The sequence below is a fragment of the Aliiroseovarius marinus genome, assembly GCF_050881025.1.
Classification (GTDB): domain Bacteria; phylum Pseudomonadota; class Alphaproteobacteria; order Rhodobacterales; family Rhodobacteraceae; genus Aliiroseovarius; species Aliiroseovarius marinus_A.
On record NZ_JBNNXQ010000005.1, the window covers coordinates 1 to 57671 of the forward strand.

Below are 57671 nucleotides of genomic sequence, written 5' to 3' on the forward strand. Positions count from 1 at the left end.
ACCAGAGAAAAACGGGAGAAGAGCGCGTGTTCCCAAGCCTCAAGTTAGGAGAAAAAGGGTACTACTCTGAGCAACCATCAAAGGATTTCAGAAGTTACATCACAAGGCTTGAGGTGAAAACGCCTAATACTTCTTTCCATTCTTTCCGTCATAATTTCAAAGATGCTTGCAGACATGCAGGGGTAAGTCGCGACATTAACGATACCCTATTGGGTCACGCATTGCCGGGAATGGCTGGACGGTAAGGGGACGGTAAGATGCCGCTACCAGCGTTGTATGATGCTGTTTGCCAGATCGAGTATCCGGGTTTGGGCTTAGTGGGCATCAACAGATTTACAGAGTAATGCGGCTAGCGCTTTCGGGATTCACGTTTTGTCCCTGATCCGCTATAGGGTCGGCGATGCCCAAGAACCTCGATATCACCCCGGATGACCCGGAAGAACTGCGGGCTGTGAACCGGTTGCTGGCTGATGAAGTTAAATCGCAAGCCCTGATGATCGAGAAGCTGAAGCACCAACTGGCGGGCCAGAGCCGTCATCGGTTTGGTGTGCGGGCCGAAAGCCTTGATCAGCTCAACCTGACCTTCGAGGAAGACGAGCAGATCGCCGAAGCGGCGGACGCGCAGGCCAAACCCGCGCAACCAGCTACTGAAGACAAGGCACCGCGCCAGCATAGCCGCAAGCCGCTGCCGGACCATCTGGACCGGCATGAAGAAGTGCTTTCGCCTGGCGAGGACTGCACCCGCTGCGGCGGCAAGCTGAAGACCCTCGGCGAGGATGTGACTGAAGAGCTTGAGTATGTGCCGGGACGCTTCATCGCGAACCGCGTCGTCCGCCCGCGCAAAGCCTGTGCAGGCTGTGAAGCGGTTGTCCAATCGCCCCTGCCGTCACGCCCCATCGAGCGCGGCAGGCCCGGCCCCGGCCTTTTGGCGCATGTCTTGGTCAGCAAATACGCCGATCATCTTCCACTGTATCGCCAGAGCCAAATCTATGCGCGCGAGGGGATTGATCTGGATCGTTCGACCATGGCCGACTGGGTTGGCCGGTCAACGGCGCTCCTGGAACCACTCGCCGATGAGATCGGGCGAATGGTCCGGCGTGGCGAAGCCCTCTCTGCCGACGACACACCCGTCAAGATGCAGGCGCCGGGGTAGAAGAAGACCAAAACGGCGCGGGTCTGGACCTATGTGCGTGATGAACGGCCGTGGTCCGGATCATCGCCGCCTTGCGCCTGGTACCAGTTCACCATTGATCGGAAAGGCGAGCATCCCGTCAGCCACCTCGCAGGCTACAAGGGCTGGGTGCATGCCGACGGCTATTCGGGCTTCAACGGGGTGTTCGGTGAGAGCAAAGCCGATGAGATGGTCTGCATGGCGCATGTCAGGCGCAAGTTCGTGGATGTCTTTGCCTCCCAGGGCAACGCCATTGCTGAGGAAGCCATCCGCCGGATTGCGGAACTCTACGCCGCGGAGAAAGGCGCGCGTGGCAAATCACCGGACGAACGGGTCGTGTTGCGGCAAGCGCAGGCCAAATTCGTCTTCGATGATCTGGAAGCATGGTTACACGCGCAACTGCCAAAGATCTCCGGCAAATCACCACTGGCCCAGGCCATTCGCTACGCCCTTGGCCGGATGCCAAAGGCGCGACCATACCTTGAGAACGGCCATCTGGAACTGGATAACAACACAGCCGGGCGCGCCGTCAAACCCGTCGCCATCGGCCGGAAAAACTGGTTGTTCGCAGGCTCCGAGGGCGGCGGTAAAGCCATGGCCATCGCCTTCACCCTCATCGAGACGGCCAAGCTCAACAACGTCGACCCACAAGCCTGGCTGACATGGGTCCTTGGCCAAATCGCCGACCACAAGACCACACGCCTCGATGAGCTCTTCCCCTGCCGTGTGGCGGCGGGGGGCGCGGGAAGGCCAAAACAACAAACCAAAACAGAGCGTTAATCGGACGGGCACCTCACAGATCCAAAATCGTGATGCTATCCGATGTGCCGTAGTCGATCTGGATGCCGCCAGAAACGTTGGTCAGCGTGTATCCCGCAGGCAAATTGTTGAGATCGATGGTATTCCCGTCGATGATCAATGTGTCCTCCACGGCATTGAAATCCGTGATGGTTGCGGTCGCGGCTTTGTTGCTATTGTCATACTTAAACTCGAACGTATCAGCGCCTTCACCACCAGTGAGCGTGTGACCCCCTGTATTTCCCATATGAGCGTAGAGATGATCATCCCCGGCACCACCATCTAGAAGAGAGCCATGTTTGCCGGAGTACAATTCATCATTTCCGGCTTCCCCGTAGAGGACGTCGCTTTGACTGTTGCCGTAGATAATGTCGTTACCTTCACCACCATAAATCGTATCAGCCCCTTTGCCGCCAGAGATCTTATCATCCCCACCATAGCCATAGATCACATCTTCGACGCTGGTGACGTCGGTGATCTCGTCACCTTCAGCATCTTCATATCCGATGTTCATGGTCTCACCGGCTTCAGTGCCATCAACGACACCAGGCGTGCCTCCGGGGGAGCCGACAGACACCCCTTCCAGCAAAATCGTGTTGCCGTCCCCGTAGGAGATTTGCGTCCCCCCATTGGCGGCTGAGACGATATACCCGCTCGCGGGGTTCGTCAGATCTATGAGCGTCTCATCGATGTACAACTTATCTTCTGCTGCGTCATAGTCGGTGATGGTTGCCGTTGCCAGTTTCGTGCCGTCATTCCGAAACTCGAACCTATCAGCGCCTTCACCACCAGTGAGCGTGTGACCCCCTGTATTTCCCATATGAGCATAGAGATGATCATCCCCGGCACCACCATCTAGAAGAGAGCCATGTTTGCCGGAGTACAATTCATCATTTCCGGCTTCCCCGTAGAGGGCGTCGCTTTGACTGTTGCCGTAGATAATGTCGTCACCTTCACCACCATAAATCGTATCAGCCCCTTTGCCGCCAGAGATCTTATCATCCCCACCATAGCCATAGATCACATCTTCGACGCTGGTGACGTCGGTGATCTTGTCACCTTCAGCATCTTCATATCCGATGTTCATGGTCTCACCGGCTTCAGTGCCATCAACAACATTGCTGGCGGGAGTAAGGTCTAAACCTTCCAGCAGAACCACATCGCTGTTCCCATAATGGATTTCCACCCCCTCAGAGGTTGAGATTGCAGAAACGCCATTGGGAAGCGCATCAAAACTTTGAATTTGGACATCATCAATGACCAGAATGTCTTCAGAGGGGTTGAAATCAGTTATTCGATCAAGCCCGTCACCTGAGGAGAACTTAAAGGTATCTGCGCCAGAACCGCCGGTCAGGATATCGTTGCCTGTGCCGCCATCAAGGCTGTCATTCCCTCCATTTGCCTCAAGCGTATCATTCCAATCTGACCCATCAAGCAAGTCATTCTTGTCATGGCCTGTAATTTCGACGCCTTCCGAAGCGCTCGTTGAAATAACGATTTGCATGATCTCATGGGCACCAAGCGAAAACCCCAGTTTCCAGTCGCCGTCTTGAAGGTCGCTCTTGGTCAGAAGGTCAACTTCACCGGTTGTTTTATATTGATCCGTCCCTCCCGTAGCGCCAAGCTTGCTTCCCCAGATATGCAGGTTCGCCAGGCCTTCGCCGAGCGTGTAGCCGGCCAACTGAATACCGTGATCGCCCAGCAAGCGGTTCAGCCCCTGCAACTCGATATCGCTGGAGCTGTCAGTGCGATTGGCGACATAGAGGATGACCTGCCCGTCTTTCTCGAAAATCCTTGTGATAGTCTCGGAATCGTCGAGCGAGCTTGTTTGAAGTTCAACGGCCTGCGCACCAACAAGGTTGTCACGCATCATGCGAAACAGCTCTCCACCAGGATTGACGAAGATCTCCCCGTCTTCTTCATAGCTCAACGAAGCTTCAACACTGTTTGTGGATGTCGCCAGCCAACTCATTGCTGCGGTGACATTCGATTTTGCCATTTCATGCATCTGCACGAACCCAATGGCAGCATTTTCAAGAGAGGCACCTGTCGCGGACGTTCCATCACCGTCATATGGATACTGCCACGCCAAGGACTGAATCTCGAGGCTAGATGCATCCCAATCAAGGCTTATACCGTCAAGACGTTCGTAGTCTTCGTATTTCTGATACAGTCCATCGGCTCCCGTTGCAGACCCATCCAGAATGGCAAGAATGTCAGTAAGCTGATCGGTAATCTCACTCAGCGTTTTATAGCCAATTTCATCCACTACTTCACCCAATACTTCGGCAACAGACTTGGGCACTAGAGTGGCTTGGTGAATATCTATTGCATCAAGATATTGATGGGCGTTGCCGGAATTGAACGCCTCCAGGATTTCAGCCAGATCCATCTTTCCATTTTTTCCCGGGAGGCCAGGTATTGCGGCATCGGGAAACGAAGAGTTCGTGTTGTAATCCGAACTGGTGATCGTGTTCCAAACATTTCCCGCTTGCAGCACAATTTTGGGGCCTAGGTCCAAATCCCCATCATAGTAATCGGCAACGGCGCTTCCAACATAGCCCGTCATCTGATTTGCACTCTGGCCGTATTCACTGGGGGTTAAGCCGTTGATGGTAGGTTCGTTTCCGATCGAGATCGAGGAAATCACGACTTCCTTGATTTCAGCATATGACAACATAGCATTTATGAAGCTGTCGACAGTGCTTTCTTCCGGAATGTCGTCTGAAACCGGCACGGTAAAGCTCAGCGTCAACCCATGATCGGAACAGTAGTCGATAACGCGCATCAAATCCGCGAAATTGTAGTCATCATCCGAGTAGTTTTCAGGATCTTGTTTGATTTCCCAATCCAGTGATCTCGGGGCGTCATCAGCATCAGGCACCAATCCCCGCTCGGCCTCTGTTCCACCAGGCCAGCGAATTGTCGTGACACCCAAGTAATCGATGATACTGGTGAAGTTCACTTCGTCCGCGTCACCGATAGTACCAGAGCCCGGCACCTGGATCGTCACATCACCCTTGTTTCCGCGTACCACTGATCCGAAGTGGTCTTCGGTGATCACATTGTCGGTCACATACCAATCGTCAAATTTCAGACTCACAACGCTCATAAGTATCTCCTACGCTTCAATATTACATCACCGTCACGAAGCCAGGCCCGAAAGCCCGGATCAAAGGTTCTCATTCTAGAACTATTTGTTCGAAGCCTCGCGACTATTCCGCTGAGGCTCCAAGGGCCGAAAACTGGACTTCCGGACCCCGACTTTGCGTTTTTTCTGAGAGAGTTCGGTATCGCAGCAAGCGCCGAACATGCACAATGATATTGTTTGGTTTTGGCGGCCAGGCAATCAGATCCAAATCCGGCACGTCGCATTGCTTAATTGCCCCTTCCACTCAAGAAATTCACAGAAAAAAATGAAGCAATTTTCGCCAATAGGTGGAGTATATCCTGGCATGCTTGTCAAGAGAAACAAACCGGAAGAGTTTTTACGAAGCTCCGGTAAGTTGAGGTGCTATGCGTCCTAAGGATGCCGCGTGTTGATGCAATCAGACAAGTGCAGAGTGAACGTTTGGTATGGGTGCTCTGGCGCAGATTGGGCGATCCCTGTTAAGCTGCTGTGGCGGCGCAACGCCACGGGAATAGTTCGTTCAACCGAGTGATGTTGTGAACAGCGATCTCGGCGAGAACCCAAGTAAGCCAGGCTTGTGGGTCGACGCGGTTGAGTTTGGCGGTTTCAATCAAGGTGTAAGCGATTGCCGCAGGCTCACCGCCTCCTTTTGAGCCAACGAAGGGGAAGCTTTTCCGGCCCAAAGTGAAACAGCGGATCGATCTTGCCGCAGAATTGTTGTCTAATTGCAGCAAGCCGTTTGCCAGATAGCCGCGCATTTTCTTCATACGGCCAAGGGCGTAACGGATTGCTTTGGCGAGATCGGATTTACTGGAAATACGGTTCAACTGGGCGTTCAACCAGATCTCCGGGTCATCGAAGTTCGGTTCGGCATCGCGCTGACGCACGTTGATCCGCTCTCCGGTGGTTTCCTGCGCACGGCCTTTTTGACTTCTGACCTGCCCCCCGAAACTTCCCTCAGTTTGATGTAGAGTTTGCTCAACCTTTCGAAGGAGCAAACAGATGCGAAAGAGCCGATTTAGCGAAGCCCAGATTATCGGGATGATCAAAGAGCAAGAAGCAGGGATGTCGACTGCGGATGTGTGCCGCAAACACGGTCTCAGCCAAGGGACGTTCTACAAGTTCAAGTCGCAGTATGGCGGCATGGAAGTATCGGATGGGGCGAAGTTGCGTGCGGTCACTGACGAGAATGCGAAGCTGAAGTGTTTGTTGGCCGATGCAATGCTGGACAACGTCGTGCTGAAAGACTTGCTGGGAAAGAACTGACGACACCGAACTTGCGACGGGCTGCGGCACGCAAAGCGATGCGGGCTCATGACATCTCGCAACGTCGGGCGTGCAGGCTTGTTGGTGTCGATCCCAAGACCGTCCGGCGCGACAAACCGCCAGATAATCCTGAAGTTCGCAAAGAGATGAAGGCGATTGCCAATAAACGCCTCCGGTTTGGCTATCGGCGGATCGGTGTGATGCTGGAACGCAAAGGCATGATCATGAACCACAAAAAGCTGTATCGGCTCTATACGGAAGAGAAGCCGGGCGTCCGGCGACGAAGGGGGCGGAAACGGGCACGTGGGTCACGCACGCCAATGCTCGCAGCGTTACGGCCAGGCGAGCGTTGGTCGTTGGACTTTCTGTCTGACACGTTTGGCGTCTCCCGCAAGTTCCGCATCTTGGCAGTGAACGATGATTGCTGTCGTGAAAACCTGTGCCTCATGGCCGACACAAGCATATCTGGCGCGGGTGTCGCCCGTGAGTTGGATGCGCTTGTTCGGATCTACGGCAAGCCCGCCTGCATTGTCAGCGATAATGGGACCGAGTTCACCAGTCGCGCGATCCTGAAATGGGCAAATGAAAGTGATGTCGAGTGGCACTATATCGATCCGGGAAAGCCGCAGCAGAACGGCTTCATTGAGTCATTCAACGGCAGCCTGCGCGACGAGCTGTTGAACGAAGAATGGTTCGACAGCTTGGACGACGACCGCCGCAAGCTGTCGCTTTGGCGATACGATTACAACAACGTCAGACCACATTCATCACTGGAGAACCAAACACCCGCTAAAGCGCGTCGTGCGCTTGAGCAATTTGAGGGCTCCGCGCATGACGCGCTTGCCCAAGCCGACAACGAGCAATATCAAAACTACACCCGCAAACTCTCGTTATGAATGAGGGAGCCTCGGGGGGCAGGTCATGTTCAGCGCGAAATCAGAGCGTAAATACGTACCGTGGCGCGCGCGCGTTTGTCACGCGGTTTGTAAGCATACTCAGTCCGAACGATCTGTTTGGCACGTGTGCTTACTTGGTTGGTTCAACGCCACAGAGATCTAGGAGTACACGTTACCTGAGCGATCTACGTCGCTGGTCTATCCAGGCCGACAGGTTTTCCTGTTCCTGGGCGGTGAGGCGCAGCCCGAGCTTTGAACGGCGCCACAAGATATCTTCCGCCGTCCGGGCGTATTCATGCGCCATCAGCCAGTTCACTTCGCGCTGGGTCAGCGTGGCGCCGAAATCCTGCCCAAGATCGTCTTGGGATGAAGCGCCATCAAGCATGTCGAACGCCTCTGTCCCATAGTTGCGCACAAGACGCGCGGCCCAATCGGCAGACAGAAAGGGAAACTGATTCACTAGGCGTTCGATCAAGGCTGCGACGCCATCGACGGGGAAATCGCCTCCGGGCAGGGGCGCGCCGGCGGTCCATGCCGGGGCGAGGCCCGGTAGATGAGGGGACAATTCATCCAGCACGGCTTCGGCCAGGCGCCGGTACGTGGTGATTTTGCCCCCAAAGATATTCATAACGGGTGCCCCCCCGCTATCGCGCAGGCGCAGCTCGTATTCGCGTGTGGCCGCCGTGCCGCTGGATGCGCCATCGTCATAAAGCGGGCGCACGCCTGCAAAGGACCAGACAACATCGCGCGCATGGATCTTGCGGCGCAGGTAGCGGTTGGCGAAGGCGATCAGGTAATCGCGTTCCTCGTCCGTGCAAACCGGGGTGGTGTCGGCATCGTCATGCGGGGCATCCGTCGTGCCGATCAGGGTGAAATCCTGCTCATAGGGCAGGGCGAAGATGATGCGGCCATCCGACCCTTGCAGGAAATAGGCCTTGTCGTGATCATATTGCCGCGGCACCACGATATGCGATCCACGCACAAGGCGTACGTGGGCGTGGCTGTTCAGGCCCAAGGCGCCCTCGATCACGTCATTCACCCATGGCCCGGCGGCATTCACCAAAATGCAGGCTTTGTGAAGTGTGACATCGCCGTGTTCGGTATTTTTCGTTTTAACCTCCCAATGGTCGGCATGACGCGTCGCAGAGATCACCTTGTGACGGGGAAGAATATGCGCGCCTTGGGCGGCGGCGTCGCGGGCGTTCAGGACAACAAGCCGAGCGTCCTGCACCCAGCAATCGGAATACTCATAGGCCTTTTTGAATTTTGGGTCGAGCGGCGCGCCCTCTGGGCTAGCAGAGAGGTCAAGCGTTGACGTGCCGGGCAAAAGCCGTCCGCCGCCCAGATGGTCATAAAGAAATAGCCCCAACCGGATCAGCCATGCGGGGCGGCGCCCTTTCATCCATGGCAGCAGCCCGCCCAGCAGGCGCGAGGTTGGCGTGCTGCCTTCGAACCTCATATCCCTATGATACGGTAGGATAAAACGCATCGGCCAGCTGATATGCGGCATGGCCTTAAGCAGGGTCTCACGCTCGGCCAAAGCTTCACGCACCAGACGCAACTCAAAATACTCCAGATACCGAAGCCCTCCATGGAACAGCTTGGTTGATGCCGACGAGGTCGCTCCGCCAAGATCCCCCATCTCAGTCAAAGTGACCGTTAAGCCGCGCCCGGCGGCGTCACGGGCAATCCCGCAGCCGTTCACGCCGCCGCCAATGATGAAGAGGTCGCTGGTATGATCTGCGGGTGACATCTGTCGGTGCCTCATTAAGGGGTGATGATGCCCATCATCGGACGATTCGCGCACAAAGGAAAGAAAAAGACTTTCGTAAATGTTCGTATTTCTGTTACGATCACGCGAAACATCAGGCTTACCCATGCAAACGCTGCGACATCGTCAAATTCTGGCCAAGGCCCGCGAAACAGAGCGCGTTACCGTCGACGGGCTGGCGGAGCATTTCGGGGTCACCTTGCAGACCATTCGCCGTGATCTGACAGAACTGGCTGAGGCTGGGTTTCTTGAGCGGGTGCATGGGGGCGCGGTTTTGCCGTCGGGTCTTGTCAATATTCGCTATGAAGCGCGCCGCGCGCTGAACGAGGCGGCAAAGCGATCGATTGCGCAAACCGCTGCCCGACGCGTGCCCAACGGCTCTGCCCTGTTTCTGAATATCGGCACCACGACAGAGGCCGTCGCGCGCGCATTGGTGCATCATCAGGGGCTTTTGGTGGTCACCAACAACATGAATGTGGCGCGCATTCTGTCCGCCAACCCGGATTGCGAGCTTGTCCTGTCCGGCGGTCGTATGAGGTCCGAAGATGAAGGTCTGGTTGGCGCAGCGGCGGCGGATATGGTGGCGCGCTACAGGTTCGATATGGCCATCATCGGCTGTTCGGGTCTGGATCCGGGCGGGGACGTTCTGGACTTTGACATGGACGAGGCCACGGTCACCCAAGCAGCGCTGTCCCATGCCCGTGACAGCCTTCTGGTTTGCGATCACTCCAAACTTGCGCGCCGCGCGCCCGTGCGCGTCACAACGGTTCAATCGCTGGGCGCGGTGGTCACGGATGCCCCCCTTCCTTCCGCCCTGTCTGGGGTCTGTGCGGATGCGGATGTGGAAATTCTTGTTGCACCGAGCTTGCAATCATGATCACTTCACATAAATGACCGACGGTCAGTATTGCGCTGGCGAGGACAGGAGTGATGCTTTGAAGATCAATGTAAACGGTGTCGATCACACGGTGGATGTAGAAGAAGACATGCCGCTTTTGTGGGTTCTGCGTGACGAATTGAGGCTCGATGGCCCGAAATACGGCTGTGGCGTCGCTGCTTGCGGGGCTTGCACGGTTCATGTTGACGGGGTGGCGGTGCGGTCGTGCCAGACGCTTTTGTCTGATGTGGACGGCCCGATCACCACGATCGAAGGGCTGGGCAATCCGGATGAAATGCATGCCGTTCAGGCCGCTTGGCTGACCCATCAGGTGGCGCAATGTGGCTACTGTCAGGGTGGGCAGATGATGCAGGCGGCTGATTTGCTGGCAAACACCCCAAACCCAACGGACGTGGATATTGACGAGGCCATGTCTGGCAACCTGTGCCGCTGCGGCACCTATCCGCGTATCCGCGCTGCGGTGAAAACCGCCGCCAAATCATTGCAGGAGGGCTGATCATGGGACGTATCGGAACCATTGCGCGTCGTACATTCCTTGTCGGATCCGCAGCACTTCTGGGTGGGGTTGCCTTTGGCTACTACAAGTACAAACAGCCCGAGGACAATCCGCTGGACGATGATCTGGCAGATGGCACTGCCGCCCTGACGCCATATGTCCTGATCAACGCAGATGGGGTGACCCTGATCACCCCGCGGGCCGACAAGGGGCAGGGGGCGTATTCGGTTCAGGCGGCATTGATCGCCGAAGAGCTGGATGTGGATTTGGATCAGATCAATGTCGATCCCGGCCCGCCTTCGGCTGCCTATTGGAACACGGCGATTGCCGCCGAAGGTGTGCCCTTCCCCTCGACCGACCGAGGGTTCGCAGCCGAAACCATGCGTGGCTTCATGGGCGCTGTGATCAAGCTGATGGGCATGCAGATCACCGGGGGCTCGACCACCGTGCCGGACGGGTTTGAAAAACTGCGAGTTGCCGGGGCTGTGGCGCGTGAGACGCTCAAAGCGGCTGCGGCGGAGATGTCTGGCCTTGCGGTCACGCAGCTGAAGACTGAAGCGGGCGCGGTTGTGCTGCCCGATGGCAAGCGCATTCCGTACGAGGCGCTGGCTGCCAAGGCTGCCGAGATTGAGCCGGTGACGGATGTGGCCCTGCGCCCCTCGACCCAGTGGAAGTTGGTGGGAAAACCCATGCAGCGCGTTGATATGGTGGCGAAATCCACGGGTACGCAAAGCTATGGGATCGACATGCGGATGGAAGGCATGGTGCATGCTGCCGTGCGTGTGAACCCCCGCAAAGGCGGCGAGGTGATCTCGTTCGACGCGACCCAAGCGGAAGGGATGCGCGGCGTTCAAAAGGTGATCCCGGTCACCGGCGGCGTGGGCGTGATTGCCGACAACACCTGGCGCGCGTTTCAGGCTGTCGATGCGATCGAGGTCGAATGGGGCGCGGCGCCCTATCCCGCTGAGCAATCCGAACATTGGCAGGCACTCGCGGACACGATTGATGCCGGCGATGTGGACGCAACGCCTCGTGATGACGGAGACGTTGACGGGGCAGGGACCACACTCGAGGCCGAATACCGCGCGCCCTATCTGGCCCACGCGCCGCTGGAGCCGATGAATGCCACGGTGCTGGTCACGGATGACCGCGTCGATGTCTGGACCGGCAACCAGATCCCGCGCATGACGCAGGCCAGTGTCGCCAAGATGACGGGCATGGATGCCGATAACGTGCATGTGCATATCCTGATGATGGGTGGCAGTTTCGGGCATCGTCTGGAAGACGAGGTGGTGAAACGCGCGACCGAACTGGCGATGGCGATGCCCGGCACGCCGGTCAAGCTGACCTATAAACGCGAGGAAGACACGCTTCAGGACTTCACCCGCCCCATCGCGATGATGCGCGGGCGCGGGGCCGTGGCGGATGGCAAGGTGACGGCGATGGAGATCAAGGTCGCCGCGCCCTCGATCATGGACAGCCAGATGGTGGAACGTCAGGGCTTTCCGGTGCCGGGGCCAGACACCACGATCACGCAGGGCCTTTGGGATCAGCCCTATGCGATCCCGAATTACCGCGTGACGGGCTATCGCGCGCCGAAGCTCGGCCCGGTTAGTTCGTGGCGCTCTGTTGGCGCGTCGCAAAACGGCTTCTTCCACGAAAACTTCCTGAATGCGCTCATTCATGAGGCCGGGGCCGACCCGGTCGAGGAACGCTTGCGCCTGATGACCGATGATCCGTCGCGCAAGACGTTGGAAGCCGTGGCCGAGATGTCGGGCTGGGGTGGCGAGCTGGCGGCAAACAAAGCCCGCGGCGTGGCCTTCTGCCTGTCCTTCGGCACGCCTTGTGCGCAGGTGATCGAGATCACCAATGGCGCGGATGGCATCAAACTCGATAAGGTTTGGGTCGCTGCCGAAGTGGGCAAAGTCGTCGACCCGGTGAATTTCGAAAACCTCGTCGCGGGTGGTGTGATCTGGGGGCTGGGTCATGCGATCAACAGCCAGATCACCTATGCCGACGGCATGGCCGAACAAGAGAACTTCTTTGACTTCGAAGGCCTGCGCAACAACCAAGCGCCCGAGATCATCGTGCGCGGCATGGAGAACCGGGACTATGTGACTGGTGTGGGCGAACCGCCCGTGCCGCCCGCCGCACCTGCTCTGGCCGAGGCGATTTTCCGGGCGACGGGGAAAAGGCCGGTTGAAATGCCGTTTGGCGAGAGGTTTGGGTTTGTGTGATGGGCGCGTTAGCCGACAACTAGTGGTGCGTTCCCAAAAAAGACAAGCGCATATTGAAACATGGTCCGCATATCTATATCTGGGGGCTGGCCGGTAGAGGTTCGCGATATTTGGTACTTCACTCTAGGTCTAGTATTTTTTTATAATCGTTCCTGTGGTAGCGTTAACTTGAGCAATAAAGAATCTCGCACCACGGGGACATGTTTTGAGAAAATATAGGCCGACGCTAAGCACGCGAAAAACTGCTGTGATATTTAAAGAAATGATTGAATTGCGTCGCCTTTTTTGCAGCGATGACAGTTACTTCCGGATGAGCCAAGTGTGGGATTGGCTTGTGGGAGACGATGAAGAGAACGTTGATGGCTACGAGACGACGACTGTTAAGTGGTACAAGACGCAAACAAGGGACCCTGTAAAGGATTCGGCAGGTGTGGTTGCCTTTGATGGTCGTTCCACATTGGTTGCGCCCGAGTGGATGCGGGAGGAGGCTGAAAATGGCGGAATGTTCGCGAACTTCACTCTCGCTCACGAGTTTGCACACTTGGCGCTAGATCACCATGCACGCGGTGCCGTTGTGAAGAACTTCCAATTGTTCTCTGGTGAATTTGGCAATGCGAATATTCCACCAACTGTTGAAGAACTTGAGGCAAACTATGCCGCTGTGTTCTTTCAGTGTGGAGTAGCTTTACTAGACCCAAATATTGAAGCAACCGAACTCGCTAAGCGCGCGTCATCTGACGACTATCTAGTAAAGAAGCTGAAAAAAATGTGTGCGCTAGAGATCTTTCAGACAGAGCTGAGTGCTTTGAATGGCCGGGTAGAGCGGGTGATCCTTTAAAAGGTATCTTATAACCTCCTCTTCCCACGCCCAGCCCGTTGTCCCGGCTTCCCAGCCGTTGAGCGCCCCTTGGTCTTCTGCGCCGCCTCCCCAGCCGCCTCAACCGCGGATTGCCGCGCCAATGGGTCGTCGGCGACGGCCAGTTCCACGGCCTCGAGCCGGTGCACCTCGTCGCGCAACCTAGCGGCTTCTTCGAACTCGAGGTTCTCGGCAGCTTTGCGCATCTGGGCTTTCAGGCCTTCCAGATGGGCCAGAAGGTTGTCGCCGACCATGGGTTTGTCGATGGTCGCCGTGACGCGGGACATGTCGGTGTCGCCGTCGTAGAGCCCGGCCAGAACGTCCTCGACATTCTTTTTCACCGTCTCGGGCGTGATGCCGTGTTCGACGTTATAGGCCTGCTGCTTTTCGCGCCGGCGTTCGGTTTCCTTCAGCGCACGCTCCATCGAACCGGTGATGCGGTCTGCATACATGATGACGCGGCCATCCGCGTTCCGGGCCGCGCGGCCGATGGTTTGCACCAGCGAGGTTTCCGAGCGCAGAAAGCCCTCTTTATCCGCGTCCAGGATGGCGACCAGCCCGCATTCGGGGATGTCCAGACCTTCGCGTAGAAGGTTGATGCCAACGAGCACGTCAAAGGCGCCCAGGCGCAGGTCGCGCAAAATCTCGATGCGTTCGATCGTGTCGATATCCGAGTGCATGTAGCGCACGCGGATGCCCTGTTCGTGCAGGTATTCGGTCAGATCCTCGGCCATGCGTTTGGTGAGCGTCGTGACCAGCGTGCGCATGTCATTGGCAGACACTTTGCGCACCTCGTCCAGCAGATCGTCCACCTGCATCTCGACCGGGCGGATTTCGACCTCGGGGTCCAAGAGCCCCGTTGGGCGGATCACCTGTTCGGCGAAGACGCCGCCGGTCTGTTCCAGCTCCCAGTTCGAGGGCGTGGCGGAGACGAAGACCGATTGCGGGCGCATAGCGTCCCATTCCTCGAACTTCAGGGGGCGGTTGTCCATGCAGCTGGGCAGGCGGAACCCGTGTTCGGCCAGGGTGAATTTGCGCCGGTAGTCGCCGCGATACATGCCGCCGATCTGAGGCACGGAGACATGGCTTTCATCGGCAAAGACAATCGTGTTGTCGGGGATGTATTCAAAGAGCGTGGGGGGCGGTTCGCCCGGCGCGCGGCCCGTCAGGTAGCGCGAGTAGTTTTCGATGCCGTTGCAGAACCCTGCGGCCTCAAGCATTTCCAGATCAAACTTGGTGCGCTGCTCAAGGCGCTGGGCTTCCAGCAGTTTGCCCTCGTCCTCGAACTGTTTCAGGCGCACGGCCAGCTCTTCGCGGATGCTCTGGATCGCCTGTTTCAGCGTGGGCGTCGGCGTCACATAGTGCGAGTTCGCATAGATGCGTACCTTTTCCAGCGCATCGGTCTTGGCGCCGGTGAGCGTGTCAAATTCAGTGATGCTTTCCAGTTCCTCGCCAAAGAAGGAAAACCGCCAGCCGCGGTCTTCAAGGTGGCTTGGCCAAACCTCGAGGCTATCGCCGCGCACGCGGAAGGACCCGCGCTGGAACGCGTTGTCGTTGCGCTTGTATTGCTGGGCGACGAGGTCACGCATCATGGCGCGCTGGTCGTATTCCTCGCCCACTGTGATGTCCTGGGTCATGGCGGTATAGGTCTCGGGGCTACCGATGCCGTAGATGCAGCTGACCGAGGCCACGATGATCACATCATCACGTTCCAGAAGCGCCCGCGTGGCCGAGTGGCGCATCCGGTCGATCTGTTCGTTGATCTGGCTTTCCTTCTCGATGAAGGTGTCGGACCGCGCGACATAGGCCTCGGGCTGGTAATAGTCATAATAGCTGACGAAATACTCGACAGCATTGTCCGGGAAAAACCCCTTCATCTCGCCATAAAGCTGGGCGGCGAGGGTTTTGTTCGGTGCCAGAATGATCGCGGGGCGCTGGGTTTCTTCGATGATCTTGGCCATGGTGAAGGTCTTGCCGGTGCCGGTGGCGCCCAACAGCACCTGATCGCGTTCGCCCCCGTCGATGCCGCTCACAAGTTCGGCAATCGCCGTCGGCTGGTCGCCGGCAGGCTGAAACGGGGTGTGCATCACAAAGCGCTTGCCGCCTTCAAGTTTCGGGCGGGCAACCGGGGCCATCGTGGGGTTGGTCAGCGGGCTGTGCGGGGTCTGGCTATGGGTCATGCGAATCTCTCCATGCCTCAAGAATGGTCACATTTTGTTCTTCTTCAAGAGCGAAGGCGCAAATCTGGTGCCCTTCCCCAATATTAGTGAGTTGTTGGCAAACCGGCTTTTGGAGAAAATTGGGGTCAGGACGCCCGTTATGTCGGAAGATGTGATTAAGAGGGCGCACAACCATAGATAGATAGTCGACTTGAGTTCGGATTTTCCGAAGCTCACGTTAACCTTGTGTTAATTTGTCTAACTATTAAGAAAACCTTACAAATAAATCGCGAATTTTTCGAAAGAAATGCAACTAAAAGTGTATTTAGTGCTTGTTTCGTTCCAAACTGCAGGCTAGGTTTCAAGGGCAAGCAGCAGAACGGACTGCCGGTGGCGGCGAAACACCCACCCCACCCCTCGCTCCCTCGCCGTTACCGGCAGCCACTCTGCGCTTTCCCCTAAAACCGCAAGACACGATCCCTCAACGGGTTTCTTCATTGGTTGCTTTATTGGCCGCCTCACCAGTCCCGCCAACGGCGCGCTTTCGTATCGGGTGGGAAAGACGCACGGGCGTATGTCTGAATCCACTTGAAAATCCGCCCCTGTTGCCGGATAAACTCCTCAGCTTATGCCTGCGCCCGGTAAACCGGGGGCTGATGCCAAACAGGAGATCCGCGATGCGCGCCCGTATCTATCAACCCGCTCGAAATGCCATGTCCTCTGGGTTGGGGAAAACGAAGGTCTGGGTGCTTGAATATGCGGCGGATGAAGCGCGCGAGATTGACCCGCTGATGGGCTGGACTGGATCATCGGACACGCAAAGTCAGGTACGCCTGAAGTTTGACAGCAAGGAAGCCGCGCTGGACTACGCCAAGGAAAACGGCATTGATGCGGCGGTCGCCGATCCGCACAAGCGCAAGCCCAACATTCGTCAGGGCGGTTATGGCGAAAACTTCGCCACGCAGCGCCGCGGTCCCTGGACCCACTAAGGCTTAGAATTGACCGTTACGATGGCCCCGCAAATTGCGGGGCTTTTTCGCATCAGGGGTCAGACGTTCAGAAAGGCGCGGGCGGCGGCTTCGAATTCGCGCGATTTTTCGGCGTGCAGCCAATGCCCGGCACCGGGGATCTTGGCTTGTTTTGCTTGGGGGAAAAGCGCTTTGATCAGAGGCCGATGATCGGGCAGCACGTAGTCTGACTTTGCGCCGGACAAGAATAGCGCCGGCCCGTCAAACTGCCCTGAAATCTCGGGAAAGCCGACGATCTTTCCCATGTCACGCTCCAACGTCTCAAGATTCAGCCGCCATTCACGGGCTTTCACATCCAAAGATTGCAGCAGGAAGGCGCGAGTCGAGGCATCCTCGACATGGGCTGACAGCTGCCGATCCGCATCGCCGCGTGTGTTCACCTGCGCCAGATCAATGCCGCGCATCGCGTCAATCATGACTTGTTGGCTGTGGGAATAGGCAACAGGGGCGATATCGGCCACCAGCAGGCGGCGAAGCTTCGCGGGATGTGCCAGCGCCAGAACCATGGCGGCTTTCCCACCCATCGAATGGCCAATCACGTCGGCCTGCCCGCCAAGGCCGTCGATGACCTCGGACAGGTCCCCGGCCAGCTCGGCATAGCTGTGACTGTCGGTTTTCGGGCTGGTGCCGTGGTTGCGCATATCTACCGTCACCACGCGGCGGATATCGGCCAGCCGGCGCGCAATCACACCCCAATTGCGACCGGAGCCGAAAAGCCCGTGCACGATTAGGATCGGGGGCAGCGTCGTGTCATCGCCGAATGTCTGGGTCGAAAGCATGAAAAGGTGATAACGCGCAGGGAGCAGGGATTGAAGGGGCGGGCGGTGACATGCTGGAATTTTGTACTGTCTGCGGTCTCTTTTTTGTTACGATGGGGCGAATGGGGAGCGAGGATTGCCGTGGATATCGAGGCACGCATGGACCGGTTGGCACAGCTATTGGAAGAGCGGCTGGACATTCGCGGTCGCGGTTTCAAGGTGAAACTGCGCCGCGCGGGGCGCCTGCTGCCCCGTCATCTACGGGCAAAGGGGCAGATGCTGATCGAGGCCGAGGCGCGTGCCGGTCATCCGCGATTGCTGCGGCAGATGGACGAGGCCGCTCTGGATCTGGCAGCGCATGAGATTGAAACCTATCTGTTGTCCATTGACCCATGGTCCCGGCGGCGCGCAATCGCCTTGGATTTCGGGGCCGGTCTAGGGTTCAAACTGCTGGCGGTCATGATGCTTTGTCTGGCTGTGCTGCTTTGGCGCGGCTATCTCTAAAGCGTCTCAGAGGCACAAAAAAAGCCCCGGTAAATTGCCGGGGCTTCTCTATTGTGCGGCGGCCCGCCCCCCCTGCGGGGCGCGGGTCCGGGCGTTTCGCTTACAGGTTCGGGTAAAGCGGGAAACGGGCGCAAAGTGCGGCCACTTTCTCGCGCACAGACGCTTCCACGTCGCCGTTGCCATCCGGGCCATTGGCAGCCAGACCGTCCACAACCTCGATGATCAGGTCAGCGATCTCGCGGAACTCGGCTTCGCCGAAGCCACGGGTCGTGCCCGCAGGCGTGCCAAGGCGGATGCCCGAGGTTACGGTGGGCTTTTCCGGGTCAAACGGGATGCCGTTTTTGTTGGTGGTGATATGGGCGCGGCCAAGGGCGGCGTCCACGATGTTGCCGGTCACGCCTTTGGGGCGCAGGTCGACCAGCAGAACATGGGTGTCGGTGCCGCCGGTCACGATGTCGAGCCCGCCTTTGACCAGCTGATCGGCCAGCGCAACAGCATTTGCGCGCACAGCTTTCTGATAGGTCTTGAACTCGGGGCGCAGCGCTTCGCCGAAGGCGGCGGCCTTACCGGCGATCACATGCATCAGCGGACCACCCTGAATGCCGGGGAAGATGGCCGAGTTCACCTTCTTGGCGATGTCAGCATCGTTGGTCACGATCATGCCGCCGCGCGGACCGCGCAGGGTCTTGTGGGTGGTGGTGGTGGCCACATGGGCGTGCGGGAAGGGCGAGGGGTGTTCGCCCGCCGCGATCAGGCCCGCGATATGGGCCATGTCGACCATCAGGTAAGCACCAACCGAATCTGCGATTTCGCGGAATTTGGCAAAGTCGATCTGACGCGGAATGGCCGAGCCACCGGCGATGATCAGCGCGGGTTTGTGCTCGCTCGCCAGTTCCTGGATTTGGTCATAGTCGATCAGGTTGTCTTGCTTGCGCACGCCATAGTGAATGGCGTTGAACCACTTGCCCGACTGGTTCGGGCGCGCGCCGTGGGTCAGGTGACCGCCTGCCGACAGGTCCATGCCCAGAATGGTGTCACCGGGTTTGATCAGCGCTTGAAACACACCCTGGTTGGCTTGGCTTCCCGAGTTCGGCTGAACGTTGGCAAAGTCGCAGCCAAACAGTTCCTTGGCGCGGTCGATGGCCAGATTTTCGGCCACGTCGACGTATTGGCACCCACCATAGTAGCGACGCCCCGGATAGCCTTCGGCGTATTTGTTGGTCAGAACCGAGCCCTGAGCCTCCATCACGGCGGCAGACACGATGTTTTCCGAGGCAATCAGCTCGATCTCGTCGCGCTGGCGGCCAAGTTCGTTGGTAATCGAGCCCCACAATTCGGGGTCACGGGTGGCGAGGCTTTCGGTGAAGAAACCTTGGTCACGGGTATCGGTCATGCGCGTTATCCTTGGATGAAGGGCCAAATGTCAGGATTTCCTATCGGAAACACTCCGGAGCGAAAAGACCGGAATGCGACGTGGCGGCGGAAAGACGCGGCAAATTCTGGCACTTTGTGGAAACATGTGATTGTTTCGGAAACAAAGCAGCAATCGGGAAACCCGTGATGAGCCAGAGAATCGCTTTTGTCGCCAGCGACACCCAAATCGCACAGGCGGCGTTGAAAGAGCTTGTGGACCTGTATGGCAACACCGCGCCCGAGAGCTCGGACGTGATTGTCGCCTTGGGCGGCGATGGGTTCATGCTGCAGACCCTGCATGACACCCGCAAACTGCCCGCGCCGGTTTACGGGATGAACTGCGGGACCGTTGGCTTTTTGATGAATGAATATACGCCTGACAATCTGGTCGAACGGCTGATCGCCGCAGAGGAAGAGGTGATCAATCCCCTGTCCATGCGCGCAGAAGGGGCGGATGGCACCATTCATGAGGCGCTGGCCATCAACGAAGTCAGCCTGCTGCGCGCAGGCCCACAAGCGGCCAAACTGCAGATCAGCGTCGATGGCCGGGTGCGGCTGGATGAGCTGGTTTGTGATGGCGCGCTTCTGTCCACGCCCGCCGGGTCGACGGCCTATAACTATTCTGCCCACGGGCCGATCCTGCCCATTGGATCGGATGTGCTGGCCCTGACCGCCATGGCCGCGTTCCGGCCACGCAGGTGGCGCGGCGCGTTGCTGCCAAAGGCGGCGGTGGTTCGGTTTGATGTGCTGCAACATGACAAACGCCCGGTCATGGCGGATGCAGACAGCCGGTCGGTGCCCAATGTCATCTCGGTCGAAATCCGGTCCTGTGACGAGGTTGCGCACCGCATCCTGTTTGATCCGGGCCATGGGCTGGAAGAGCGTCTGATCCGCGAGCAGTTCGTTTGAAGCGTTTCGAGATGAAGCTGTGAAGCACCTGGATTTCGAGACGCATTAGTGCGGCCGGGGCGTCAGTCGCGCCCCTGCCAGCTGTCGCGTTTGCGGTAAAGGGTCGATGGCGACACCCCCAACACCAGTGCTGCCCGGGGCAGTGACCCGCCTTCGGCCTCGATCGTGCGCTCGATCACCAAACGTTCGATATCGTTCAGGGATTGGCCGATCAAACTGTCAATGCGCGGGTTTTTGGGATCGTCATCCGCCTGTTGCGGGTCATCATGGCGCGCACGGGCCGGACCCTTTTCGTGCAGATCATCGGGTAGCATTTCTGGTGTGACCAGCGTGCCGTCATGCTGCAAGACAATGCGCCAGACCACGTTGATAAGCTCGCGGATATTGCCCGGCCAGTCATGGCGCGTCAGCTCTGCTGCGGCTTCGGTTGAAAAGCCCCGAAACGCGCGCCCTTTGTCGCGGCTCATCGTCAGCAGTTTGGCCTGTGCAATATGCATCAGGTCATCGCCGCGTTCTGAAAGAGGCGGCAGAGACAGGGGTAACACGTTCAGCCGGTAATACAGCTCTTTGAGCAGCCGGCCATTGGCCATGTCCTGCTTCGGGTCGGTGGTGGACGAAGCGATGAGCCTCACATCCAGCGGCTCTTCTGTGCTGTGACCTTTGCGTGCCGGCAGGTGGGCGTGTTCCAGCAAATGGACCAGCTTCCGCTGTACCTTCAGATCGGCGCTGGTGATCTGATCCAGAAACAACGTGCCGTGATGGGCGCGCGCCAGATGACCTTCCTGACCCTGTTCATGAGTGCCCAGAAAGGCCTCGGTCAATGTGTCTGCAGACAGATGCGCGCAGTCTACGGAAACGAACGCACCGCGTTTTGCGCGAAATCCCTGATGAAAGCTGCGCGCAAGGATTTCCTTTCCGGTGCCGGTGTCACCGTAGATGAATATGGGCGCCGTGTCGTCGGCCGCTGTGCCAAGGGCTTCAAGGATTGCCTTGACCGAGACATCCGACAAAACCATGCCGTGACGCAGGTTGGCATCCCCCAAGGCGCGTTGCGTGCCCGCAGGTTCGCGGTCTGTGCCCACCGAGGGCGGCATCATGGGCTGCGGGGATTGGGCTGCGGCGACCAGACGGTGCGGTGGCAAATTCAGCAAAGTGGCAACCGTTTTTTCCAGCCGCTCCTGCGTAAACGGGCGAAACACGCAATCCTGCGCGCCCAGTCGCATGGCTTTGGCGGCCTCGTTTATTTGCGAATTGGTCGAGATCACGATGACGCGCGGCGGGGCATCACGTTGCATGAGATTTTCCAGACACCCAAGTGTTGATCGCCCCGAAACACTCAGCGCCAAGATCAAAAGCGACGTATCTGGCCCGATGGATTTTGCCTTTGCATCGGGCGTCTGGGTCTGGATCGCGACATTGCAGCCCATGTTCTGGAACAGGCTTTGTGGAAAAAGCGCCCGGTCTTCTGCGTCGCAGATCACCATGACATTGGGCGCTGTTACGTCCGGTTCAGACGTGCTGCGGGCTTTGGTCGTATCGGAAAAGGTCATCAAAAAATCAATCAATCAATCAAAGGCGAGCGCGTCGGAGTGGTGCACGCGCTTGGGTTGTGTTGCCCTTTATGTTTAGACAGCTTTCAGAAAAATGTCACCCCCGCGCCGAAGCACAGGGGTGTGAATTTGTTGCCGTTTGCGACGTTGACGTCGGTTGTGGTCAGCCTGCGTAGCCAAGGCTTGCCAGCGCGTCCTTGATCTCGTCCAAAATGGCGGGATCGTCGATGGTGGCGGGCATCTTGTAATCCTTGCCATCCGCAATCGAGACCATGGTGGCGCGCAGAATTTTGCCCGACCGTGTTTTGGGCAGGCGGTCGACCACGATGCAAAGCTTGAAAGCGGCAACGGGTCCGATCTTTTCGCGCACCAGCTTCACGCATTCGGCGGTGACCTCCTCGTTTGAACGGTCGGTGCCCGCGTTCAGGCAGACCATGCCCAGCGGCAGCTGACCTTTCAACTGGTCGGTCACTCCGATCACCGCGCATTCGGCCACGTCGGGATGCGATGCCAGAACCTCTTCCATGCCGCCGGTGGACAGGCGGTGGCCGGCCACGTTGATCACGTCATCGGTGCGCGCCATGATGTAGACATAGCCGTCTTCGTCTTTGTAGCCCGCGTCGCCGGTCTCATAGTAACCGGGGAAGGTGTTGAGATAGCTCGACTTGTAACGCTCTTCCGCGTTCCACAAGGTCGGCAGCGTGCCCGGCGGCAGCGGCAGTTTGATGGCGATCGCGCCCAGCTCTCCGGCAGCCATCGGGTGGCCGCCTTCATCCAGAATTTGCACGTCAAAGCCCGGCATCGGCACGGACGGCGAGCCCAGTTTGATCGGCAGCTCTTCGATGCCAATGGGGTTGGCGGCGATGGCGAAGCCGGTTTCGGTCTGCCACCAGTGGTCCACCACCGGCACGTTCAGCTGTTCCTGCGCCCAGACGATCGTGTCAGGGTCGGCGCGTTCACCGGCCAGATAGACCTGTTTCAGGCAGGACAGGTCGTATTTCTTGACATACTCGCCCTTCGGATCTTCGCGTTTCACAGCGCGGAAAGCGGTGGGGGCGGTGAAGAAGCTCTTCACATTGTGCTCGCTGATCACGCGCCAGAAAGTGCCCGCATCCGGCGTGCCCACGGGCTTGCCTTCGAAAACGATGGTCGTGTTGCCGTGCACCAGCGGACCGTATGTGATGTAGGAGTGTCCAACGACCCAACCCACATCGGACGCGGCCCAGAACACATCGCCCGGATCAACGTTGTAGAGGTTCTTCATGGTCCAGTTCAGCGCGACCAGATGCCCGCCGGTGTGGCGGATGACGCCCTTTGGCTGGCCCGTTGTGCCCGAGGTGTAGAGGATATAGGCCGGGTGATTGCCTTCGACCGGGACGCAATCGGCAGGCGCGGCAGCGGCTTCTTCCGCAGCCCAGTCGAAATCACGACCGGGGGTCAGCTCGGCCGGGTTTTCTTCGCGTTGCAGGATCAGGGTGAACTCGGGTTTGTGATCGGACAGGTCGATGGCACCATCGAGCAGCGGCTTATAGGCCACGACGCGGCCCGGCTCCAAGCCGCAAGAGGCGGCGATGATCGCTTTCGGTTTGGCGTCGTCGATGCGCACGGCCAGTTCGTTCGAGGCAAAGCCACCGAAGACAACCGAGTGCACGGCGCCGATGCGGGTCACAGCCAACATGGCAATCAGTGCTTCGGTCACCATCGGCATATAGATGATCACGCGGTCACCCTTGGTCACGCCCTTGGCTTGCAAAGCGCCAGCCACTTTGGACACGCGGTCTTTCAGCTCGGCATAGGTGGTTTTAGACTGACGGCCGGTGATCGGGCTGTCATAGATGATCGCCACCTGGTCGGCGCGGCCATTTTCAACATGACGGTCCACGGCGTTGTAGCAGGTGTTGACCATACCGTCCGAGAACCATTCGTAGAGCGGTGCATTGTCGTCAAAGAGCGCTTTGGTCGGCGCCGTGTCCCAGCTGATTGCGTCGGCGGCCTCCATCCAGAATTTCTCTGGGTTTGCCTGCCAGGCGGCGTAAACGTCTTTGTATGCCATTGTGCACTTCCTCCAATTTCCCTTGAGGCCAAGTGTTACGCCCGTAGGTAGTGGTCGGGCAAGCATCGCTTTCGACGTTGCGTCACAAAATCGCGGAAACTTTGCAGGTCGGTGGAAAATCGCCTGCAAATTTTTGCAAACCCCCGTAAAATGGATGCGGATAGTTTGAAAAAGGCGGATTTTGCAAAACTGCAAACTCCGCCTTGCAAAGTTTTGTCAGAGATTCGCCTACCCGTAATGTGCAACCGGCGTGCCAGCGATGGCCGACATGTTCAAAAGTCCGCGTGCCGTAATCGAGGGGGTCACGATATGCGCTCTGTTGCCCATACCCATCAGAATGGGGCCAACCTCCAACCCGCCGCCTTTGACTTTCAGCGTGTTTCGCACGGCGCTCGCAGCATCGGCATTGGCAAAGACCAACACGTTGGCGGGCCCTTGGAAACGTGCGTTGGGAAACAGCCGGGATCGAACGTCGTCATCCAAGGCCGCATCGACGTGCATTTCTCCTTCATACAGGAAATCCCGTGGCGCACTGTCGAGGATGCCCAAAGCCCCCCGTGCCCGTGATCCGCTGTCGCCGCCGTGATTGCCGAATTGCGAATAGGAACAGACGGCAATTTTCGGTTCGACCCCAAACCGGCGCACGTGGCGGGCGGCCGCGCAGACCGTTTCGGCAAGCTGCTCTGCGCTGGGCGTGTTGTGCACATGCGTGTCTGCGATGAACAGGGGGCCGTCCTGCAGGATCATCAGGCTCAACGCGCCAACCGGGTGCAGGTCATCATTGCCAAGGATCTGCTGGATGTAATTCAGGTGCCACAAATACTGCCCAAACGTGCCCGCGATCAGGCTGTCTGCGTGCCCCAGATGCACCATGATGCCGCCAATGGCCGTCGTGTTGGTGCGCATGATCGCCTTGGCCAGATCGGGCGTGATGCCCTTGCGGGCCATAAGCTGGTGATAGGCGCCCCAATAGTCGCGATAGCGTTCGTCGCGTTCCGGGTTCACGATTTGGAAGTCGCGGCCGGGCTGCATGGACAGGCCCGCCTTTTCGCAGCGCCGTTCAATCACATCGGGGCGACCGATCAGGATCGGCGCATCGGTGGTTTCCTCGAGCATCGCATTGGCGGCGCGCAGAACCCGTTCATCCTCGCCCTCGGCGAAAACGATCCGGCGCGCGGCGGTGCCTGCGGCCTCAAATACCGGGCGCATGATCAGGGCGGATTTGAACACGGACCCGTCCAGCGCTTCTTTATAGGCGTCCAGATCCTCGACCGGGCGGGTGGCCACGCCGCTGTCCATGGCGGCTTTCGCCACGGCGCTGGCGACCACGCCCATCAGGCGCGGATCGAAGGGTTTCGGGATCAGGTAGTCTTCGCCAAAGGACAGCTGTTCGCCCTTGTAAGCCGCTGCCGCTTCGGCGGATGTGGTGGCGCGGGCCAGGGCTGCGATGCCCTCGATGCAGCCCAGTTGCATGGCGTCGTTGATCTCGGTCGCGCCGACGTCCAGCGCGCCACGGAAGATGAACGGAAAACACAGCACGTTGTTGACCTGATTGGGAAAATCCGAGCGCCCCGTGGCGATGATCGCGTCCGGGGCCACTTTGCGCACCTCGTCGGGCATAATCTCAGGCGTTGGATTGGCCAGGGCAAAGACAATTGGCCGCTCAGACATTTTCGCCACCATTTCAGGCTTCAAAACGCCAGGACCGGACAGGCCAAGGAACAAGTCGGCACCCTCGATCACCTCGTCCAATGTCGCTGGGCTGTCGCCTTGCGCATAGTCTGCCTTTTGCGGGGTCATGTCCTTTTCACGCCCCTCGTAGACCAGACCTTCGATGTCGCACAGCCAGACGTTTTCGCGTTTCACCCCCAGTTTCAAAAGCATGTTCAGGCAGGCAATGCCTGCGGCGCCACCTCCGGTCGACACCACTTTGATCTCGCTGAAATCCTTGCCGGCAACTTGCAGCGCGTTGGTGGCGGCTGCCCCAACAACGATGGCGGTTCCGTGCTGATCATCGTGGAAAACGGGAATGTTCATCCGCTCGCGGCAAATTTGTTCAACGATAAAACAATCGGGGGCTTTGATGTCTTCCAGGTTGATTGCCCCAAAGCTTGGTTCCATCGCGCAAACAATGTCGGCCAGCTTTTCGGGGTCGGTCTGATCCAGTTCGATATCAAAGCAATCAATATTGGCGAACTTCTTGAACAAGACCGCCTTGCCTTCCATCACAGGCTTGGAGGCCAGCGCGCCGATATTGCCAAGGCCCAACACGGCGGACCCGTTCGTGACCACCGCCACAAGGTTCCCGCGAGAGGTGTAACGGCTTGCTGCAGAAGGATCTTTCGAGATTTCAGTGCAGGCTTCCGCAACGCCGGGCGAATAGGCAAGGCTTAGATCACGCCCGTTGGCCATCGGCTTGGTGGCGCGAATTTCCAGCTTTCCGGGCTTTGGAAACTCATGATAATCCAAGGCGCGTTTGCGCAGGTAACTGTCTTCGGACATGTGATCCTCCCGGAGTTTTTCGAAAAAGGTTTAACCTTAAACTATCTACACATCTCGGCCCGGATACACGAATGACCCGGGGGCAATCAAGACTGCTTGCGCCATCATAGCACGTGGATGTCCGCCTGACATCAGGAACGCGCGCCGTTTGCGCTTGCATCCGGCCTTGGCTGGGGCCAGTCTTGCCGAAGATCAATTCAGGAGAAGTCATGTCCCTGCTGGAAGCTGCCAAGGCCGTGCGCGAACACGCCCATGCGCCTTATTCAAACTTCAAAGTCGGTGCGGCATTGCGCACCGCTGATGGGCACGTCTTTACCGGGTGCAACGTGGAAAACATCGCCTATCCGGAAGGCACATGTGCCGAGGCCGGCGCCATCGCCGCCATGTGTGCCGCGGGCGGGCGCGAGATCGTCGAGGCGCTTGTGATTGCCGATGCGCCACTGCCCGTGACGCCCTGTGGTGGGTGCCGGCAAAAGCTTGCTGAGTTTTCTGGTCCGGATGTGAAGATCACCATGATGACGACGCAGGGCGCCAGTCTGACCATGACCATGGCTGAACTGCTGCCCGGCGCATTTGCCGCCGCGCATATGGAGAACACATGACACGCGCCTTTCTGATCGTGCTGGACAGCGTTGGCTGCGGCGGGGCGCCTGACGCGGACCGGTTCTTCAACGATAAAACAGTGCCGGATACCGGATCGAACACTCTGGCCCATATTGCGCAGGCCTGTGCCGAGGGGCGCGCTGAAGAGGGGCGGACGGGGCCGCTGAACCTGCCGCATCTGGATGCGTTGGGGCTGGGGGCTGCGATCCGGCTGGCCTCGGGTGATGCGACGCCGGGACTGAATGCCGACCCTTCAGGTCTTTGGGGGGCGGCGCAAGAGGTGTCGCCCGGCAAGGACACGCCCACCGGGCATTGGGAAATCGCCGGTGTGCCGCTGCCGTGGGACTGGGGGTATTTCCCCGACACGCAACCGGCCTTTCCCGCCGAGATCACGGCGAAAATCTGCGCCGCGGCCGGGGTTGCGGGCATTCTTGGGGACAAACATGCCTCTGGCACGGCCGTATTGGACGAGCTGGGTGCCGAGCATATGCGCACCGGTTGGCCGATCGTTTACACATCTGTCGACAGCGTGATTCAGATCGCCGCGCATGAAGAGCATTTCGGGCTCGAGCGGCTCTATGATTTGTGTGAGGCCATTGCGCCCATGGTGCACGAGCGCCGCGTGGGCCGCGTCATTGCCCGGCCCTTTCTTGGGTCTGAAAAAGACGGGTTCACCCGCACGACCAACCGTCGCGATTTTGCCATGACCCCACCTCAGCCGACCCTGTGTGATTGGGTGACCGAGGCCGGGGGGAAGGTTCATGCCATTGGAAAGATTGGGGATATTTTCGCGCACCGTGGCATCTCGACCCTGAAAAAGGGGGCGGATGCCGCGCTGATGGAACATCTGGTGGACGCGTTCGATACTGCCCAAAACGGGGATCTTGTCTTTGCCAATTTTGTCGAGTTCGACAGCAAATACGGCCACCGGCGCGACATTTCCGGCTATGCGCGCGCGCTGGAATGGTTTGACAGCCAGATGCCGCGTCTTCTGTCCAAAATGCGGGACGGGGACCTTGTGCTTTTCACCGCTGATCACGGCAATGATCCCAGCTGGGTTGGCACGGATCACACCCGCGAACGGGTGCCGGTTGTGGCGGCGGGACTGGGCGCGCGCGCGGTCGGTCAGGTCGGGTTTTCAGATATTGGCGCTTCGGTCGCAGCCCATTTGGGGCTGGCGGCGCGCGGGGCCGGGAGGTCATTCCTATGAGTTTCAAATCACTGCCCAAGGCAGAGCTGCATCTGCATATCGAAGGCGCCGCGCCGCCTGATTTCATCCGCTCTTTGGCGCGTGAAAAATCCGTCGACCTGTCGAAGATATTCACCGAGGATGGCGGCTATGCCTATCGTGATTTCTGGCACTTCCTTGAGGTCTACGAGGCCGCGACCTCGGTTCTGACAGGGCCGGAAGAATTCGGGCGCCTGACCAAAGCGGTGCTGGAAGCCTGCGCAGAGCAGGGAGTGGTTTATGCCGAGACATTTCTGGCGCCGGATTTCTGCGGAAAGCGGGATGTCGAGGCGTGGAAGGACTATCTGGGCGCAATCGAACAGGCCGCGCAGGAAGCCGAACGTGACGCGGGTATCACCTTGCGTGGCATCGTCACCTGCGTGCGCCATTTTGGGGCGGATGCGGCGCGTGAAACCGCGAAATGTGCGCAGGAAACGGCTGGCGGCTTCGTCACCGGGTTTGGCATGGGCGGCGACGAGAAATCCGGCACGCAGGGCGATTTCGCTTATGCGTTCGACATGGCGCGCGAGGCCGGTTTGCAATTGACGACCCATGCGGGCGAATGGAACGGGCCCGACGAGGTGCGTGCCGCTCTGGACGATCTGAAGGTCGAACGGATTGGGCATGGGGTGCGGTCGATCGAAGATCTGGCCTTGGTGGATCGGCTGACTGATGACGGCATCACGCTGGAGGTCTGTCCCGGATCGAATGTCTTTCTGGGCGTTTATCCCGACCTGAAAAGCCACCCGATTGCCAAGCTGCGCGAACGCGGGGTGAAGGTCACAGTGTCGACCGATGACCCGCCGTTTTTCCGCACCACCATGACGCAGGAATACGAAAATCTTGCCCGCCAGTTCGGGTGGGATGAAAGCGATTTCCGCGCGCTCAATCTGGTTGCCATCGATGCGGCTTTCTGCGACGAGGCCACCCGAACCCGCATTCGCAAGATATTGGAGGCTCAAGATGTATGATCACCTGACGATCGTCGATCACCCGCTGGTGCAGCACAAACTGACGTTGATGCGCGACGAGGCGACGCCGACGAGCCTGTTTCGCCAGCTTTTGCGCGAAATTAGCCAGCTGCTGGCCTATGAGGTGACGCGCGAGCTTCCGATGACCACGCGCAGTGTGAAGACCCCGATGCAACAGATGGATGCGCCGGTTCTGGCTGGGCGTAAACTGGCTTTGGTGTCGATCCTCAGGGCAGGCAACGGGCTTTTGGATGGCGTGCTTGAGCTGATCCCCTCTGCACGGGTTGGGTTTGTCGGGCTTTATCGTGATGAGGAAACGCTGGAGCCGGTCGAGTATTATTTCAAAGTACCTGAGGCGATTGATCAGCGACTGGTGATTGCGGTGGACCCGATGCTGGCCACCGGCAACAGCTCTGTCGCCGCAATTGATATGCTGAAAAAACACGGCGCCAAAGATATCCGTTTTCTGTGCCTTCTGGCCTCGCCCGAGGGTGTCGCCCGCATGAAAGAAGCGCATCCGGATGTGCCGATTGTCACCGCGTCGCTTGACGAAAAGCTGAATGAAAAAGGCTATATCGTGCCGGGTTTGGGGGATGCGGGCGACCGTATGTTCGGCACCAAATAACGCGGCTTTGTGGCGTTAACTGTCTGCTGGTTTTTTCGGTGGATCGGCGTGCCTGATCGCTATTCGCCCTTTACTTTGGATGGGGTTGCCTTCATCTTGTTCCACAATATTTTGTGTGGGGGCACAGATGAAACTGATCAAAACTGCGGCCATTTTTGCCGCAGCCACAAGCCTTTCAAGCGTCTCGGCTGACGCGCTATCCCTTCGCAAGGGGGCGCAACCTGCCGAAATTCCACCAGCAAGCTACACGGCCGACACCTATGTCGACAGCCGCGGATGCGTCTATATTCGGGCGGGGTTCTCGGGGGCTGTGTCCTGGGTGCCGCGTGTGTCGCGCAGTCGCAAGGTCGTGTGCGGCGCCAAACCGTCCCTTGGCGCGTCTGCCCGTCAGGCGGCCGCACCCAAGCCAGAGCCGCGCACCGCACCGAAAGTGTCTGCGCCCAAAGCCAGCGCGCAGCGTGTTGTGGCTGCACCCAAGCCCGCAACGCGCCGGGTTGTGGAACCGGCGGCCCGCGTCGCGACGCCCGCCCCGCGGACAGGGTTTGTGCCCACGATCAGCCCGCGCAAGACCGTGACCCCGATCTTTGGCGGTAGGACTGTGGCAACCCCGTTTGTGCCCGCAGCCGTGGCCGCACCCGTGGCCCCGGTCGCGTCCGCAGCGGTGGCTCCGGCGCAGGCTGTCACCCGCACGGTGCGTGTGACCTGCCCGGCCAATGCGTCGGTTTCAAAGGTGAAGATGAAAAACGGCCAGAGCATCCCGGTGCGCTGTGGCCCGCAGCAGATCGAACCGGTGACCTATCTGGTCAACCATTCCAATGGCGACCAGACCCGCGTGATTGCGGCCCCGGCGGCCCGCATGGGATCTGTTGCTCAGATGACACCACAATATCAGGCAGCGCCGGCCGCGCAGGCGGCGGGGTCGTATAACCCGGTTCCGACCTATGGCAGCGCCGAGGCCGCCCGTGCGGCAGGTGGCGTGAAGATCAAAGGCTATCGTGGCGGCTATCCGGTGATTGCACGCGAGGATGTCGCAGCACTGCCTCCCGGCACGCGCGTTGCCCCACCAACCTATCCGGCGTCAAACATGAAGGTCGCGGTCCCGCAGGGCTATAAACCCGCGTGGAGCGATGATCGCCTGAACACCCAACGCGGTGTGCAGACGGTCGAGGGCATGGCCCAGGCGCGCATGGTCTGGACCGATACCGTTCCTCGTCGCCTGGTTGCCGCCACCACGCAACCCGTTGAGGCGGGCGGGCGGGTGACACCGGGCAATTACGTGCCGGTCCCGATCTATAACGCACCGCCGGCGGATTACGCGACGGGCTCGATTTCGACCCGTGTCAGCGGGACCGAGCATGTGTCGTCCCGCGCCGCACCCACCAAGCTGCGTCCGGTGACCAAGGTGAAACGGACGGCCGCTGCGCCGAAAGTCACAGCGGCAAGCCATCGCTATGTTCAGGTCGGGGCTTATGCCAACCCGGACAATGCACGCAAAGTGATCCGCAGCTTGCAGAACATGGGCTTCAAAGTGTCCAGCAGCACCAGAACACGCAATGGTCGCACGGTGAAAACCATCCTTGCGGGGCCGTTCAGCCAGCAATCCGCTTTGAACAAAGCCTTGTCGCGGATCCGGTCGGTCGGCTATTCGAAGGCGTTTCTGCGCCGCTAAAGCGTTTCGGTTTTGAACCCATCCGGGCCGAAAAAACTTCAAAACCCCGCGTCACCGGTGCGGGGTTTGTCTTTGGGGGGGTTATTCGCCGCAGATCCCCTGCAGGCGCACCCAGTCAGCATCGGTCAGAAGCGGGCTGGCTTGTGACAGGGGCACGGGGTCGGCTTCGATCAAACCCACGGTGCTTTCCCCGGTCAGATCCAGCGCATACGCGTAAGGAGAGCTGCGCAGCCCGGCCTGTTTGAACCGGTCCAGCAATTCAGGCTCGGACAAAGGCGCCGGCGGGGTGGTCAGCAGCCATTCGGCATAGGCGTCGATGACCTCTTTGGGCAGTTTCCCGGTGGTCAGAAGCTGCGCAGTGGCGCGCAGGCCTGCATGTTCCAGAAGTGGGCGCATCGGGTCGGTTTTGCCGCGTTGAATTTCCTCGACCAACAAGAACCCGGCCACCACGTCCGGTTCTTCGAAATCCTCGATCAGGGCGCGGTTTATCAAGGTGATGTGACCGGGCAGATGCGTGGCCGTCTGTACGCCGCTGGACAGGACAATCACGCGTGGGCCATCCTCGCCCAGCAAGCTTAGCCCCAAACGCTCCAGCGCCCCGCGCCCGTCGGCATCGGTGCATTGTTTGCCGGCCACCCGGCCAATGCGGTTCAGAATTGCCTGCCCAATTGCGACGCGAGTGGGTTGCGGCACCACGGACACCGTATAAGAGCGCAGCGCATCCGGCAGCCAGAACACCGTCAGCGCGGCCACGCTGCCCAAAACGATCCCGCTGATCCAAAGCCGTAACTTGCCCGGATGCGGCCGCCGTTTTTCGATGGTGCGGCGGACCTTTTCCACCGCATCGATCATCATGTCGTCGTCCAGCTCCAGCTCTTCATCCGCATCATCGCCGGGGGAAAACAGCGCAGGCCGCGTGCCGGGGTTCAACCGGTTCACAGCGGCCAGCGACCAATGGGTCAGCACATTGTCATGATTGTCTGAAATGGTCAGCGTTGCCTCGCCCAGAGACAAGACAACATTTTGCCGCTGCGCGTCCGGCGCGGGACGCCACAGGCCGGGGGCTTCCAGCCGTGCATATTGCGTGAGGGCCGTCATGGCGGGCCAGACCTCTGCTCTTGTTCGTTGAGGTCACGATAGCGCCTGTCGGCCCACCGAGCAATCATCGAGCGCAATATTCATGAGCAATCTCCATAAGCAACCGGCCCGCGCCCTCAGCCGTCTTTCAACTGCTTTCGAAGCTCGAATTTCTGGATTTTCCCGGTCGAGGTTTTGGGCAACTCGCAAAACTCGATGGCTTTGGGCGTTTTGAAGCCCGCAAGATGCTCGCGCGTGAAGCTCATCAACTCTGCTTCGCTGACATCCGCGCCGTCTTTCAACTCGACAAAGGCACAGGGCACCTCGCCCCATTTTTCGTCGGGTTTGGCGACCACGGCGCAGAGGCTGACCGCCGGGTGATGCATGAGCACGCCTTCGACCTCGACCGAGCTGATGTTTTCGCCGCCTGAGATGATGATGTCCTTGGACCGGTCGGTGATGCGGATGTAGCCGTCGGGTGTTTGGTGGGCCACGTCGCCCGAGTGGAAATAACCGCCCGCAAAGGCCTCTTCGGTGGCGTCGGGGTTTTTCAGATAGCCTTTCATGACCGAATTGCCGCGGATCATGATCTCGCCCGTGGTGTCGCCATCCATCGGCACCTGTTGCATCTGCTCATCCATCACGGTGATGTCTTCCATCTGCGGAAAGAGAACGCCGGTGCGCGCCTTGATATGGGCGCGCTCGGCCTGTTCCAGCCCGTCCCATTGGGGACCGTTCCACAGGCATTCTGTGACATGGCCATAGGTTTCGGTCAGCCCGTAGACCTGCGTGATGTTGAAACCCAGAGGCTCGATAGCGGCCAGCGTAGCAGCGGCGGGCGGGGCGCCTGCGGTGAAGACCTCGACCGTATGATCAAAGCTGCGCCGTTCAGCGTCCGAGGCGTTCACGATCATGTTCAGCACAATGGGTGCGCCGCCGAAATGGGTCACGCCTTCGTCGGCAATCGCATCATAGATCGCCTTGGCGGTGATGGTACGACAGCACACAACCGTGCCGCCCATCACCGGCATCATCCAGCTGTGGTTCCAGTTGTTGCAGTGAAACAGCGGCACGATGGTCAGGTAGCGCGGGTAGAGCTGCATGTTCCAGCTGATCGGCGTGCCCATGGTCATGAGATACGCGCCGCGGTGGTGATAGACCACGCCCTTGGGCCGCCCCGTGGTGCCAGACGTATAGTTCAGCGCGAGGCTTTCCCACTCGTCTTCCGGCATGATCCATGGGAACTCCGGGTCGCCGCCAGCCAGCAGGTCCTCGTATTCAGGATAGCGGCCGGTGGCGGGGTGGCCTGCATCGGGGGCGGCCACCTCGATGATCTCGGGCTGCGGGCCTTCCATCTGGGCAAGTGCGGCTTCGGCCAGCGGCAAAAGCTCGGTGTCGACCAGCACGACCTTGGCTTCGCCATGGCCAAAGATATAAGCGACCGTGTCCACATCAAGCCGCGTGTTGATCGTGTTCAGAACCGCACCTGCCGCTGGGATGCCAAAGCTGGCTTCCACATGGGGCAGGGTGTTGGGCAGAAGCGTGGCCACCACGTCGCCGGGCGTGACGCCGCGGGCGGCCAGCGCCGAGGCAAGGCGGCTGACGCGGGCATGATACTGCGCATAGGTGAAGCGGCGGTTGCCTTCGACCAGCGCCTCGCGGTCGGCAAAGACCGTCGCGGCCCGCGCAAGGTGCGACAGCGGCGTTAATGGCACAAAATTTGCCACGCGTTTCTCAAGCCCCGTTTCATCTGCCATCCAACCCATGCGCACTCCTCCCAAAGCGATGTGTTTTCTTTCCTCGTGTCGTTTTCCGAGTGGACCCCAGCAAGCCCCCCGTGGTCAATGGGCGCAAGAGGCTTTTGAGGCAAGGAAAACGACATGAGCGCAGACAGACCAATGGCAGCGGCGGGATTTGTCTTTGCAGCGATGTTCTTTTTGGGGTTTTTCGACAACCTCGTGCGCCAGATCGCACCTGAACTTGGGTTGTGGCAATTTCACTTGATGCGCTCGGTGATCGCGTTTGGGCTGTTTGGCCTGATTGCCCTGACAGGGCGGGCGCGGTTTCGCCCTCTGCGCCTTTGGGCGGTGATGGCGCGTGGCGGTCTGGCCGCACTTGCAATGCTGTTTTACTTCGGTGGGCTTGGGTTTTTGCCCCTTGGGCAGGTGGCGTCTGGGATGTTTTCGGCACCCATTTGGGTCATGCTGATTTCGGCCCTGTTTTTTGGCAAACCCATTGGCGCGATGCGCCTTGGCGCGGCATTGGTCGGCTTTATCGGTGTGCTGATCGTGCTGGACCCGTTCAGCGAGGGCCTTCGCCCGGCGGTGGTCGTGCCGGTTGCGGCGGGGTTCTTCTATGCGCTGGGGGCCATTGCCACCCGCCAATGGTGCGAAGGCGAAAGTGCCATGTCGATGCTTCTGGCGTTCTTTTTCTGGCTGGGCGTGTTTGGCGCATTGGGCACGGCGATCATGACCCTTTGGCCGCATCATGTGCCCGAAGGTGCTGATGGGTTTATCCTGCGCGGCGCGGTCTGGCCCAGTGGCTGGGCGCTGTTCATCACCTTTCTGCAGGCCGCCGGGTCGATCATGGGTGTGGGCCTGCTCTTTCGCGGCTATCAGCTGGGCGATGCCGCACAGGTGGCGATCTATGAGTATTCGCTTCTGGGCTTCGCCGCCATCTGGAGCTTTGTCCTTTACGGCGAGACGCTTGGATCAGGCGCGGTTCTGGGCATGGTGTTGATCACGGTTTCCGGTGTGGTGATCTCTCTGCGCTCGCAAGGGCGCGCGAATGCGGATAAGCTGCCTGCATGATCATTTCGCGCGGTCGTCGCTATATCTTTGTGCATGCGCCCAAGACCGGGGGCACGTCGCTTATGCTGGCGCTAGAGGCGCGGGCCATGGCCGATGACATCATGTTGGGCGACACGCCCAAGGCAAAGAAGCGCCGCCGCCGCGTTGAAGGGGTCAGGGCGGCCGGGCGGCTGTGGAAGCATTCCACCTTGCGCGATATTGTCGGGCTGGTGTCTGACGAGGAGATCGCCAGCTTTTTCACCTTCACCCTTGTGCGCAATCCATGGGATCGCATGGTCAGCTACTATCACTGGCTCAAGGACCAGCGCTTTGATCATCCGGCGATTGGGCTGGCGCAGTCCAAAAGCTTCTCTGAATTTCTGAACCATCCGCAGATACAGGCCAGCCTGCGCGCCGCGCCCTATACGTCTTATGTGACCACCACGGGCGGTCAGGAACGGTGTGACCTTTTCATCCGGCTGGAGCATCTGGCGCAAGATCTGCCCCGGCTTGAAGCGCATCTTGGGGTCTCTTTGGGGGATGTCCCGCATGAGAATGCCTCTGAGCGGGGGGAAGATTACAAAGAGTATTACACGCGTCAGGACGCGGCCCTGTTGGCAGATATCTGCGCCGCTGACATCGCGCGGTTTTCATATAAATTTTAAGGGCTTGCGCGTCCTAGATTCGCTGCGCTGCGGGTTTGCCGATAGATAAAACTCATGCTTTCCAGCTGGTAAACGATTGTTTCCACCACCACAGGAATGCCGCATTCATCATAAGATTGCCGCCTTTGCCGAACTGGTGCCACAAATTGGCCCGAAAACCGGCAGAATTACGGCGAAATTGCCATCTTTCCTGATCTCATCGCCGCGCTGATCCACTGGCTGACCAGCGGATTGCGGGGCAAAAAGCTCACCCCGGCACCTGTGAAAAGGTGACCGCCTGACCTTAGGAGAACGCTCATGTTCCTGAATACAGCCACCGATTTCGCCAATGCTCTTCCCGCTGATCTTGCCGATCTGATGGACCCCAAACGCACCGGGCAGGCCGGGATGGTCAGCGGCACCCGCGTCGAAACCGCTGCCGGGTGGCGCAATGTGGAACATGTGATGAAGGGCGACGCTGTATTCACGCTGGATGGGGGGCTGCGCGTGGTGCGCGGCGTGATGCGAAGCGCTTGCGCTGAAACGCGCGGGCTGCATGTGCCGGGGGGCGCTTTGGGAAATTGCGACGACATGTGGCTGATGCCCGGGCAAGAGGTTCTGATCGAAGCGCAATGGGCGCAGGAGGCTTTTGGCACACCGCTTGCCATGTTGCCGGCGACTGCGCTGGCTGGGTATCGTGGCATCAGCTGGGGGGCCATGCCATCGGGCGCCGAGGCCGTGTCACTGGTGTTTGACGAGGAAGAGGTGGTCTATGCCAATAGCGGTGTGTTGCTGGGCTGCGCGGGCGCGCGTTCGGATGCACAGGAATTTTTCCGTCGCCTGTCTGACGATGAAGCCCACGCAATGGTTGCCTTGATGATCCATGGCACCCCTTTTGAACGGGCTGCGTGATGTAAAACGGAGGAAGGGCTGTCCGGTTGAGCGGCCAGTTGTGAAACGGCCCGGTGCCTTGACCGGGCCGTTTCATGTTCGTTTCAGGCAGCGTTCGCGCTGCTGTCAAAGCGGCCATAGAAGGTCTCGCCTTTGTCAGCCAGTTCCCGCAAGAGCGCAGGCGTGGTGAACCGGGCACCATGGGCCTCGGTCAGGCCGTCGCAAATCTCGACCGCTTTGCCCGCGCCGATCATATCGAGCCAGCTGAACGGACCACCCGACCAGGGCGCAAAGCCCCAGGCGAGGATCGCGCCGACGTCACCTTCGCGGATGTCTTCCAGCACGCCCTCTTCCAGCGCACGGACCGCTTCCAGAACCTGACTCATCATCAGGCGATGCTTCACCTCGGTCAGGTCGGGCTGATCATCGGCCAGCGGGAACTTGTCGCCAAGCCCTTCCCACAGACCGGTTCGCTTGCCCTTCTCGTCATAGTCATAAAAGCCCGCGTTCGACTTGCGGCCCATGCGGCCTTCGTCTGCCATCCAGAAGATGATGTCATCGACTGCGCCGTCCGGGTAGTCGTCGCCCATGGCGGCTTTCGTGGCCTTGGCGATTTTTACACCCAGATCAATCGAGGTCTCATCGACCAGTTGCAGCGGCCCCACCGGGAAGCCCAGAAGTTTCGCAGCGCCTTCGACCAGCGCGGGCGAGACGCCCTCGCCAACCATGCGCATGCCTTCGTTGATGTAAGGGATGATGCAGCGGTTGCAGTAGAAGAAACGCGCGTCATTCACGACGATGGGCGTTTTGCGGATCTGGCGCACATAGTCGAGCGCCTTGGCGACCGCACGCGGACCGGTTTCTTTGCCCTTGATGATCTCGACCAGCATCATGCGTTCAACGGGCGAGAAGAAGTGGATGCCGATGAACTGATCGGGGCGGTCTGACGCCTTGGCGAGTTCCGTGATCGGCAGGGTCGAGGTGTTGGTGGCATAGATGCAATCGGGGCCGACCACGGCCTCGACCTTCTTGGTCATCTCGGCCTTGACGCCCACGTCTTCAAAAACCGCCTCGATGATCAAATCAGCACCCTTCAGCGCTTCCAGATCGGTGGTTGCGGTGATGGCCGACAGAACGGCATCTTTCTTCTCGGGCGTGGCTTTTTTGCGGGCGATGCCCTTGTCCAGATAGCCCTCGGAATAGGCTTTGCCGCGATCAGCCGCTTCTTGCGTCTGGTCGATCAAAACGACCTCCATGCCAGCCATGGCGGATACCAGCGCAATGCCAGCCCCCATCATGCCCGCGCCCAAAACGCCGACCTTCTTGACCGACTGATCATTCACATCTTTCGGACGCACGGCACCTTTTTCAAGCGCCTGCTTGTTGATGAAGAGCGAGCGGATCATGGCGCTGGAGGACGGGTTCATCAGCACGTTCACGAACCAGCGGCATTCCACACGCAGCGCGTCATCAAACGGCACCATCGCGCCTTCATAGACAGCCGCCAGCAGGGCTTTCGCTGCCGGATAAACGCCATTGGTTTTGCCGTGGATCATCGCGGCGGCCCCAACGAAGGTCTGGAAACCAGCCGGGTGATAGGGCGCACCACCGGGCATTTTATAGCCCTTTGCGTCCCACGGTTTCACGATGTCCGTGTCGGTGGCGTTCAGAACCCACTCTTTCGCGCGGGCTTGCAACTCGTCTGCAGGCACAACCTCGTCAATCAGGCCAGCGGCCTTGGCTTTCGCAGGCGCTACGGTCTTGCCTTCCAACAGGAACGGGGCCGCCGCCATGGCGCCCATCTTGCGCACAAGGCGGGTGGTGCCACCTGCGCCGGGGAAGATGCCGACCATGATCTCGGGCAGGCCAATCTTGGCCTTTGGGTTGTCAGCGGCAATGATGCGGTGACAGGCCAGCGGGATTTCCAGACCGATGCCAAGCGCGATGCCGGGCAGGGCGGCGACAATCGGCTTGCCGCCCTTGTTGGTCTTCGGGTCCATACCTGCACGTTCGATCTTACGCAGCGCGCCATGCATCGACATGATGCCGTCAAACAGACCCTTGGCGGGGTTGTCGCCCGCGTCCGACTTCATCTGAGCGATCACGTTCAGGTCCATTCCACCCGCGAAGTCCTTCTTCGCCGAGGTGATGATGGCACCCTTCACGTTGTCGTCGGACAGCACAGTTTCGATATGTGTGTTCAGCTCTCCGAGTGCGGCATAGGACAGCACGTTCATGGATTTGCCGGGCACATCCCAGGTGATGGTGGCGACGCCGTCGGCGTCCACGGAATAGTGAAAATCAGCCATTATACGTCTCCTTACACGCGTTCCAGAATGGTGGCGGCACCCATGCCCGAGCCGATGCAAAGCGTGGCCAGACCGGTCTCTTTGTCCGCGCGCTCCATTTCATCGAGCAGAGCGCCAAGGATCATCGCGCCAGTGCCGCCCAGCGGGTGGCCCATGGCGATCGCGCCGCCGTTCACGTTCACTTTGTTTGTGTCTGCATCGAAGGCTTGGATGAAACGCAAGACGACAGATGCAAAGGCTTCGTTCACCTCAAAGAGGTCAATGTCGCCAATGGACATGCCGGCGGCTTGCAACACACGCTCGGTCGCGGGGACCGGGCCGGTCAGCATGATCGTGGGATCAGTGCCGACTTTCGACGTGGCTTTGACACGCGCGCGCGGCTTCAGACCGTGACGCTCGCCAAATTCCTTGTTGCCGATCAGGATCGCGGCAGAACCATCCGCGATGCCCGACGAGTTACCGGCATGGTGCACGTGGTTGATGCGCTCAAGATGCGGGTATTTAAGCAGTGCGACCGCGTCGAACCCGGGCATCTGTTCGCCCATCATGGCGAAGGACGGGTTCAAGCCGCCAAGGGTTTGCATCGAGGTCTCGCGGATCATCTCGTCCTGTTCCATCACGGTCAGACCGTTCTGGTCGGTGACGGGCACGATCGACTTGAAGCGGCCATCCGCACGGGCGGCGGCGGCGCGTTTCTGGCTTTCCACCGCATAGGCGTCGCAGTCGTCGCGGCTGAAGCCATATTCTGTCGCGATGATGTCGGCGGAAATGCCCTGCGGCACAAAATAGGCTTTCATCGCCAGATGCGGGTCGGCGGCAATCGCGCCACCGTCCATGCCCATTGGCACGCGGCTCATGCTTTCCACACCACCGGCGATATAGGCGTCACCCGCCCCACCGCGCACCTGGTTGGCCGCCATGTTCACGGCTTCCAGACCGCTCGCACAGAAACGGTTGATCGACACGCCCGGAATACGCTCGTCCAGATCGGAATAAAGCACCGAGGACCGCGCCAGACAGGCGCCCTGTTCACCCACTTGGGTCACGTTGCCCCAGATCACATCCTCGACGGCGTGGCCGTCCAGGTTGTTACGCTCTTTCAGCGCGTTCAGCGCAACGGAAGACAGGCGCACAGCGGTTACTTCGTGCAGCGTGCCGTCTTTTTTGCCCTTGCCGCGCGGGGTGCGCACGGCGTCATAGATATAGGCGTCGGTCATCATTGATCCTTTCGAAATCACGCGCGGTCCGCGGGGGAACCGGGCATCAGGTCATAGGGGTGTTTCCAGCCGGGCGTGTCCGAAATACGGGTCAGCCAGGCGTCAATTGCGGGCCATTCGGCGCGGTCAAAGCCGAAGGGTTCGGGATAATAGAGGTAGCCACAGCACGAGATGTCGGCGATGGAGATCGCGTCACCCACCAGCCAATCACGGTCAGAAAGCTCGTTTTCCAACACTTTGTATGCGGATTTGAGGCGGCCCTGGTTGAAGGCGATCACCTCGGCGGGGCGTTTGTCTTCGGGCAGGAAATTCATCAAAAACCGGGTCATGCCAGCCATCGAGGACATTTTGTGATTGTCCCAAAACTGCCAGCGCAGGATCTCGCGCCGCTCAGCCGCGCTGCGCCCGCCCAGCTTGCCGGATTTCGACGAGATGTAGTCCTGCATGACGCCCGATTGGGTCAGCGTGATGTCACCATCAACCAAAACCGGCACTTCACCCATTGCGTTCAGGTCGCGAAATTCCGGGCTGCGGGTTTCGCCGCCGAAGAAATCCACAAAGACCGGTTCCCAGTCCAGGCCGGACAGTTCAAGCGCAAGCGCGGCCTTATAGGCGTTGCCGCTTTCTCCGAAACAGTAAAGTTTGATCGTCATGGTGTCCCCTCCCAAGGATAAAGTCTCAGCGTTTGCGCGCGTCCAGCTCTGCATTGAACAGGCGCAGGCGCGCGGTCAGGTTTTCCTGATCGGTGACACTGTCGAAATGCTCAAAAAGGAACGACAGGGCTTCGCCTTCATCAAGCCCTGCCTCACGCGCGAAACGTTTCAACCGGCGATACCCATCCTCTGTCATGGCGCAGGGGAAGCGGCGGGTCAGTTTGAAACGTTTCGGCATGGTTTTTCCTTTTGTATCAGGCTCAGAACGCGTCGGCGTGCAGCGCCATCACCGTGTCCGCGCCGCTTTCGATGCGCGCCAGATGCATCGATGTGGCGGGCAGGCGGCGTGCCATATAGTAGCGCGCGGTGGCCAGCTTGGTCTCGTAAAACGCTGCGTCGCCTTCGCCGGTCGCCAGCGCATCCAGCGCCGCGCGGGCCTGACGGGCCCACATGAAGCCAAGGCAGACATGGCCAAACAGGTGCATGAAGTCATAGCTGCCTGCCAGCGCGTCATTGGGGTTCTTCATGCCGTTTTGCATGAAGAACATCGCCGAGCTTTGCAGGTGCTTCGAGGCGGTTTTCAGCGGCTCGATGAAGTCCTTCATCTCGTCGCTATCCTGTTCTTTGCAATAGGATTTCACCATTTCAAAGAATGCCATGATCGGCTTGCCACCGTCCGCGGCCAGCTTGCGGCCCACAAGATCCAGCGCCTGAACGCCATTGGCACCTTCGTAGATCTGGGTGATGCGGGCATCGCGGGTGAACTGGCTCATGCCATGTTCTTCGATATAGCCGTGGCCGCCATAGACCTGCTGCGCCAGCACGGTCATGTCATAGCCCTGATCGGTCAGGAAACCTTTCAGGACCGGGGTCATCAGGCTGATCAACCCGTCGGCGTCTTTGTCCTCTGCACGGTGCGCCTGATCAATCAGTTGCGCCCCCCAGAACAAGAACGCGCGCGCGCCTTCGCAGAAGCTTTTCTGGTCCATCAGCGAGCGGCGGATATCCGGGTGCACGATCAACGGATCGGCGGGGCCGTCCGGGTTCTTCGCGCCGGTCACGTCGCGTCCTTGCAGGCGATCCTTGGCATAGATGACAGCGTTCTGATAGGCGGCCTCGGCCTGCGCCAGGCCTTGCATTGCCACGCCCAGACGGGCCTCGTTCATCATGGTGAACATGGCGCGCATGCCTTTGTGCAGGTCGCCCAGCAGGTAACCCGTGGCCTCGTCATAGTTCATCACACAGGTTGAATTGCCGTGGATGCCCATTTTCTTTTCAATATTGCCCACCGAGACACCGTTGCGCGCGCCGACCGAGCCGTCTTCGTTCACGTTGAACTTCGGCACGATGAACAGCGACACGCCTTTGATGCCCTCGGGCCCGCCGGGGATTTTCGCCAGCACAAGGTGGATGACGTTGTCCGACATGTCGTGGTCACCTGCCGAGATAAAGATTTTCTGACCCGAGACCTTGTACGAGCCATCATCCTGCGGTTCGGCCTTGGTGCGCATGAGCCCCAGATCGGTGCCGCAATGCGGTTCGGTCAGGTTCATGGTGCCGGTCCATTCGCAACTGACCATCTTGGGCAGATAGGTTGCTTTCTGCTCGTCCGTGCCGTGGGCCAAAATCGCCGAGGCCGCCCCGTGGGTCAGGCCCTGATACATGGTGAAGGCCTGGTTTGCGGCCGAAAACATCTCGCCTACCGCGGTGCCCAGAAGGACGGGCATATTCTGGCCGCCGAACTCTTCGGGCATGTCCAGACCGGTCCAGCCGCCTTCTTTCATCTGCTCAAACGCAGCCTTGAAGCCGGTGGGTGTGTAAACCACGCCGTTTTCCAGCCGGCAGCCTTCCTGATCGCCGACCACGTTCAGCGGGGTCAGAACCTCGCTGGCCATTTTGCCAGCTTCTTCCAGCACAGCGCTGGTGAAGTCACGTTCAAGTTCCCCATAGCCGGGGATGTCCGATTGATCAGCTTTCAGCACATCGTGCAGCAGAAAGGCCATATCTTTGGTGGGCGCGGTATAGCTGGGCATGTTTGGGCGTCCTTGTGGTTGCTTAACTGTTGGTCTTGAATTCGGCGATTTTGCGTTCGCCCCATTCAAGCTGGTCCGTCAGATCTGCTATGGCCTCTTCAAGCTCATCCCGCTGGCGCTTGAGGTCGTCCAGATGGCCGCGGGCCACCTCGACGGTGCGTTCAAGCTGCGTCTGCTGCTGATCCCCCATATCGTAGAGGTCCAGTAGCTGGCGGATTTCCTCCAGCGCAAAGCCAAAACGCTTGCCGCGCAGGATCAGCTTCAGGCGGGCGCGGTCGCGCTTGGTAAAGAGCCGTTTCTGGCCTTCCCGGATCGGTGACAGAAGCTCCTTCGCCTCATAGAAGCGAAGCGTGCGTGCGGTCACCTCGAAGGCGTCGCACATCTGCCGGATGGTCATCAACTCGTCGGTCATACCTTTCTCCATTACTTCGGCGTTTTTCAGGCCGCCCGTTCGGGTGGTCCAAACGCCCTTGCCGACACCGGTCACAGGATCTGACCGGTTCTTCCTACATATAGCTTGACGTTAACGTAAATGTAACGTCGCGTCAGAGCTTTTCTTGTCGTAACGTCACGTCGAAACGAAGGGTGCATGACCCAAGGGCATGTTTGGAAAGGGAAAATCCCCTTCCGTGGCGGAAAGCCGAAAGGGGAGTGATTTGACGGGAATGTGGGGGATCGGTCGGCGTGCGCCGAGAATCACCGGGTTTTCAGCCCGGTCACGCCATCACAGCCCGCGGGCCACGTCGTCGCGCAACTTCTGCAGATCGTCGATGCTGTCGGCCAGTTCGGCATATTGCGCGCGCAACGCACCCAGCTGGCGATCGGCCAGTTCAACCCAGGCGCGGCTTTGTGCCTCGGTGCCTTTTTCATCATAGATCAACAGCCACTGACGCAGCTCTTCCAGCGAAAACCCGAACCGACGGCCACGCAGAATCAACGTCATACGCGCGACTTCGCGCGGCGTATAATAGCGCGAGCGTCCTTCCTTTTCGGGCGAAAGCAGCTCGATATATTCGTAATATCTGAGCGTGCGCGGGGTCACATCAAACTTCGCGCACATTTCTTTGAATGTCAGGCGGTCCTCAGACATGCAGTTCCCCTTGCTTGATCTTTGGGCAATCGTAATGGACCGCACGGGTTCGTGCAATTCAGTAGAACCACGCAAACACCTTACAAATCCTGCACGACGCACCGTCAGTTCATAAAGCCGGGGGCAAAAAGGAAGAACGCGTAGGCCAGGATTGTTGCTGGGATGGTGGAATACACCGTTGCCACGATGGCGGCTTTCGGGTTCAGCGCGATGGCCGGGAAGAGCGCGTCCCCATCATTGGACACGGCGTTGCCCATCAGGGCGGCAAAAGGAATGATGCCGTTCAGGTAAAGCGTGGTCACCAGAACCTGCGGACCGCAGCCGGGAATAAGCCCCACAAGCACACCCATCAGCGGCAAAAGCGGCGCGATGGACTGGAACAGAAGTTCAAGGTCAAGACCCCCAAATTCGGCCACGTAGTCATAGGCCAGATAGGCACCGATCACCCAGACCGAGATAAAGCTGGTCTCTTCGGCCGTACGGGTCAGCGGGCTGTCTTTGGCGTTGGTCATGGCTGACACTTTAGAGGTCGCCCAGATGGTCAGGCCAAGAAACGTGCCCACAAGGGCAAGCCACTGGATGGGCAGGCCCGCGATATGGCTGATGTCAATCTGGCCCAGCTGGGCCGCGCCCACGTAAAAGCCGGGGATGGCCAGCAGCAGATAGGCCACATCCTGTGGGCGGGTCTTGCCAATAAGCGGTGCCAGTTCGCAGCTGGCAAGGGTCGAGGCGCGGTATTCCACCTTGTGCAGTCGGTCCACGATCCAGCCTGACAGGATGCCAACCACAAGGCTGAGCGGCAGCACCACGATGGCCGCATCCGGGCGGGTGGCGATCAACAGAAAAGCGGCGTCGCCCATGGTGGCGGTCAGTGTGGCCACCACGGCCCCAAAGCCCACATGGCCAGAGCTGTAGGCGGCCACCACCACCACGGCGCCGCCGCAGCCCGGCGTGGTGCCCAAAAGGGCCGCCAGCGGCACCTGCGCACCGCGGGCGTTGGACAGGACCTGTCCGATATCAAAGTTGAAAATCCGCTCAGCCCCGTAAAAGAGCAGCAAGGTCGCCGCAACAAAAACCGAGACCTGCACATAAGCATCGGTCATCAGCTCGCGTGTGAGCGAACCCAGATGCCCGGGCGCCAGTGCAAGAGCCGCGAAAATCGCCAGCACCAGCAGGCGTCTGGGCCGCAACTGGCCCATCGGGGCAGCAAAGCTTGTGGTCTCGCTCATCACGCACCTTTAATTGCGAATAATTCTTAATTGCGAAACTAGGGTCTGGACGCAGGGATTGCAAGCGCCAATAAATAGAGCTGTCAAAGCGATGGAAGGCAGGCCAATGATCAAGGGACTAACCCCCGAAAAGAAAGCGGAAATCGCGCGGAAATTCACCGAAGCGATCCCGCATTGCGCCGCACTTGGCATGACGCTTGATGATCTGGGGGATGGCGCGGCCGTGATGTCGATGCCCTATGACAAAAAGCTGATCGGTGATCCGCGCACGGGGGTGATCCATGGGGGCGCGGTGTCGGCCTTGTTGGACACTTGTTGTGGGTCGGCTGTCATGAGCCACCCCGACGCCCCCGCGGTCACCGCGACGATTGATCTGCGCATCGACTATATGCGCCCCGCCACGCCGGGCCAGAAAATCACCGCGCGCGCGACCTGTTACCACGTGACCCGGTCGGTGGCCTTTGTGCGCGCCGTTGCGCTGGACGAGGATGAAAACCGCCCGGTGGCCACGGCCACGGGGGCCTTCACGGCGGATGGCGACCCCAAGCGGCGTTCAACCGAGATTTCGAACGAAATCACAGGCGAGATCACAGACGAGGCCAGCGCATGAGCCAGAAACACAAACGCCCCGAACCTGTCGAAGTGGTCAAACAGCGCCGCGATCAGGCCCTTGCAGGTCTTGTTGATGGCATTCCCTACATGCAGTTCCTGGGCATTCAGATCGAACGTCACGGCGACGAGCTGACCGCCGTTTTGCCTTTTGACGACAAGCTCATTGGCAACCCGATGCTTCCGGCCATTCACGGTGGTGTCACGGCGGCTTTTCTGGAAACGGCAGCTGTCATTCAGCTCAGCTGGGCCACCTTGTGGGAAGACATGGAAAGCGGCGCGTTGGACCCGACGACGCTTGGCCCTGAGAACATGCCCTATCTGCCCAAGACGATTGATTTTTCGATCGACTATTTGCGCTCGGGCCTGCCACGTGATGCTTACGCGCGTGCGCGGGTGGTGCGGCAGGGGCGGCGCTATGCATCGGTGCATGTGGAGGCCTGGCAAGACCAGCGTGGCAAGCTTTACGCGCAGGCCACGGGCCATTTCCTGATGCCGAGCCCGTGATGCTCTGATGCCCACTGCATTGACCCATCGCCGCGTTCTGGCCGTGGCTGGCCCGATTGTGCTGTCCAATGTGACGGTGCCGATCCTTGGCCTTGTCGACACCGGCGTGATCGGCCAGATGGGCGATGCGGTTCCCATTGGGGCGGTGGGGATCGGTGCGGTGATCCTGTCGAGCCTTTACTGGATCTTTGGCTTTCTGCGCATGGGCACCACGGGTCTGACGGCACAGGCGCATGGGGCCGGGCGGTCGGGCGAGGTTGCGGCCATGTTGACCCGCGCGCTGATGATTGCGGGTCTCGGCGGGCTGGGGCTGATCCTGCTGCAGCTGCCGCTGTTCTGGGCGGCGTTTCAAGTGGCACCCGCCTCGGCGCCGGTCGAGGATTTGGCGCGCGATTATATGGCCATTCGCATCTGGGGTGCGCCATTTGCGATCTCGGTCTATGCATTCACCGGCTGGCTGATCGCGCTGGAACGTGCCCGCGCGGTCTTGGTGCTGCAGGTGGCGATGAACGGTGTGAATATCGCCCTGGACCTGTGGTTTGTGCTGGGCCTCGGCTGGGGGGTCGAAGGCGTGGCCATCGCGACGCTGATCGCCGAACTGACCGGCGGGGCGCTGGGGCTTTACCTTTGCCGTGATATCTTCCGCACCCCCGCATGGCGGGACCGGGCGCGGGTGCTGCACGCGGCCACCCTGAAAAACATGGCCGTGGTGAATGTGGATATCTTGATCCGGTCGCTTTTGCTGATGGCCGTCTTCACAAGCTTCATGTTTTACGGCGCGGGCCTGTCAGATGTCGAACTGGTGGCCAATCAGGTGCTCATGCAATTTCTGCACGTTACGGCCTATGCGATGGACGGGTTTGCCTTTGGGGCTGAAACCTTTGTGGGGCAGGCGTTGGGGGCCAAGAACCGTGCGGCGCTCAGGCGCGCGTCGGTGATGTCCAGCCTGTGGGGCGCGGGAATATCCTGTGTGCTTGCGCTGGGCTTTGTCGTGCTGGGCGGCTGGATGGTTGATGTCATGACCACCGCTGAAGATGTGCGCGCAGTGGCGCGTGACTTCCTGCCCTATATGGTGCTGGCCCCGCTGTTGGGGTGGCCTGCGTGGATGTTGGACGGGATTTTCATCGGGGCCACACGCACGTCTGATATGCGCAACATGATGGTGATCTCTGCAGCGATCTATTTCGCAGCCGTCTATGCGCTGATGCCGGGCCTTGGCAACCACGGGCTTTGGGTGGCGCTCTTGATATCCTTCATCGCGCGCGGGGCGACGTTGGGCTGGCGCTATCCGGCGTTGGAACGCTCTGCCACGTAGAAGGTCAGAGGAGAAGGCTAGAGGATTTCCAGCACGCTTTCGGGCGGGCGCCCCATGGCGGCTTTGCCATCCTTCAGCACGATGGGCCGTTCGATCAGGATCGGATGAGCGACCATGGCCGCGATCAGATCATCATCCGGCGTGTCTGCGGTCAGGCCCAATTCTTTGAAAATGGCTTCACCCTTGCGCATGATGGCGATGGGCGCCACGCCAAGGGCCTGAAGGGCGGCGCGGATTTCGGCCTCGATCGGCGCATCATCCAGATAGCGGCGCACGGTCAGCGCCTCGCCACGCTCTTCCAAAAGCGCCAATGTCTGACGCGATTTCGAGCAACGCGGGTTGTGCCAAATCTCGGTCATAGCCAGTCTCCTTTTCCGGTGCCGACAGCCTCGCCGACAGAGGCGAACCCATCGCGTTCCAGCCGCGCATCAATGCCGCGCGCGATCTCTTCCACAAGGCTGAGCCCGTGATAAGCCAACGAGGAATAAAGCTGCACCACCGAGGCACCTGCCCGGATTTTCTGATAGGCATCTTCCGCCGAGGCGATCCCGCCAACCCCCACAAGCGGCATATGACCGTCGGTCAGTTGTGACAGGCGCGCCAGCACGCGGGTGGATTTTTCGAACAAGGGCGGGCCGGAAAGACCGCCTGCTTCATCCTTATGAACACTTTTCAAACCTTCACGTGACAAGGTGGTGTTGGTTGCAATCACCGCGTCCACCTTGACCTCTTTCGCCACGCCAGCCACTTCGGCCAGCTCGTCATCAGTCAGGTCCGGGGCAATTTTCAGGAAAATCGGCGTGTATTTGTCATGGCCCCCACGCGCGTCCAAAACGCCCTGCAAAAGCCCGCGCAGCGCATCCGCGCCCTGCAGGTCGCGCAGTTTTTCCGTGTTGGGCGAGGACACATTCACCGTGACGAAATCCACGAACGGCCCGCAGCAGTTGAAAACCTTCACGTAATCCGCGGCACGGTCATCACTGTCTTTGTTGGCGCCAAGGTTCAACCCCACAGGCACCGGGCGACGGCGCGACCGGCGGGTCAGACGGGCGGCGGCGGCCTCCATGCCTTCGTTGTTGAAGCCAAAGCGGTTGATCACCGCCTGATCTTCCGACAGGCGAAAGAGCCGCGGTTTCGGGTTGCCGGGTTGCGGGCGGGGGGTGACCGCGCCCACCTCGACAAAACCGAAGCCCGCCTGCGTCAGCGCATCGACCACGGTGGCGTTCTTGTCATAGCCCGCTGCCAGACCCACGGGGTTGGTCATCTCCATCCCGCAGAAGGTGGTTTTCAACCGGTCCGAGGTCACAATGCCCGGCATCGGCACAACGCCCGCCTTCATCGCCATCAGCGCAAGGCTGTGCGAGCGTTCAGGGTCCACCTGATGCAGGGCTTTCAGGGCGATTTTCTCGATCAGGTTCATGCCAGGTCCTCGGGAAATTGGTGGCCGTCGGGGCCAAGGGGCAGCGTGCGATGCCATTGGGCCTCGGTCAGCATCAATTCGCGATACAGATGGGGAAACAGCGCGCCGCCACGCGACGGTTCCCACACCAGCTTGTCGCCCATGGCATCCGCGTCAAAGGCAACAAGCATAAGCCCCTCTTCTCCGGCAAAATGCTTGGCGGCGGTCTCGCGCACCTGCGCGTTGGTCGAGAAGTGAATATAGCCATCTGCCAGATCGACGGGGGCCCCAAGGGTTTTGCCCGCCTTCTGAAATGCCCGCCATTCCGGGTCACGAAGGATCTTGTATATCTGCATGCCCCCCATGTGCCGCGTTGCTTGGCTTGCGTCAAGTTATGAAGGCGCGGGCACGGGTTTGCCCGTCATGTTCTCGTTACGTCAAGCTGACAGCTGAAGAGAGGAGTTTTGACAAGATGGGCCGACTCACGTCACGCTCTTGGCAAAACAACAAGACATTAGGGAGACCCAAGAATGACCCGTTTTCTGACCTCGGTTGCCGCGCTGGCACTGACCACCGGCACAGCGATGGCCGATTTCACGCTGAATATTGTTCACATCAACGACCTGCACAGCCGGGTTGAGCCGATCAACAAATACGATTCAACCTGCAAAGCCGAAGACAATGCCGAGGGCAAATGCTTTGGCGGCTATGCCCGTGTGGCGACCAAAATCGCCGAGCTGCGTAAGGAACTGGACGGGCAGAACCTCTTGGTTCTGGATGCGGGCGACCAGTATCAGGGGTCGCTCATGTACACGACCTACAAGGGCGATGTCGAAATTGAGATGATGGAGAAGATCGGTTTTGACGCCATGGCCGTGGGCAACCACGAATTTGACGACGGGCCCGAGGGTCTGTTGAAGCTGGTTGATGGCGTGTCTTTCCCGGTGATTTCGGGCAATATCGACGTGTCGCAATCGAATGTTCTGAAGGGCAAGGTCAAGAACCATGTGGTGCTTGAGGTCGGCGGCCAGAAAATCGCGATCATCTCGGCGCTGGCGACGGATACATCCGAGACTTCCAGCCCCGGCGAAGCGGTGATTTTCCAAGACGAGATCGACAGCCTGAAGGCGGATGTGGCAGCACTTGAGGCCGAAGGCGTGGATAAGATCATCGCGCTGAACCATGTGGGCGTGAACAAGGATATGGCCATTGCCGAGGCCGTGCCGGGTCTGGACGCGGTGATTGGCGGGCATTCGCATACCAAGTTCTCAAACACCGAAGAAGGCGCGATGGCTTATCCCACGATGGTGGGCAATGTGCCGGTGGTGCAGGCCTATGCCTATTCGAAATATGTGGGCCATCTGGTGCTGACCTTTGATGATGCGGGCAATGTGACCGCGGCCACGGGGGACACGATCCTTTTGGATGCCTCGGTCGCCGAAGACCCCGCGATTGTCGCCCGCGTGGCCGAACTGGCCGGTCCCATCGAAGAGATGAAGACCCGCGTGGTGGCCAGCACCGCCGAAGCCATCGATGGCGAACGTGGATCGTGCCGGGCGATGGAATGCGCCATGGGCAATATCATCACTGACGCCATGCTGGACCGGGTCAAGGATCAGGGCATCGAGATCGCCATCCAGAACGGCGGCGGCATTCGCGCCTCGATCGGCGAGGGCGAGGTCACCATGGGCGATGTGCTGACGGTGCTGCCGTTCCAGAACACCCTGTCGACCTTCCAGGTGTCTGGCGCGACCATCGTGGCCGCTCTGGAAAATGGTGTCAGCCAGTATGAGGATGGCGCAGGCCGCTTCCCGCAAGTGGCGGGTATGACCTATGCGTTTGATGTCTCAAAAGAGGCTGGCAGCCGGGTGTCGGATGTGATGGTTGGCGGCGCGCCGATTGATCCGGCCAAGGTCTATGGCGTGGTGTCCAACAACTATGTGCGCAACGGCGGTGACGGCTACAAAATGTTCCGTGACGCTGAAAAGGCTTATGATTTTGGCCCTGATCTGGCAGATGTGACTGCCGAATACATGGCCAAGATGGGTCCGGTGAAACCCATGCTGGATGGGCGTATCACCAAGAAATAACCTGCGAATTTGTGGGTGAAGCCCCCGGTGCCTCGCGCGCCGGGGGCTTTTTTATGTGCGGCGGGTGGGATAGAATGATGGCATGGATCACCCCTTAAGCACCCTCATCGAACAGAAAATCCGCGAGGCGGAAGAGGCCGGAGATTTCGACAATCTCGAAGGGGCCGGCAAGCCTTTGCCCAAGGTGGACGACCCGGAAAACGCGGTGTTCAACCGGCTGGTGCAGGAAAGCGGTGCAGTGCCGGAATTTGTGCGTCTTTCGCGCGAGCTGAAACGGCTGCGCGACGAATTGGCTGAAACGGGCGATCGCACGCGGCGCACGGACATCATGAAGGAAATGTCGATGATGGACGCGCAGATCGAGCTGGCGCGCAAGGGCCGTTACTGAGCGTTCCAGCGTTGCGTGGCGGCCAAAACGCGGGCGGCGAAACGGCGCGCCGTCTCCAGATCCTCGTTCAAAAGATCGACCTCGGCGCCCATCTGTTCGGTCACCATCAGGCCCAGCCAGCTGCCATCACGGTTCAGGCCGGGGTGATCAGGTTTGACCGGCGCGCCGATATCACTGGGGCCGACCCAGATCATGCCCATCTGGGCGGCAAAGATCGACAGGCGCTGCAATGTCGCCAGCTTGTCGCCCGACGGGTGGATCGCGGTGGTGAAACCGGCAGCGATCTTGTCTTTCCACAACCCGTGTTCCCAGCGGGTATCGACCTCTTCCAGAAACTGGCTGAAGCGGGCCGCGGCGGACCCCATATAGGTTGGCGCGCCAAAAATGATGGCATGGGCACCGTCCAGCGCCTGCCAATCGGCTTGCGTGATGGTCTCGACGTCGATCAGACGCGCGCCGGACCCGATGGCCTGCGCCATCGTTTCAGCGATGCGTTTCGTATGTCCAAACCCAGAAAAATAGGGGATGCAGATGCTTGTGCTTTTCATGCCGCCAGTCTGGGCGCAAAGCGGTTTTGATCCAAGCGAAATCGCGGCTTTTCTCAACGCCGTCTCTGTGCTCATCTGGTTCGGGAAAAGGAGCCTGCCATGACCACATTCACCGGACCCGAGCTGTGCCAGATGGAGGCCCATCAGGTTGTGGCGCTGTTGCGCAAGGGCGATCTGTCACCGGATGATCTGATCGACGCGTCGCAGGCGCGATTGGAACAGGTGGAGCCCTTGGTGAATGCTGTGCCCGTCACCTGTTGGGATCGCGCGCGCTCGAAGGCGAAAACCCTGTCCGGCCCCACGGATCACCCCGGCTGGCTTGCGGGATTGCCCATTGGGATCAAGGACCTGACCCCTGTTGAGGGGGTGCGCTCGACCTTTGGCACCAAGGCGCTGTCGGACAATATCCCAAAGGCCAGCGACCCGATTGTCACCCGGTTGGAGACCCGCGGCGGCCTTGTCATGGGCAAGACCAACACGCCCGAATTTGGCGCGGGCGGGAACACGTTCAACGATGTGTTCGGCGCAACGCTGAACCCTTGGGACACGCGGCTCAATGCAGGTGGGTCGTCGGGCGGTGCTGCGGCGTCTCTGGCCAGTGGCGCGCTGTGGCTCAGTCACGGATCAGACCATGGCGGCAGCCTGCGCACGCCCGCGGCCTATTGCGGGATCGTGGGGCTCAGGCCCAGTCCGGGGCTTTGTGCCTCGGCCTCGGTCACCGGGTTTATCGGCGAAGGCGTGCAGGGACCGATGGCGCGATCTGTCGCCGATTGCGCCTTGTTTCTGGACGCGATGGCGGGGTTTGAACCTCGCGCGCCCCTGTCTTTTCCCGCCCCTGACCAGCCCTATCAACAGGCGGTGGTGCAGGCCGACCCGGCGCTGCGCATCGGTTTTGCGCCGGATCTTGGCGGGTTTGCCCCGGTGGATACAGACATGGCGCGCTATCTGGCGCGCGCGATGCAGGCGATGGAAGGCGCGGGCGCTACGGTCGAGGAAACCTGTCCTGACCTGCCAGACCTTGAACGCACCTATCACGTGATCCGGGGCGGGATGTGGGCGGCAAATTTCGTGTCGGCGCCCGAAAGCCTGACCCGGCATTTCAAGCCGACATTGGCCCAGAACTTGGCCTTTGGGCTGTCGCTCAGCGCCGAAGACATCGCGAAAGCGCAGCTGTCCCGCTCGCTCATCTATGACAATATGCGCGCCTTTCTGGAGCGTTTCGACGTGTTGGCCTGCCCGGTTGTCGGCAACATGCCCCATGCGCAATCCGAGGAATGGGTGCGCTTGGTGGGTGGTCAGGCGCTGACCGGCTACATGGACTGGTTGCGCTTTGCCTTTATGGCAACTGTGGCGGGGCTGCCTGCAATTTCGGTCCCCGTGGGGCTGTCGGATGACGGGGTGCCGGTCGGGCTACAACTGATCGGGCCGCCACGCGGCGAAGCCAAGCTATTGGCGGCGGCGCGCGCGGTCGAGATTGTCATGGGGGGACCCATTGGCCCAATTGACCCGGTCACGTCCAAAAGCTAAGCCCGACCCCAACGCAGGAGAGCCGACATGTATGAGCAAAACCACCTCGCCCACGCCATTTCGCGCGCCTCTGACGGGCGGCACGATGCGGTCTTTCTGACCGATGGGCGCACAGGCAAAGTGACCACATACGGCCAGTTCTGGGCCAATGCCGAACGCATGGCGGCAGCGCTGGTTGCGCTGGGCGTGACCCCGGGTGATCGCGTGGCGGTACAGGCCCCGAAAGAGCCCGCGATGCTGGAGCTTTACGTGGGCACGGTGCTGGCGGGGGCGGTGTTTTTGCCCCTGAACACAGCCTATACCCCGGATGAAGTAGCCTATTTCCTTGGGGATGCCACGCCGCATGTGTTTGTCTGTGAACCGGACAATCTGGCGGCGCTGATACCCGTGGCCGAAGATGCGCAGGTGGCCCATGTGCTGACGCTTGGCGCCGGTGAGGTGGGGACGCTGGTGCCCGCCCGTGACGCAGAAGAACCGGGGTTTCAGGCAGTGGCGCGCGCGCCGCTTGATCTGGCGGCGATCCTTTACACATCTGGCACCACGGGGCGATCAAAGGGGGCGATGCTGACCCATCGGGCGCTGGCATCTAACAGCGAAACCCTGCGTGATTATTGGCAGTTCACCGACACGGATGTGCTGATTCATGCGCTGCCAATCTTTCACACGCATGGGCTTTTCGTCGCGACCAATGTGACCCTGATGGCGGGCGGCGCGGCGGTGTTTTTGCCGGGTTTCGACGCGGGTGCCATCATCGAGGCGATGCCACGCGCCACCGCTCTGATGGGCGTCCCGACCTTCTACACGCGGCTGTTGAAAGATGATCGTCTGGCGGAGGCGTCCAAAGGCATGCGGCTGTTTGTCTCCGGTTCGGCCCCGCTCTTGGCGGAAACCCATGACCGCTGGCGCGAGGTGACGGGCCATGCGATCCTAGAACGCTATGGCATGACCGAAACCAACATGAACACGTCAAACCCTTATGAGGGCGAACGACGGGCGGGCACGGTGGGCTTCCCCTTGCCGGGGGTCGAGGTGAAGGTCTGCGATCCTGTGTCCGGCGCGACCTTGCCCGATGGCGAGATCGGCGTTCTGGAAGTGCGCGGCGACAATGTTTTTGCAGGCTATTGGCAGATGCCCGAGAAGACAGCAGAGGAGCTGCGTGAAGACGGCTGGTTCATCACCGGCGACTTGGCGATGATCGACCCGGATGGCTATGTGACCATCGTGGGGCGCGGCAAGGACCTGATCATCACCGGCGGGTTTAATGTCTATCCGAAAGAGGTCGAGGGCGTGATCGACGCGCTGCCCGGCGTATTGGAAAGTGCCGTCATCGCCGTGCCGCATGAAGATTTTGGCGAGGCGGTCGTGGCGGTCGTCGTGGCGCAGGATGGAGCAGCGCTGGGTGAAGAAACAGTGAAAGCGGGTGTCTCAGAGAGCCTTGCCAAGTTCAAGCAGCCCAAGCGGGTGGTCGTTGTGGACGAGCTTCCGCGCAACACCATGGGTAAGGTGCAAAAGAACGTGATGCGTCAGACCTATGCGGATCTGCTGAAGGGGTAGGGCGGGGCTGTCGGTGGCTCACTTCGTGAGCCTGAGGGGCGCTGCCCCCGCATGATTTTCCTGCGGAAACTCATGCTCACCCGAGGTACTTACGACAAGAAAATAAGAGGGTCAGCGCGGCGGTGGGCCGTCTTTCAGGCGGTAGCCCACGAAGGCCGCATGTAGATAGTTGCGCCTGAGCGATGGGAATGGGAAGCGGGGCAAAACCCGGGTATGCACGGGCAGGGACGTGAGTTTGCCAAGCGCCATATCGGCCAGTCTGGCCCCCGTCCATGTGCCCATGGCGACGCCATTGCCGTGATAGTTCAGCCCGGCCCATGTGTTGGCGCGGTCTGGCACCGGTCCCGCGTAAGGCAAAAGGTCGCGTGACAGGCTGATCAGCCCTGACCAGAAATGCGGGGTGTCGACATGGCGCCAGGCCGGGAACATGGCGGCGAGGTGCTGTTTCATCTTCACGCGCATGGCGTCTTGCCCTTTGGCACTGGCGCCCACATTCCCGCGCGCGCCAAAGAGGAACCGCCCATCAGGCAGCAGCCGGAAATAGTGCAGAAGATTGCGGCTGTCATAAGCCATCAGGTCGGTGTGCCACCCCTGCGCGGCGATTTCATCTGCCGTCAGTTTGCGGGTGACGAGGATGTTGGACTGAACGGGCAGATAGCGGCCCGAAAGCCAGCCCGGAAGCGCGTCGGAGGAATAGCCATTGGTGGCAATGATCAGCTTCTTTGCTGTGATGCGTGCAGTGGGGGTCGTCAGGACGTGGCGGTCACTTACGGTGTCGATATGCGTCACGGGGCTGTCGGGGGACAGCGAGGCACCTGCCTGGGACGCAGCCCGGGCCAGCCCGCTGACATAGCGCCCGGGATTGAGCGCAAATCCCAAAGGCAGGACCAAGCCGCCGTGAAAATCGCCATTCATGCCGCGTGATTTCAGGTCGGTGGCGTCGATCAGCTCGGCCGGATGGCCCAGTGCGGCCCATTCGGCTTCCTCGGTGCGCAGGTCAGCCATGGCGGCGGGGCGGTGGGCGAGCAGAAGCTCCCCGTCCGAGTGGGTGTCGGCGTCGATCTGATGTGTGTCCAGCAGTGCCGCCACCAATTCCACTGCCGCTTTCTGGGCGTCGAAATAGGCGCGGGTGGCGGTGTCTCCGAACCGTTTTCGGATCGCAGATAGCCCCAGCTTGTCACCGCCGATGGTGCAGAAGCCTCCATTGCGGCCCGAGGCCCCCCAGCCGATGTGGTTGGCCTCGACAAGCGTCACATCCGCGCCGTTTTGGGCCAGATGAAGAGCCGCTGACAGGCCGGTAAATCCGCCGCCAATCACCGCGATGTCGCAGCGGTGATCTCCTTGGATCGCCGCCCAATCCCCATCTGGGCGCGGCCAGATACAGTCTGCCCGCGCCGCATCGCCATAGGCGTAGTCTTCGTAGATGCGCCCGGGTATATGGGGCGGCATCCGAGGCGTCATCAGAGCCGACCCAGATAGGTGCGATATTCCACATGCGTGACCTCGTGGGTCAGCTGTGCAATCTCATCCCGGCGCATGGCGGTGTAGACGTCGACATAGCGCTGGCCGAAAATGTCGACGGCGACATCTGATGCTGCGAACCGTTCGACGGTCTGGAACCAATCGGCGGACAGGCGGTCTGCCGGTTCGGCATTTGCGTCATCCAGTGGCAGGGGCAGATCGGGTTTGGTGTTCAGACCGTGCAGCATGCCCCCCAGAATGGCAGAGATCGCCAGATAGGGGTTCACATCCGCGCCCGCGATCCGGTGTTCCAGCCGTGCGCCCGGCCCCTTGGTTTCGGGCAGGCGCACGCCAGCGGCGCGGTTGTCAAAGCCCCAATCCGGGGCCGAGGGGGCGAAGCTCATCGGTTTGAAGCGACGATACGAGTTCATATGCGGCGCAAAGATCGCCTGAAGATCCCGCATCGTGTCGAGCGTGCCGCCAACCGCGTGTTTCAGCGCGTCAGACGGCCCATCCGTGCCGTCGTCAAAGACGTTCTTGCCGGATTTGTCCACGACCGAGGCGTGCACATGCATGCCGTTGCCGGGGAAGTCGGCATAGGGTTTGGCCATGAAGGTGGCCTCCATCCCATGGGCCCGCGCCACCCCGCGCACAAGGCGCTTGAACAAAAGCGCTGTGTCGGCGGCCCACATGACATCATCGGTGTGGTGGAAGTTAATCTCGAACTGGCCCGGCCCGTATTCGGCAATCAGCGTGTCCGTGGCCAGACCCTGCAGCTCGGAGGCTTTCAGAATGTCGTCCAGAATGTCCTGCGTGCGCTCCAGCACCTCCAGATCATAGTTCTGCGCAT

General features: G+C 59.8%; 47 protein-coding genes and 4 pseudogenes (1 of these 51 running past the window's edge). 26 read left to right on the forward strand and 25 right to left on the reverse strand.

Going from position 1 to position 57671, the window contains the following annotated elements; translation table 11 throughout:
• Positions 1 to 245, forward strand: a pseudogene (locus ACRY08_RS14210) (hypothetical protein); the annotation flags it as partial.
• Between the two features lie 155 nt (positions 246 to 400).
• Positions 401 to 1951, forward strand: a pseudogene (gene tnpC, locus ACRY08_RS14215) (IS66 family transposase).
• A 13-nt stretch (positions 1952 to 1964) separates the two neighbouring features.
• On the opposite strand, the gene ACRY08_RS14220 reads toward tnpC, so the two are convergent.
• Positions 1965 to 5081: a calcium-binding protein gene (locus tag ACRY08_RS14220; protein ID WP_432450621.1), complete on the reverse strand. Its 3117-nt coding sequence runs from the start codon at positions 5079 to 5081 to the stop codon at positions 1965 to 1967.
• Positions 5082 to 5424: 343 nt separating this feature from the next.
• On the opposite strand from ACRY08_RS14220, the pseudogene ACRY08_RS14225 reads away from it, so the two are divergent.
• Positions 5425 to 5564: pseudogene (locus ACRY08_RS14225) on the forward strand (IS3 family transposase); the annotation flags it as partial.
• A gap of 14 nt (positions 5565 to 5578) precedes the next feature.
• Here ACRY08_RS14225 and ACRY08_RS14230 read toward each other — a convergent pair.
• A pseudogene (locus ACRY08_RS14230) lies at positions 5579 to 5998 on the reverse strand (IS66 family transposase); the annotation flags it as partial.
• 103 nt (positions 5999 to 6101) lie between these two features.
• On the opposite strand from ACRY08_RS14230, the gene ACRY08_RS14235 reads away from it, so the two are divergent.
• Positions 6102 to 7261 (forward strand): IS3 family transposase gene (locus ACRY08_RS14235; protein ID WP_432450622.1). Its coding sequence is split into 2 segments (ribosomal slippage): positions 6102 to 6351 and positions 6351 to 7261, totalling 1161 coding nucleotides; the frame shifts between segments, so codons are not numbered across the junction.
• A 172-nt stretch (positions 7262 to 7433) separates the two neighbouring features.
• Here the strand turns inward: ACRY08_RS14235 and glpD are convergent.
• Positions 7434 to 9014: a glycerol-3-phosphate dehydrogenase gene (glpD, locus tag ACRY08_RS14240; RefSeq protein ID WP_432450623.1), complete on the reverse strand. Its 1581-nt coding sequence runs from the start codon at positions 9012 to 9014 to the stop codon at positions 7434 to 7436.
• A gap of 124 nt (positions 9015 to 9138) precedes the next feature.
• Between glpD and ACRY08_RS14245 the strand changes: the two genes are divergently transcribed.
• The 4 genes from ACRY08_RS14245 to ACRY08_RS14260 all read left to right on the forward strand — a co-directional run bounded on the left by ACRY08_RS14245 (position 9139) and on the right by ACRY08_RS14260 (position 13501).
• Complete coding sequence (locus tag ACRY08_RS14245; RefSeq protein ID WP_432450624.1) at positions 9139 to 9909, forward strand: DeoR/GlpR family DNA-binding transcription regulator; 771 nt, start codon at positions 9139 to 9141, stop codon at positions 9907 to 9909.
• A 58-nt stretch (positions 9910 to 9967) separates the two neighbouring features.
• Positions 9968 to 10426 (forward strand): (2Fe-2S)-binding protein, encoded by a 459-nt coding sequence (locus ACRY08_RS14250; protein WP_432450698.1) that lies wholly within the window; start codon positions 9968 to 9970, stop codon positions 10424 to 10426.
• A 2-nt stretch (positions 10427 to 10428) separates the two neighbouring features.
• Positions 10429 to 12663 carry a molybdopterin cofactor-binding domain-containing protein gene (locus ACRY08_RS14255; protein WP_432450625.1) on the forward strand — a complete coding sequence of 745 codons (2235 nt, stop codon included), beginning with the start codon at positions 10429 to 10431 and terminating at the stop codon, positions 12661 to 12663.
• A gap of 262 nt (positions 12664 to 12925) precedes the next feature.
• Positions 12926 to 13501 (forward strand): hypothetical protein, encoded by a 576-nt coding sequence (locus ACRY08_RS14260; protein ID WP_432450626.1) that lies wholly within the window; start codon positions 12926 to 12928, stop codon positions 13499 to 13501.
• Between the two features lie 8 nt (positions 13502 to 13509).
• Here ACRY08_RS14260 and uvrB read toward each other — a convergent pair whose 3' ends face one another.
• A complete protein-coding gene (gene uvrB, locus ACRY08_RS14265; protein ID WP_432450627.1) occupies positions 13510 to 15699 on the reverse strand; it encodes an excinuclease ABC subunit UvrB in 2190 nt (729 codons plus the stop codon).
• Positions 15700 to 16355: 656 nt separating this feature from the next.
• On the opposite strand from uvrB, the gene ACRY08_RS14270 reads away from it, so the two are divergent.
• Entirely contained in the window at positions 16356 to 16667 is a 312-nt protein-coding gene (locus ACRY08_RS14270; RefSeq protein ID WP_432450628.1) for an ETC complex I subunit, read from the forward strand.
• Between the two features lie 59 nt (positions 16668 to 16726).
• On the opposite strand, the gene ACRY08_RS14275 is transcribed toward ACRY08_RS14270, so the two are convergent.
• The gene (locus ACRY08_RS14275; protein WP_432450629.1) at positions 16727 to 17485 is read right to left on the reverse strand and encodes an alpha/beta fold hydrolase; all 759 of its coding nucleotides are present in this window, start codon (positions 17483 to 17485) and stop codon (positions 16727 to 16729) included.
• A gap of 120 nt (positions 17486 to 17605) precedes the next feature.
• Here ACRY08_RS14275 and ACRY08_RS14280 point away from each other — a divergent pair, with 120 nt between their 5' ends.
• Positions 17606 to 17968 carry a hypothetical protein gene (locus ACRY08_RS14280; RefSeq protein WP_432450630.1) on the forward strand — a complete coding sequence of 121 codons (363 nt, stop codon included), beginning with the start codon at positions 17606 to 17608 and terminating at the stop codon, positions 17966 to 17968.
• Positions 17969 to 18068: 100 nt separating this feature from the next.
• Here ACRY08_RS14280 and glyA read toward each other — a convergent pair whose 3' ends face one another.
• Positions 18069 to 19361, reverse strand: coding sequence for a serine hydroxymethyltransferase (gene glyA / locus ACRY08_RS14285; RefSeq protein ID WP_432450631.1), 1293 nt, complete (start codon positions 19359 to 19361; stop codon positions 18069 to 18071).
• 167 nt (positions 19362 to 19528) lie between these two features.
• On the opposite strand from glyA, the gene ACRY08_RS14290 reads away from it, so the two are divergent.
• Complete coding sequence (locus ACRY08_RS14290; protein ID WP_432450632.1) at positions 19529 to 20290, forward strand: NAD kinase; 762 nt, start codon at positions 19529 to 19531, stop codon at positions 20288 to 20290.
• Between the two features lie 62 nt (positions 20291 to 20352).
• Here ACRY08_RS14290 and ACRY08_RS14295 read toward each other — a convergent pair whose 3' ends face one another.
• The 3 genes from ACRY08_RS14295 to ACRY08_RS14305 all read right to left on the reverse strand — a co-directional run bounded on the left by ACRY08_RS14295 (position 20353) and on the right by ACRY08_RS14305 (position 26395).
• On the reverse strand, positions 20353 to 21840 hold the full coding sequence (locus ACRY08_RS14295) for a sigma-54-dependent transcriptional regulator (protein ID WP_432450633.1): 1488 nt from the start codon (positions 21838 to 21840) through the stop codon (positions 20353 to 20355).
• 163 nt (positions 21841 to 22003) lie between these two features.
• Positions 22004 to 23893 carry a propionyl-CoA synthetase gene (locus ACRY08_RS14300; protein ID WP_432450634.1) on the reverse strand — a complete coding sequence of 630 codons (1890 nt, stop codon included), beginning with the start codon at positions 23891 to 23893 and terminating at the stop codon, positions 22004 to 22006.
• A gap of 228 nt (positions 23894 to 24121) precedes the next feature.
• Positions 24122 to 26395, reverse strand: a complete 2274-nt coding sequence (locus ACRY08_RS14305) for an NADP-dependent malic enzyme (protein ID WP_432450635.1) — start codon at positions 26393 to 26395, stop codon at positions 24122 to 24124.
• Positions 26396 to 26604: 209 nt separating this feature from the next.
• On the opposite strand from ACRY08_RS14305, the gene ACRY08_RS14310 reads away from it, so the two are divergent.
• The 5 genes from ACRY08_RS14310 (at position 26605) to ACRY08_RS14330 (ending at position 31491) form a co-directional block, all read left to right on the forward strand.
• Positions 26605 to 26997 (forward strand): cytidine deaminase, encoded by a 393-nt coding sequence (locus ACRY08_RS14310; protein ID WP_432450636.1) that lies wholly within the window; start codon positions 26605 to 26607, stop codon positions 26995 to 26997.
• Entirely contained in the window at positions 26994 to 28208 is a 1215-nt protein-coding gene (locus tag ACRY08_RS14315) for a phosphopentomutase (protein WP_432450637.1), read from the forward strand. The genes ACRY08_RS14310 and ACRY08_RS14315 overlap by 4 nt, the downstream gene beginning before the upstream one ends.
• Entirely contained in the window at positions 28205 to 29197 is a 993-nt protein-coding gene (locus ACRY08_RS14320) for an adenosine deaminase (RefSeq protein WP_432450638.1), read from the forward strand. The genes ACRY08_RS14315 and ACRY08_RS14320 overlap by 4 nt, the downstream gene beginning before the upstream one ends.
• Entirely contained in the window at positions 29190 to 29822 is a 633-nt protein-coding gene (gene upp, locus ACRY08_RS14325; RefSeq protein WP_432450639.1) for a uracil phosphoribosyltransferase, read from the forward strand. The genes ACRY08_RS14320 and upp overlap by 8 nt, the downstream gene beginning before the upstream one ends.
• A 127-nt stretch (positions 29823 to 29949) precedes the next feature.
• Complete coding sequence (locus ACRY08_RS14330; protein ID WP_432450640.1) at positions 29950 to 31491, forward strand: SPOR domain-containing protein; 1542 nt, start codon at positions 29950 to 29952, stop codon at positions 31489 to 31491.
• An 81-nt stretch (positions 31492 to 31572) separates the two neighbouring features.
• On the opposite strand, the gene ACRY08_RS14335 is transcribed toward ACRY08_RS14330, so the two are convergent.
• Positions 31573 to 32589, reverse strand: a complete 1017-nt coding sequence (locus ACRY08_RS14335) for a hypothetical protein (RefSeq protein WP_432450641.1) — start codon at positions 32587 to 32589, stop codon at positions 31573 to 31575.
• Positions 32590 to 32705: 116 nt separating this feature from the next.
• A complete protein-coding gene (locus ACRY08_RS14340) occupies positions 32706 to 34334 on the reverse strand; it encodes a long-chain-fatty-acid--CoA ligase (RefSeq protein WP_432450642.1) in 1629 nt (542 codons plus the stop codon).
• Between the two features lie 114 nt (positions 34335 to 34448).
• On the opposite strand from ACRY08_RS14340, the gene ACRY08_RS14345 reads away from it, so the two are divergent.
• The 3 genes from ACRY08_RS14345 (at position 34449) to ACRY08_RS14355 (ending at position 36913) form a co-directional block, all read left to right on the forward strand.
• A complete protein-coding gene (locus tag ACRY08_RS14345) occupies positions 34449 to 35378 on the forward strand; it encodes a DMT family transporter (RefSeq protein WP_432450643.1) in 930 nt (309 codons plus the stop codon).
• On the forward strand, positions 35375 to 36022 hold the full coding sequence (locus ACRY08_RS14350) for a sulfotransferase family 2 domain-containing protein (RefSeq protein WP_432450644.1): 648 nt from the start codon (positions 35375 to 35377) through the stop codon (positions 36020 to 36022). Before ACRY08_RS14345 ends, ACRY08_RS14350 begins: the two co-directional genes overlap by 4 nt.
• A gap of 297 nt (positions 36023 to 36319) precedes the next feature.
• Entirely contained in the window at positions 36320 to 36913 is a 594-nt protein-coding gene (locus ACRY08_RS14355; RefSeq protein WP_432450645.1) for a Hint domain-containing protein, read from the forward strand.
• Positions 36914 to 36996: 83 nt separating this feature from the next.
• Here ACRY08_RS14355 and ACRY08_RS14360 read toward each other — a convergent pair whose 3' ends face one another.
• The 8 genes from ACRY08_RS14360 to ACRY08_RS14395 form a co-directional block, all read right to left on the reverse strand.
• The gene (locus ACRY08_RS14360) at positions 36997 to 39201 is read right to left on the reverse strand and encodes a 3-hydroxyacyl-CoA dehydrogenase NAD-binding domain-containing protein (protein WP_432450646.1); all 2205 of its coding nucleotides are present in this window, start codon (positions 39199 to 39201) and stop codon (positions 36997 to 36999) included.
• A gap of 11 nt (positions 39202 to 39212) precedes the next feature.
• The gene (locus ACRY08_RS14365) at positions 39213 to 40418 is read right to left on the reverse strand and encodes an acetyl-CoA C-acetyltransferase (protein WP_432450647.1); all 1206 of its coding nucleotides are present in this window, start codon (positions 40416 to 40418) and stop codon (positions 39213 to 39215) included.
• A gap of 17 nt (positions 40419 to 40435) precedes the next feature.
• Entirely contained in the window at positions 40436 to 41071 is a 636-nt protein-coding gene (locus ACRY08_RS14370; RefSeq protein WP_432450648.1) for a glutathione S-transferase family protein, read from the reverse strand.
• A 25-nt stretch (positions 41072 to 41096) separates the two neighbouring features.
• Positions 41097 to 41309, reverse strand: coding sequence for a hypothetical protein (locus ACRY08_RS14375; RefSeq protein WP_432450649.1), 213 nt, complete (start codon positions 41307 to 41309; stop codon positions 41097 to 41099).
• A 22-nt stretch (positions 41310 to 41331) separates the two neighbouring features.
• A complete protein-coding gene (locus tag ACRY08_RS14380) occupies positions 41332 to 43104 on the reverse strand; it encodes an acyl-CoA dehydrogenase C-terminal domain-containing protein (protein ID WP_432450650.1) in 1773 nt (590 codons plus the stop codon).
• Between the two features lie 22 nt (positions 43105 to 43126).
• Entirely contained in the window at positions 43127 to 43516 is a 390-nt protein-coding gene (locus tag ACRY08_RS14385; RefSeq protein ID WP_432450651.1) for a MerR family transcriptional regulator, read from the reverse strand.
• Positions 43517 to 43828: 312 nt separating this feature from the next.
• Entirely contained in the window at positions 43829 to 44194 is a 366-nt protein-coding gene (locus ACRY08_RS14390) for a MerR family transcriptional regulator (RefSeq protein ID WP_432450652.1), read from the reverse strand.
• 104 nt (positions 44195 to 44298) lie between these two features.
• Positions 44299 to 45423 carry a putative manganese transporter gene (locus tag ACRY08_RS14395; protein WP_432450653.1) on the reverse strand — a complete coding sequence of 375 codons (1125 nt, stop codon included), beginning with the start codon at positions 45421 to 45423 and terminating at the stop codon, positions 44299 to 44301.
• Positions 45424 to 45529: 106 nt separating this feature from the next.
• On the opposite strand from ACRY08_RS14395, the gene ACRY08_RS14400 reads away from it, so the two are divergent.
• Genes ACRY08_RS14400 through ACRY08_RS14410 form a run of 3 tightly spaced genes read left to right on the forward strand, consistent with a single transcriptional unit; the run spans position 45530 to position 47854 of the window.
• The gene (locus tag ACRY08_RS14400; protein ID WP_432450654.1) at positions 45530 to 46033 is read left to right on the forward strand and encodes a PaaI family thioesterase; all 504 of its coding nucleotides are present in this window, start codon (positions 45530 to 45532) and stop codon (positions 46031 to 46033) included.
• Positions 46030 to 46539, forward strand: coding sequence for a PaaI family thioesterase (locus ACRY08_RS14405; protein ID WP_432450655.1), 510 nt, complete (start codon positions 46030 to 46032; stop codon positions 46537 to 46539). Before ACRY08_RS14400 ends, ACRY08_RS14405 begins: the two co-directional genes overlap by 4 nt.
• A 7-nt stretch (positions 46540 to 46546) precedes the next feature.
• Positions 46547 to 47854, forward strand: coding sequence for an MATE family efflux transporter (locus tag ACRY08_RS14410; protein ID WP_432450656.1), 1308 nt, complete (start codon positions 46547 to 46549; stop codon positions 47852 to 47854).
• Positions 47855 to 47871: 17 nt separating this feature from the next.
• On the opposite strand, the gene arsC is transcribed toward ACRY08_RS14410, so the two are convergent.
• Genes arsC through ACRY08_RS14425 form a run of 3 tightly spaced genes read right to left on the reverse strand, consistent with a single transcriptional unit; the run spans position 47872 to position 49609 of the window.
• Complete coding sequence (gene arsC / locus ACRY08_RS14415; protein ID WP_432450657.1) at positions 47872 to 48213, reverse strand: arsenate reductase (glutaredoxin); 342 nt, start codon at positions 48211 to 48213, stop codon at positions 47872 to 47874.
• The gene (locus tag ACRY08_RS14420) at positions 48210 to 49274 is read right to left on the reverse strand and encodes a quinone-dependent dihydroorotate dehydrogenase (RefSeq protein WP_432450658.1); all 1065 of its coding nucleotides are present in this window, start codon (positions 49272 to 49274) and stop codon (positions 48210 to 48212) included. The genes arsC and ACRY08_RS14420 overlap by 4 nt, the downstream gene beginning before the upstream one ends.
• A complete protein-coding gene (locus ACRY08_RS14425) occupies positions 49271 to 49609 on the reverse strand; it encodes a DUF952 domain-containing protein (RefSeq protein WP_432450659.1) in 339 nt (112 codons plus the stop codon). Before ACRY08_RS14425 ends, ACRY08_RS14420 begins: the two co-directional genes overlap by 4 nt.
• Before the next feature lie 174 nt (positions 49610 to 49783).
• Here ACRY08_RS14425 and ACRY08_RS14430 point away from each other — a divergent pair, with 174 nt between their 5' ends.
• Positions 49784 to 51343, forward strand: a complete 1560-nt coding sequence (locus tag ACRY08_RS14430) for a bifunctional metallophosphatase/5'-nucleotidase (protein ID WP_432450660.1) — start codon at positions 49784 to 49786, stop codon at positions 51341 to 51343.
• Positions 51344 to 51425: 82 nt separating this feature from the next.
• Entirely contained in the window at positions 51426 to 51731 is a 306-nt protein-coding gene (locus tag ACRY08_RS14435; protein ID WP_432450661.1) for a DUF1992 domain-containing protein, read from the forward strand.
• Here the strand turns inward: ACRY08_RS14435 and ACRY08_RS14440 are convergent.
• Positions 51725 to 52354, reverse strand: coding sequence for a flavodoxin family protein (locus ACRY08_RS14440; protein WP_432450662.1), 630 nt, complete (start codon positions 52352 to 52354; stop codon positions 51725 to 51727). The genes ACRY08_RS14435 and ACRY08_RS14440 overlap by 7 nt on opposite strands.
• Before the next feature lie 24 nt (positions 52355 to 52378).
• Between ACRY08_RS14440 and ACRY08_RS14445 the strand changes: the two genes are divergently transcribed.
• Entirely contained in the window at positions 52379 to 53806 is a 1428-nt protein-coding gene (locus ACRY08_RS14445) for an amidase (protein WP_432450663.1), read from the forward strand.
• Positions 53807 to 53833: 27 nt separating this feature from the next.
• Positions 53834 to 55360, forward strand: a complete 1527-nt coding sequence (locus tag ACRY08_RS14450; RefSeq protein WP_432450664.1) for a malonate--CoA ligase — start codon at positions 53834 to 53836, stop codon at positions 55358 to 55360.
• Positions 55361 to 55471: 111 nt separating this feature from the next.
• Here the strand turns inward: ACRY08_RS14450 and ACRY08_RS14455 are convergent, their stop codons facing one another.
• Both ACRY08_RS14455 and ACRY08_RS14460 read right to left on the reverse strand, forming a co-directional pair.
• The gene (locus ACRY08_RS14455) at positions 55472 to 56821 is read right to left on the reverse strand and encodes an FAD-dependent oxidoreductase (protein ID WP_432450665.1); all 1350 of its coding nucleotides are present in this window, start codon (positions 56819 to 56821) and stop codon (positions 55472 to 55474) included.
• Positions 56821 to 57671, reverse strand: partial view of a glutamine synthetase family protein gene (locus tag ACRY08_RS14460; RefSeq protein WP_432450666.1) — the 3' portion only. Its footprint extends 496 nt past the window's final position; 851 of the gene's 1347 nt are visible here — the last part of the coding sequence; the start codon falls outside the window, past its right edge — the gene reads right to left on this strand; its stop codon occupies positions 56821 to 56823. The genes ACRY08_RS14455 and ACRY08_RS14460 overlap by 1 nt, the downstream gene beginning before the upstream one ends.

Bases quoted from the DNA above. Each gene is read 5' to 3' on its own strand.
- ACRY08_RS14275 (WP_432450629.1), bottom strand. From the start codon at position 17,485: ATGCTTTCGACCCAGACATTCGGCGATGACACGACGCTGCCCCCGATC.
- ACRY08_RS14430 (WP_432450660.1), top strand. From the start codon at position 49,784: ATGACCCGTTTTCTGACCTCGGTTGCCGCGCTGGCACTGACCACCGGC.
- ACRY08_RS14360 (WP_432450646.1), bottom strand. From the start codon at position 39,201: ATGGCTGATTTTCACTATTCCGTGGACGCCGACGGCGTCGCCACCATC.
- ACRY08_RS14270 (WP_432450628.1), top strand. From the start codon at position 16,356: ATGCGCGCCCGTATCTATCAACCCGCTCGAAATGCCATGTCCTCTGGG.
- ACRY08_RS14350 (WP_432450644.1), top strand. From the start codon at position 35,375: ATGATCATTTCGCGCGGTCGTCGCTATATCTTTGTGCATGCGCCCAAG.
- ACRY08_RS14445 (WP_432450663.1), top strand. From the start codon at position 52,379: ATGACCACATTCACCGGACCCGAGCTGTGCCAGATGGAGGCCCATCAG.
- ACRY08_RS14335 (WP_432450641.1), bottom strand. From the start codon at position 32,589: ATGACGGCCCTCACGCAATATGCACGGCTGGAAGCCCCCGGCCTGTGG.
- ACRY08_RS14440 (WP_432450662.1), bottom strand. From the start codon at position 52,354: ATGAGCACAGAGACGGCGTTGAGAAAAGCCGCGATTTCGCTTGGATCA.
- ACRY08_RS14410 (WP_432450656.1), top strand. From the start codon at position 46,547: ATGCCCACTGCATTGACCCATCGCCGCGTTCTGGCCGTGGCTGGCCCG.
- ACRY08_RS14340 (WP_432450642.1), bottom strand. From the start codon at position 34,334: ATGGGTTGGATGGCAGATGAAACGGGGCTTGAGAAACGCGTGGCAAAT.
- ACRY08_RS14405 (WP_432450655.1), top strand. From the start codon at position 46,030: ATGAGCCAGAAACACAAACGCCCCGAACCTGTCGAAGTGGTCAAACAG.
- upp (WP_432450639.1), top strand. From the start codon at position 29,190: ATGTATGATCACCTGACGATCGTCGATCACCCGCTGGTGCAGCACAAA.
- ACRY08_RS14305 (WP_432450635.1), bottom strand. From the start codon at position 26,395: ATGTCCGAAGACAGTTACCTGCGCAAACGCGCCTTGGATTATCATGAG.
- ACRY08_RS14220 (WP_432450621.1), bottom strand. From the start codon at position 5,081: ATGAGCGTTGTGAGTCTGAAATTTGACGATTGGTATGTGACCGACAAT.
- ACRY08_RS14455 (WP_432450665.1), bottom strand. From the start codon at position 56,821: ATGACGCCTCGGATGCCGCCCCATATACCCGGGCGCATCTACGAAGAC.
- ACRY08_RS14425 (WP_432450659.1), bottom strand. From the start codon at position 49,609: ATGCAGATATACAAGATCCTTCGTGACCCGGAATGGCGGGCATTTCAG.
- ACRY08_RS14380 (WP_432450650.1), bottom strand. From the start codon at position 43,104: ATGCCCAGCTATACCGCGCCCACCAAAGATATGGCCTTTCTGCTGCAC.
- ACRY08_RS14300 (WP_432450634.1), bottom strand. From the start codon at position 23,893: ATGGCATACAAAGACGTTTACGCCGCCTGGCAGGCAAACCCAGAGAAA.
- ACRY08_RS14365 (WP_432450647.1), bottom strand. From the start codon at position 40,418: ATGACCGACGCCTATATCTATGACGCCGTGCGCACCCCGCGCGGCAAG.
- ACRY08_RS14310 (WP_432450636.1), top strand. From the start codon at position 26,605: ATGTCCCTGCTGGAAGCTGCCAAGGCCGTGCGCGAACACGCCCATGCG.
- uvrB (WP_432450627.1), bottom strand. From the start codon at position 15,699: ATGACCCATAGCCAGACCCCGCACAGCCCGCTGACCAACCCCACGATG.
- glpD (WP_432450623.1), bottom strand. From the start codon at position 9,014: ATGTCACCCGCAGATCATACCAGCGACCTCTTCATCATTGGCGGCGGC.
- ACRY08_RS14255 (WP_432450625.1), top strand. From the start codon at position 10,429: ATGGGACGTATCGGAACCATTGCGCGTCGTACATTCCTTGTCGGATCC.
- arsC (WP_432450657.1), bottom strand. From the start codon at position 48,213: ATGACCGAGATTTGGCACAACCCGCGTTGCTCGAAATCGCGTCAGACA.
- ACRY08_RS14435 (WP_432450661.1), top strand. From the start codon at position 51,426: ATGGATCACCCCTTAAGCACCCTCATCGAACAGAAAATCCGCGAGGCG.
- glyA (WP_432450631.1), bottom strand. From the start codon at position 19,361: ATGACCGATACCCGTGACCAAGGTTTCTTCACCGAAAGCCTCGCCACC.
- ACRY08_RS14375 (WP_432450649.1), bottom strand. From the start codon at position 41,309: ATGCCGAAACGTTTCAAACTGACCCGCCGCTTCCCCTGCGCCATGACA.
- ACRY08_RS14320 (WP_432450638.1), top strand. From the start codon at position 28,205: ATGAGTTTCAAATCACTGCCCAAGGCAGAGCTGCATCTGCATATCGAA.
- ACRY08_RS14395 (WP_432450653.1), bottom strand. From the start codon at position 45,423: ATGAGCGAGACCACAAGCTTTGCTGCCCCGATGGGCCAGTTGCGGCCC.
- ACRY08_RS14450 (WP_432450664.1), top strand. From the start codon at position 53,834: ATGTATGAGCAAAACCACCTCGCCCACGCCATTTCGCGCGCCTCTGAC.
- ACRY08_RS14400 (WP_432450654.1), top strand. From the start codon at position 45,530: ATGATCAAGGGACTAACCCCCGAAAAGAAAGCGGAAATCGCGCGGAAA.
- ACRY08_RS14290 (WP_432450632.1), top strand. From the start codon at position 19,529: ATGAGCCAGAGAATCGCTTTTGTCGCCAGCGACACCCAAATCGCACAG.
- ACRY08_RS14385 (WP_432450651.1), bottom strand. From the start codon at position 43,516: ATGACCGACGAGTTGATGACCATCCGGCAGATGTGCGACGCCTTCGAG.
- ACRY08_RS14370 (WP_432450648.1), bottom strand. From the start codon at position 41,071: ATGACGATCAAACTTTACTGTTTCGGAGAAAGCGGCAACGCCTATAAG.
- ACRY08_RS14330 (WP_432450640.1), top strand. From the start codon at position 29,950: ATGAAACTGATCAAAACTGCGGCCATTTTTGCCGCAGCCACAAGCCTT.
- ACRY08_RS14260 (WP_432450626.1), top strand. From the start codon at position 12,926: ATGATTGAATTGCGTCGCCTTTTTTGCAGCGATGACAGTTACTTCCGG.
- ACRY08_RS14245 (WP_432450624.1), top strand. From the start codon at position 9,139: ATGCAAACGCTGCGACATCGTCAAATTCTGGCCAAGGCCCGCGAAACA.
- ACRY08_RS14315 (WP_432450637.1), top strand. From the start codon at position 26,994: ATGACACGCGCCTTTCTGATCGTGCTGGACAGCGTTGGCTGCGGCGGG.
- ACRY08_RS14345 (WP_432450643.1), top strand. From the start codon at position 34,449: ATGAGCGCAGACAGACCAATGGCAGCGGCGGGATTTGTCTTTGCAGCG.
- ACRY08_RS14355 (WP_432450645.1), top strand. From the start codon at position 36,320: ATGTTCCTGAATACAGCCACCGATTTCGCCAATGCTCTTCCCGCTGAT.
- ACRY08_RS14295 (WP_432450633.1), bottom strand. From the start codon at position 21,840: ATGACCTTTTCCGATACGACCAAAGCCCGCAGCACGTCTGAACCGGAC.
- ACRY08_RS14420 (WP_432450658.1), bottom strand. From the start codon at position 49,274: ATGAACCTGATCGAGAAAATCGCCCTGAAAGCCCTGCATCAGGTGGAC.
- ACRY08_RS14390 (WP_432450652.1), bottom strand. From the start codon at position 44,194: ATGTCTGAGGACCGCCTGACATTCAAAGAAATGTGCGCGAAGTTTGAT.